Here is a 53,792-nt window from a genome sequence, read left to right on the forward strand (position 1 = left end):
CCGAGTACGTGAGCCCCGCGCATGCGGGGATGGACCGCCGCTCTCCTGCTCCTCGGAGTTGGTGGTGTCGTGAGCCCCGCGCATGCGGGGATGGACCGGGTTCGTGTCTTCTCCGCGCGGTCCTCCGGGAGTGAGCCCCGCGCATGCGGGGATGGACCGCGGTTCAGCTCGGTGTAGAACCACGTCTTGCGTGAGCCCCGCGCATGCGGGGATGGACCGATTTCCCAGGTCCTGGTCCTGCACGTAGCCCAGTGAGCCCCGCGCATGCGGGGATGGACCGCACGATCAGCCGCCGTCAGGCGGACATGGCCGGTGAGCCCCGCGCATGCGGGGATGGACCGGAGGGCAGCACGCGGCCGGCCTTCTTCGGCGCGTGAGCCCCGCGCATGCGGGGATGGACCGGGCACTCCCTCCGGGTGTGGGGCGGGCCGCCGGTGAGCCCCGCGCACGCGGGGATGGACCGCAGAGGGTTGGGGGACTGAGAGTCCCCCCGCGGTGAGCCCCGCACACGCGGGGATGGACCGTCAGGGCAAGGCCGTAGGGCAGGAATCCACCAGTGAGCCCCGCGCACGCGGGGATGGACCAAACCACACGTCCGCCCGACCGGGCTCGTCCCGGTGAGCCCCGCGCACGCGGGGATGGACCGGAGACGACGATGACCTGGATCTGCGACGGCAAGTGAGCCCCGCGCACGCGGGGATGGACCGAGAACGGGCGACTCAGCATCCGGTTCGGTGACCTGCTGTTTCTCATCACGCTGGCCGCCGAGGCGGGCATCCTGTGGTCTCACGACGCCCCTGACGATCACTCAGAGCGCAACAAGAGGCGGGGAGAGACGAATACCGGTTACGCGATCACCGGCGTCTGCCAAATGCTCCGCCTGGATACACTGCCTCAACCCACCCCGACCGGAGGCCACCTCTGTGTTACCTGCACGAGTATTCGCCGTTGCCCCGCTGGCTCTGGTGATTCTCGTCCTGTCCGGTTGCTCTTCCTGGGGCTGCACCGACACGACGGCGGAGCGCGGTGAGGCCGGTGTCAGGGTGGGGGTTGTGGGCACGGACGGTCAGGCTCTCGGAGTCACCGCCGAAGTCGTTGACTGGCGCCTTGAGCCCCATCCGCAGGTGCCCTCCGAAGGTGACCGGGTCCATTTCTATTTCCGCTTCGACGGCGCCGACGAATATTCCGACCCCGCAGTGGACGCCTGCGCGGTCGACAAGGAGCGCGTGGTGCTGGGGTGCCAGACGGTCTACTCGTCCCAGGCGTTCGGACCGGCCGAGGATCCCCGCGCTGGCGATGACTGGCTCGCCGTCGAGAACCCTGAGCAGGTTGTCGAAGTGTTGTTGATCCCCAATGACCAGTCCTACGACCGCCCCACTTGTGAAGCGGACATCAGGGATGGCGGCGGGATGCACCCTCCGGAATCACCCAGCATGGGGGACCGGCTGTAGGGAGGCCAAGGCGATTGAACGCGTCGGTGACCCACTGACTTCGCACCCTTCGCGGACCTGATCCGCGACATCGGCACTCCCGGAACAGCGGTGTGCACCTTCGCGCTGTGTCAGTTCGTGCTCTAGGTCCTAATCCGATCATCGCCTGGACGCTGGGTTTCCATGAAAAGACCATTGCCCGAGTCGCTGCCCAGGAGGGAGAGACCAGGAGCCGCTGCGCCCCCAGCGACCACAAACGGTGATCGAAGCGGTGAGGCCACGGAAAATGTCGATCGCTCGATCAACGGCTCTTGCAAGTCTCGCCTCCAAGCGGGGGCGGTGGGGGAGAGCAGAGGGTCGACCACGTTCTGGCAGGTGCGGTGGATGCGCAGGCTCAGGGACACGATGTCACTCAGGCCGCCGTCAGCGTCCGCTCGCCCTTGGGAAATCACAGAAGTCCCGCTCATCTTGAGCCAGGCTCGGTTTCCATGCCACAGTGTCTGAAGTCTTCGGTCGTAGCCTGTCGACACTCGTATAACGCGGAGATAACGCCCCGCGTTGTCCCAGGTCATTAACTGTGAGCCCCGCGCACGCGGGGATGGACCAGGCGTCCGGGGTGGTGCAGCGCAGAGCCCAGCGGTGAGCCCCGCGCACGCGGGGATGGACCGGACTTGGGGGAGGACGCCCGGCGGGTGCTGTCGTGAGCCCCGCGCACGCGGGGATGGACCGCGCCAGGTCACCACCGGCCAGTGGGCCGCCGGGTGAGCCCCGCGCACGCGGGGATGGACCGACCGGCCAGCCGCTGCCTTGGGCGGCTTCGTGGTGAGCCCCGCGCACGCGGGGATGGACCGGTGTACGAGATTCCCGACCCGGGTTGGGAAGAGTGAGCCCCGCGCACGCGGGGATGGACCGGGTGAGATCCCACCCGCGCGACCCGATGACCTGTGAGCCCCGCGCACGCGGGGATGGACCGGTGCAGGGCCGGGCCGGGCAGCGGTGGGACCGGTGAGCCCCGCGCACGCGGGGATGGACCGGCGTGGAGAACCTCAAGCTCGCCCGGTGCCCCGTGAGCCCCGCGCATGCGGGGATGGATCGCCAAGGTGGTTGTCACGGCGATCGCCAACATCCTCACTCCGCTCGTTGCGGGGTTCCTGCCGGATGTGGATGGGTCCTCCATCGACGCGCTCGTCATCGGCGTCGTCAGCCTGATAATGACGTTCCCTGCCGGGTATCTCGCCCCGCACGCGTCTCGCCCCGACGTGGAAGTCAAGTACTGACCGCAGACATGCGCCTCTCCCTTCGCGGGAGGGGTGCTTTCATTTTCGTTATGCCCGCTTGCCCTTGGCGATCTGGTCGACCCGGGCAGGAGAGAGGCCGAGTTCGGCGGCGAGAGCGCGGACTGTGTGCCCCTGTTCTCGCAGCTCGGCGACGGCGGGCTGACGGACCGCTTTGAGGGCGTCCTCTACCTCGGCGAGGGCGGCAAGGATCTCGCCGACAATGCGGGCGCGGATGAGCGGGTCTGTCTCTTCAGCCGCGGACTTGGGGAGCTTGCGCAGGTGAGTGAGGGTTTCGGGGATGTCCATGCTGTCAGTGTAGGCGCCTGAACATTTTTCGTCCAGGTGTCCGACTCCTCTGTCTAGGCGCCTATGCAATGAGGGTGCGGCAGACAGATATGGAGGGGAGGTGAAAGGGTTGAATGCCAGCCTGATCCTCCAGATCGTGGTCACCGTGCTCAGAGGCCGAAGGCAATCAAAGTACCCCCGGTCCCGTTCCCTCAGAACGGCACACACCAGCAAGGAGAAGAAGTGGACGCAGGCAAGATCCTCCTCGCCCACAACGTCACCGCCGCGGCCGCCTTGGCCGTGGTCCTGGTGGGCTCCCTCTCCATTGGCATCATCTGGTGGGTGTGGGCCGCGATGGGGCTGATCATCGTGGTGACGATCGGGCTGAACATCGCCTACTCCCGCGGTCGGTAGTCCGGTCCGCCGGCGCCCCGTTCCCTTCCGAGGACGGGGCGTTTCGCCGTCCGAATGCGGCCACTGCCTGCGGGCGATCGGAGGTTCAGGGGTTCCACGCCCGCGCGGCAGCCCTCACGTCAGGCTGAGGGCCCGGTACACGGCGACGACGGTGGACGCCCCGACGATCTCGCCGCGGGCGATCATGGCCACCGCCTCTTCCAGCGGCCACCACTTGATCTCTTGGGCTTCGTTGATGTCCGGCACCGTGTCGGTGGGCGTGGCGCCGCGGGCGAGGTAGATGATCTGCGGCTGGTCCACGGACCCGATGGCGGGCTGGAACGTCACCAGGTGCTCCATGGACTCGGGCCGCCACCCGGTTTCCTCTTCGACCTCGCGGGCCGCCGCCGACCCGGTGTCCTCGGCGGTGTTGACGTACCCGCCGGGCAGCTCCCACACCCACCGGTCGATGATGAACCGGTGCCGCCGCATGAGCAGCACTTCCCGCGCGTCGTTGATGACCAACGTCATCGCCGCCGGGGGCATCTTCACCGCGTACTGGGTGAAGGACACCCCGTCGGGGAGGGCGATGTCGACGGTGGACAGGCGGATGTGCCGGTTCTCGTCCACGAGCTTCTCACCATGGACCGTCCATTGGGTAGTCACACCGGCACCCTAGTGGGGCGTCACTTCTCCCCGGTCGGCTCGGACAAGCCGCCGTTGCGCCATCTCATCGGTGAGCGCTTCGATGGCGGCCCTCAACGACTTGGACTGCTTGCAGTACAGGGCGAGGGGGTGACACGAGGGTGACAAGGGCGGTGGCTGCGGCGGCGATGCCTGAGATGACGACAGCAGTCCGGGTAACAGCATTCGGCAGTGGGCGGCCTGCACGGTGCGTGAGAGGGCGGAGCGGAAGTGAGCGGGCAGGCCCCACGTAGTTGGGGATGTGCCGGCCTCGGTGAGGCAGGTGTAGACGGAGCGCAGATGAGCCCGGTTCAGGCGGAGCGGGATGGGCGCTGAGGTGTTCGCGGGGCTTGGGAGGGACGCGTTGCGCGGGCGGCTGGCGTTGACAGCGCTCGGATGTGCGGTGCCGCGTCTACCCGAGGGCCTCGACCGCCAGCTCGGTGGCCTTCGCGATGAGGGCGTCGTCGTACCCCGCGCCCGCCTCGTCGCGGCCGGACATGACCGCCAAGACCACGGGATCGCCCTCCGGCGGCCACAGCACACCGATGTCGTGCCGCGTCCCGTAGCCGCACGCGCCGGTCTTGTCCCCCACCTCCCACCCCTCGGGGACACCGGCCCGGATCAGGTCGTCGCCGGTGGTGTTGGCGCGCATCATGGTGACGAGGATGTCGCGTTTGTCCTCCGACAGCACATCGCCCAACGCGAACTCCCGCAGGCTGGTGGCCATCGCGCGCGGAGTACTGGTGTCGCGGACATCGCCCGGGACGGCCTCCGCCATCTCCGGCGCGACCCGGTCCACGCTGGTGACCTCATCGCCGATCCCGCGCAAAGCCTCCCTCAGCCCCTCCGGCCCGCCCAGTTCCTCGAAGAGCAGGTTGGAGGCGGTGTTGTCGCTGTGGCGCAGGGCCGCGTCCCCAAGTTCGCGCAACGTCATGCCGCTGGACACGTGCTCCTGGGTGACGGGGGAGTGGAAGACCAGGTCGGCCTCGGAGAAAGTGACGACCCGGTCGAGCTCCTCCACGGGCGTCCGGTCGAGTACGGCGCCGAAGGCCAGGACCTTGAAGGTCGAGCAGTAGGCGAACCGCTCGTCCGCCTGGAACTCCACCGCCCGCCCCGTACCGGTGTCGAGCGCGTAGACGCCGAGCCGGGCGTCGAACTCCTCCTCCAGGCGCGTGAACCCGGCGTCCATCCGGATGGGGGACGGCGACGCCGAGGGTTCCGCGGGCACGGTGGCCGAGGGCGGCGAGCCGACGGAACCGACGGGGGCCTCCGGCGAGGAGCAGCCGGTGAGCGGCACCAGCACCACCGGGACCAGCACCGCCAACGCAACGTGTCGAGCCATGGTCCACGGCACCGCGAAGCACCTTCTCTCCGTATGTGAACGGTGACTCTGGGAAGTCTCGCGGCTGCCGGCCCCGCTGTCGACGATGCCGACGGCACGGCGTGTACACCGGCCGGGACGCCCACGCCACCGCCGCGGTCCTCGCCGGGCCGGCGGGCCTTCCCGCGGCCGCCGCATTGTTCCCCGAACCGGAAGCGCGGCGCCGCCGCGCGCCGGAGTGGGAGGAGCCGCGGGCAGGTGGCTCTTCTCCGTCCCGCACGGCCGGGAGTGCTTTCTCAGCGGGGCGCACAAGGGCGCCGTGTGTCCCCCCCGGGGGGGAAGGGTGCCTTCCGGCGGCGCGCCGCCATCTGCGACGTCCCGGACCGCCCGATCGCCCGGGAGGCCCTTCCGGAGAGCACCGCCCGGCGACCGCGCACCGCCCCCGCCGGTCGGAGCGCGGCCGACGGGGACCGGAACCGGAAGGCCCCGGCCAGCGTCAGGAGGGGTGAGCCGACGACGGCGCCCCGTCCCACTGCGAAAGGCCCTCCGTGCACCCCCGACTCGCCGACCTGGACCCCGCAGAGGTCCTCGACCCCTTCTACTCCCAGATCCGCCAGGCGGTGGACATGGGGGAGGAGACCTACGGCGAGATCGTCGAGCGGGTCATCGACGGCGGCCTGATGATCGACCTGCCCGACGGGATCCGGGCGGGGGAGTACGGGGAGCTGGAGGGCGTGGGCCGGGCGGACCTGCGCGCGTGGCTGGTGGAGGTGCTGTGCGGGGAGTTCGCCGCCCACCGGGAGTGGCAGAGCGGGCTGACCGGAGAGGCCACCGACGCCGAACGGCTGACCGAGGCTCTGTTCGCCCTGGAGGAGCACGGGATCGTCGCCCGCGAGGACTTCGCCTGCTGCCAGCGGTGCGGTGTGTCGGAGATCCGTGAGGAGGGACTGGACGACGGCTCGGATCCGCGCGGCTACGTCTTCTACCACGAGCAGGACACCGGCGACGACCCGCTGCACCTGACCTTCGACACCCCGGACGGTTCGGACGCGACCCGCGCCGCACTGGGCGACGAGGTCGTCGGCGTCCTGCGCGGGCACGGGCTGAGCGTGGAGTGGGAGCGGGACCCGAGGCGGCGGATCAGGGTCCGGATGCGGAGCTGGCGCACACCCCGCCACGGGGAGCTCGCCGTGTTCCCCGAGGCCGGCGCGGCCCGGCCCGTGGCAGGGGAGAACGCCCCGATCCTGAGCGAGGCCCGCACACGGCCCCGCCCAGCGGACACGGTGCCGGACCGGACCGTCGAGGCCGACGGGTTCCGCTTCACCGTTACGGGCATCCGGGACGGGATCACGGGCCTGGATTCGGTGGACGGCACCCTGGCCCCGCAGGGCCGGTTCGCCGTCGTCGGGATGGTCGTGCACAACCCCGCGCCGGCCCTGGGCGGCTTCTCACCGGCGCTCCACGTCCTGCACGACACCCTGGGCCGGACCCACACCTTCCACCAGGAGGCGACGCTCGGACACACCGGCACCGTTCACCCGCGAACGTTCTACGGCCCCGGGACCGTCCTGGCCGGGCTGGTGTTCGACCTTCCGCGGGACGCGGTCCCGTCCCACCTCATGGTCAACGGGCACGTCCGCGCTGATCTGCCCGAGCCCCTCCCGGCCCCCGGGCCCGTCACCGCGGCCGGGGACCGGCTGCGGGCCATGGTCACGGCCGTGCGGACCGTCGACCGCGGCGCGGACGGTGTACACGTGGTGGTCGGCGTGGCGCTCGCGGTGCGGCGGCCGTACTCCATGGCGCTGTTCCCGGCGGACGGCCACGTTCTGTACGACACCGCCGGCGGCGCCCACGAGGCCGACCGGGAGGCCACCTACCGCTTCCGGGTCGACGGGGCGAACGCCATCGTGACCCGGGCGGCCGGGATGGAGACGGTCCTGGTGTTCGACGTGCCCGTCGGCACGGTGCCCGCCCGGGTGGGCCTGGCCGGACTGTCCCGCGAGGACGGACGGATCGAGCTGCCGCTCCCCTGAGGTCCCCGCCCGGCCGGGGTCCCCCGCTCCCCGAAGCCCCGGGCGTCCGCTCAGCCCCGTGCCGGGTCGGACACGCGTCGCCGCCCCGGCCGACGGCGGCCGCCGCCGGCCGGGGCGATTGCCCGGGACGCGAGTCGGGTAGTGGCTCTTCCATGCTGCTCATGAGGCTGCCCGGCGTGTACCGGGCACAGCACGACACCTCACTGCTCCGGTTCGTGCTGCGCCGCTTCGGCCGGGCCGCCGGGCGCTCGGTCCTCGACGTCGGCTCCGGGACCGGGGCACTGGGGATCGAGGCCTTCCGGGCCGGAGCGGCCAGTGTCACGTCGGTCGACCTGTCGCGCCGCTCGGTGCTGACGAGCTGGCTCAACACCCGGCTCCACGGGATCCCCGCGACGGTCCGGCAGGGCGACCTGTTCGCCCCCGTGCTCCCGCGCCGGTTCGACCTCGTACTCGCCAACCCGCCCTACGTCCCCGCGCCCGCGCTGCTGCCGCCCCGCCACCGGATGGCGAGGTGCTGGGACGCGGGGCCGGACGGGCGTTTCCTGCTGGACCGCATCTGCGCCGGGGCGCCCTCCGTCCTCAGCGAGGACGGCGTGCTCCTGCTCGTGCAGTCCGAGCTCGCCGACGAGCAGGCCACCCTGGACCGCCTGGAGAAGGCCGGACTGGTGCCCGCGGTCCTGGCCCGGGGTCGCATCCCGTTCGGTCCGGTGCTGCGGTCGCGGGCCCCGGCGCTGCGGGCCCGCGGGCTGCTCGCCCCCGACCAGACCGAGGAGGAACTCGTGGTCATCGAGGCGCGCCATGTCTGAGGACCGCCGCCGGGTCGTCGTCACCGGAGAGGGACCGATCCTCGTCTTCGGCCCGGTCGACGTGGAGATGCCCGACGGAACGCGCCTGCTCAGCGACCGCGCGGTGACCGCGCTGTGCACGTGCGGCCGCAGCCGGCGCCGCCCGTTCTGCGACACCAGCCACCGCCGACGCGTACGCGACGGGCACGGCGGACACGGCGAACGCGGCGGGAACGACGAACGCGGTGAGAACGACGAGCCCAACGAGCGCGACCGAAAGGCGGGCCCATGACCACCACGATGCGGCCGACACCGTCTCCGACTCCGACACCACCGGTGTCCGCGGCCACCCCGACCACGGCTCCGGCGCTCCCCGAACCCCGGGGCCCGGTGTCCGAGGCGGTCCTGTCCGCGCTGCGCGGCGACCCCGCCGAGCCCCCCGGCCTGGACGGGGTCGAACCCTACGGCGATGACCTCCAGCTCGCCCTCTACTGCTGCTACGAGCTGCACTACCGCGGGTTCGAGGGGGTCGACGACGCCCGCGAGTGGGACCCGGCGCTGCTGTCGCTCCGCGCCGGCCTGGAGCGGGCCTTCCTCGGCGCGCTCAGGGACGATGTGCCCGCCGGGACCGACGTCGGGGGCGAACTCGACGGACTCCTCGTCGAACACGTCGACTCCTTCGGCGTCTCCCACCACCTGCGCCGCGACGGGGAGCAGTGGCAGCTGCGGGAGTACGTCGCGCTCCGCTCGCTCTACCACCTGAAGGAGGCCGACCCGCAGACCTTCGTCATCCCGCGCCTGGACGGCCCGGCCAAGGCCGCCCTCGTGACCGTGCAGCACGACGAGTACGGCGCGGGCGACCCCGGGCGGGCGCACGCCCGGCTCTTCGCCGAGATGATGTCCGAACTCGGACTCTCCGCCGCCTACGGGGCCTATCTCGACTCCGCGCCCGCCGAGATGCTGGCCGAGGTCAACTTCATGTCGCTGTGCGGGCTGCACCGCGCCCTGCGCGCGGTGCTGGTCGGACAGTTCGCCTTCGTCGAACTCACCTCCTCGCCCGGCTCGGACCGGCTGGTCAAGGCCATGCGCAGGCTGGGCTGCGGTCCGGCCGCCGTCCGGTTCTACGCCGAGCACGTCGAGGCCGACGCCGTGCACGAGCAGCTCCTGCGGCGCGAGGTGATCGCGCCGCTGCTGGACGCCGAACCCGGGCTGGCCTCCGACATCGTGTTCGGCCTCCGCTGCAGCGCGTTCCTGGCCGACCGCCTGGGCGAACGGCTGCTGCACCACTGGGCCCGCGGGGAGTCGGGCCTGCGCGGCGGCACGGAAGCGGGGACGCCGTGACGGCCCCCGGACCGGCGGCGCGGGTCCGCGTCCTCCCGGTCGCCGACGGAGGGGACACCGTGCCCGCGGAGACGGTCGTGCGCGACCACCTCCAGGACACGCCGCCCCGCCTCCCGCCCTGGCTCGGATACGACGACGTCGGCTCCCGGCTGTTCGAGCAGATCACCGAGCTGCCCACCTACCACCTGACCCGCGTGGAGCGCGGCCTGCTGGAGCGCCACGCCCCCGAGATCGCCGAACTGCTCGCCTGTGGGCGGATCGCGGAGCTGGGCAGCGGGAGCGCGAAGAAGACACGGCTGCTGCTGGAGAGCTGCCTGCGCCTGCGGGAGACCGCCTACCTGCCGATCGACGTCGACCGGGACATCCTGTGCTCCAGCGGCACCGCCCTGGTCGAAGAGCTGGACGGGCTGGAGGTCACCGCTCTGTGGGGGCGCTACGAGGCCGGTCTCGACTGGCTGCGCGCCAACGCCCGCGGGCCGCTCGCGGTCCTCCTGCTCGGCAGCGGCTTCGGCAACGCCACACGCGGGGAACGCGCCGGGCTGCTCCGCGAGATCGCCCGCACCCTGCCTCCGGGCGGGGGCTTCCTGGTCTCCGCCGACCTGGACAAGGACGGGGAGGAGCTGCGGGCCTGCTACAACGATCCGCCCGGGTACTCGGCGTTCGCCGACTTCCGGCTCAACTACCTCACCCGGCTCAACGACCTCTACGGCGCCGGATTCGTCCTCGACGACTTCGTTCCCCGGGCCTACTACAACGCGGCCACCTCCACGGTGGAGGGGGTCCTGCTGGCCCGGTCCGACCAGGAGGTGCCCGTGCCGGGGCTCGGGATCACGCTGCGCATCCCGCGCGGGGAGTCGCTCAACGTCGGGTACTCGGTGAAGTTCGACGAGGGGAGGCTGGTCGACGAGGTCGAGGCTCACGGGTTCGACCTGCGGGCCCGGTGGCTGGACGACATCGCGCGGTACGGGCTCTTCCTCTTCCGCCGCCGCGGGGAACCGACGGACGCCTTCACCGGGCGAGCCGGGACACCCCGCAACCGGTGACGATCGCGTCCCGGCGCACCCCGCCGCGTGCCCGGGGCGCGCCCCGCCGTGTGCCCGGGCCGCCGGGCCCGGCCGTGCGCCCGGCTCCGCGGCCGGTCCCGGCCGGGATCCCGCCGGGGCACCGGCCGGGGAGCCGTACCGGACCCCGGCCGGGAGCGCAGAGCCGGGGCGCCGGGTCAGGGTGCCGGGTAGGGGCGCTCGCGCAGCAGCCGGGCGAGGTGGGCCGCGTTGCGGGCCAGGGTGGCCGTCGCGGAGGCGACCGCGTCCGGTGTCCGCTCCAGGTCGATGTAGTCCTTGGGGTTCATGGCCTCGTGGTTCCAGTAGGTGCCGCCCTGGGCCGGAATGGTGAAGCCGGTGTCGCCCAGCGCCTGGTACAGGTCCGCGGTGATCTTGTGGGCGCCGTCCTCGTTGCCGACCACCGCCGTCACGGCGACCTTGCCGAACATGCTCGGCCTGCCCTGGTCGTCGGTCTCGGACAGCTCGGCGTCCAGCCGCTCCAGGACGCGCTGGGCGACACTGGACATGTGGCCGACCCAGGTGGGCGTGGACACCAGCAGGATGTCCGCGTCGAGGATGCGCCGCCGGATGCCGGGCCACGCGTCACCGCCGCCCATGTCGGTCTTCACACCGGGGTGGACGTCGAAGTCGACGACGCGGACCGAGTCGCCGGTGACGCCGTGCTCGGCCAGGGCGTCGAGGACCTGCCGGGCCATCAGTTCGCTGCTCGACGGGGCCGGCGAGGGCTTGAGGCTGCACACGAGGGCCAACGCGTTCAAGGAATCCATACGGGGTGCCTACCCCACGCGGAGTATCCGATCGTACGCGCAAGGTAATTTCTGCGGAGTCCGGTCGGCGGCCGGGGAGCCCGCGCGGCCTCCGTCGCAGGGCCGCCCCGGAGCCCGCACCCCCGGAGACGGACACCCGGGGCCCGGGAACGGGGCCGCCGCAGAGGGCGCCCCCTGACCGCCGGGGGCGGCACCGCCTTCGGGAACCCCCGGCCCCGGTCCGAGGCACGCCCCGCCCCCGGGAACGGCCGCCGGCCCCGCCGGAGGCCCCGCCTCCCCGCCGGGCCCGCGCCCCGTCCCGCCCCGGCGGGGTCAGGCGGTGCGGTGGGCGGCGGTCGAGCCCCGCACCACCAGCTCCGGGGTGAACAGCAGTCGCTCGTGCCGGTGCTCGGGGTCGTCCAGCTCCGAGTTGAGCAGCCGCATCGCCGCCCGACCCAGGTCGTACTTGGGCTGGGCGATCGTGGTCAGCCCCGGGTGGATCAGGTCGGCGAAGTCGACGTCGTCGTACCCCATCACCGAGATGTCGTCGGGCACCCGCAGCCCGCGCCGCCCCAGGCCCTTCATCAGCCCCAGGGCCAGCTGGTCGTTGGCGCACAGCACCGCGCCCGGGCGCTGGCGGGGCCCGCCCGCCAGCACCTCGTCCACGGCCTGCTCGCCCTGCCCCGGGTTGAGCTGGCCGCGTTCGACGAGCCGCACCGACGTGTCGGGGTCCATCCCCGCCTCCGCGAAGGCGGCCCGCAGCCCCTCGTGGCGCAGCCGCACCTGCTCGATGGAGAACGGGCCCGACAGGAACGTCACCCGCTCGTGACCCAGCCCGATCAGGTGGCGGCCGGCGATCAGCCCGCCGGCCAGGTTGTCCACGCTGACGCTGCACCCCGTGTCCTCGCCCACGTCGCCCCGGTCCAGGGCCACCCAGGCGGTGCCCTGGCGGCGCAGCCACAGCAGGTCGGACAGGTCGTCGTCGACGGGCATCACCACCGCGCCCGCGGCGCGCTGCTCGGCGAGCAGCCGGATGTTGCGGCGCTGGCGCTCGCGCGCCTCGGCGGAGTTGAGCAGCACCACCGCCAGCCCCTGCGTGGCCGCCTCGTCCTCCACCCCGCGCGAGACCTCGGTGAAGAAGGGGTTGGTCACGTCCAGCACCAGCAGCCCCACCGAACTGCTGCGCCCCGAGCGCAGGCTGCTGCCGGAGGAGTTGCGCACGTAGTCCAGCTCGGCGATCGCCCGCTCCACCCGCTGCCGGGTTCCGGCGGCCACCCGCTCGGGCCGGTTGAGCACGTTGGAGACGGTGCCGGGGGAGACGCCCGCGTGCCTGGCGACCTCGGTGATCCCCACCTTGGGATGGGAAGGACGGGTACTGCTGGACAAGGGGGTCTCCCGGATGGTCGGGGGCGAGGGCCCTCGCATGGTATCGGCGTGCTCCCGGCCGGGCCGGGACCGCTTGCGAACCCATGGTCACACCGCGATTGAAACGTGTCAATGAAAGTGCTCCGGAGGGGCGCCGGGGTGTCGGGCGCCGAGGACGGCGCCTTGTCCGGTCCGGTTCCGTTATGCGGTTGACACCTGGGGTTTTCTTGGTGATCCCCTTGACTGGCCGGTGTGTGCCACTTAACATCCACTTCATATTAAAACGTTTTTGAGGGGTGCTTCGGGAAACTCCCGACGGACCCCGCACCGGAGAAGGAGGGCCACGTGGACCCATCGGAGGTCCCCCCGCCCCTCGCGCTGGTCGACGTCACCAAGTCCTTCGGCAGCGTCCGCGCCCTGCGCGGCCTGTCCCTGGAACTGCGCGCGGGAGAGATCCACGCCCTCGTCGGGGAGAACGGGGCGGGCAAGTCCACCCTGGTCAAGACCATCGCGGGCGTGCACCGCCCGGACACCGGGCAGATCCTGTCAGACGGGGAGCCCACGGTCTTCACCGCCCCCGCCGACGCCCAGCGCGCCGGGGTCGCGGTCATCTACCAGGAGCCCACGCTCTTCCCCGACCTCAGCGTCGCCGAGAACATCTTCATCGGCCGCCAGCCCCGCACCCGCCTGGGCACCATCGACAGGGCGCGCGTGCGCGCCGAGACAGCCGAGGCCTTCGCGCGCCTGGGCGTCGACATCGACCCCGACCGGCCCGCCAACGGCCTGTCCATCGCCGACCAGCAGCTGGTCGAGATCGCCAAGGCCCTCACCCGGCGGGCGCGCGTGCTCATCATGGACGAGCCCACCGCGGCCCTGTCCGGGGTCGAGGCCGAGCGGCTGTTCACCGTCGCCCGCACCCTGCGCGACGCCGGGTCGGCGCTGCTGTTCATCTCGCACCGCTTCGACGAGGTGTTCTCGCTGTGCGACCGCATCACCGTCGTCCGCGACGGCGCGTTCGTCTCCTGCGACCCCACCTCCGAGCTGGACGTCGACACCGTCGTGCGCCGCATGGTCGGCCGCGAGGTCACCAGCCTCTACCCCAAGGAGGAGGCCGAGCACGGCGACGTCGTCCTGGAGGTCGAGGGACTGACCCGCGCCGGGGTCTTCGCCGACGTGTCCTTCTCCGTCCGGGCCGGTGAGATCGTCGCCCTGGCCGGGCTCGTCGGAGCCGGGCGCAGCGAGGTCGTCCGCGCCGTCTTCGGCGTCGACCGCTACGACGCCGGGAGCGTCCGCGTCGCCGGGAGCCCCCTGCCCGCCGGACGGCCCAAGGCGTCCATCGGCGCGGGCATGGCCCTGGTCCCGGAGGACCGGCGCCACCAGGGCCTGGTCATGGAGGAGTCCATCGGCCGCAACGCCACCTCCACCCGCCGCCGCGCGCTCAGCCGCTTCGGCCTGCTCGGCGCCCGCGCCGAACACGCCGCGGCCCGCGAGTGGGGCGAGCGCCTCAGCCTCAAGTACGGCTCCCTCGACGACGCCGTCTCCACCCTCTCCGGCGGCAACCAGCAGAAGGTCGTGCTGGCCAAGTGGCTGTCCACCGGGCCCCGGGTGCTGTTCATCGACGAGCCCACCCGCGGCATCGACGTCGGCACCAAGGCCGAGGTCCACCGCCTGCTGTCGACCCTGGCCGGGCAGGGCCTGGCCATCGTCATGGTCTCCAGCGAGCTCCCCGAGGTGCTGGGCATGGCCGACCGGGTCCTGGTCATGCACGAGGGCCGCATCACCGCCGAACTCGACCGCGCCCGGGCCGACGAGGAGTCGGTCATGTACGCGGCCACCGGACAGCGACCGAGCGAGGCCGCATGACACACGCACCCGCCACCGCCCCCGCGTCCGCGGCCGGGGCCCCGCCCGGCAAGGGCGGCCGCACGGCCCGGCCCCGCCGCCAGTTCCGCGAGATCGGCGTGCTCCTGGCCGTCGTCCTGCTCATCGCGGCGACCTGGGCGCACAACCCCGGCTTCCTGTCCAGCCAGGGCGTGCGCGACCTCTTCCTGGGCGCCACCGTCCTGGTCATCCTCGCCGTCGGCCAGTCCCTGGTGCTCATCACCCGCAACGTCGACCTGTCGGTCGGGTCGGTCCTGGGCCTGTCGGCCTTCGGGACCGCCGCGCTGTTCGCGGCCTTCCCCGGCCTGCCCGTCCCCGCCGGCATGCTCGCCGGGACCGCCATCGGCCTGCTGTGCGGCCTGTTCAACGGCCTGCTGGTGACCACCGTCAAGGTGCCCGCCCTGGTCGTCACCCTGGGCACCCTGTACATCTACCGGGGCCTGGACCACTGGTGGGCGGGCGGCCGCCAGATCAACGCCGCCGACCTGCCCGCCGGGTTCCTCCAGCTGGGCCGGGCCGGCCTGCTGGGGATCCCGCTCCCGGCCCTGGCCGCCATCGTCGTCGCGATCGTCATCGGCGTGTACCTGTCCCGGTACAGCAGCGGCCGCGAGCTCTACGCCATCGGCTCCAACGCCGAGGCCGCCCGCCTGTCGGGCATCCCCGCCGGGCGCCGCGTCGTGCTGGCCTTCGCCCTCAACGGCGCCCTGGCCGGCCTGGCCGGGGTCCTGTTCACCGCCCGCTACGGCACCGTCGACTCCACCGTCGGCACCGGCATGGAACTCCAGGTCGTGGCCGCGGCCGTGGTCGGCGGCGTCGCCCTCACCGGCGGCGTGGGCACCGTCTTCGGCGCCGTGCTGGGCGGGATCCTGATGACCACCATCACCGCCGCCCTGCCGATCTGGCAGATCAACCCGTTCTGGCAGCAGGCCGTCGTGGGCGTGCTCATCCTCGCCGCCATCGGCCTGGACCGGCTGCTCGCGCTCCGGACGGCGCGCAGGCTTCGAGGAGGAGGTGCCCGTGGCGCCTGACAACACCGTCACCGCCCCCGACCGGGAACGGCTGCGGACCACCGCGCCGCGCTCCCCGCTCCGGTCGGCGCTGTCCACGCAGGGGCTCCCCGTCCTGGGCGCGCTCATCGTCGTCGCGGCGATCGCGGTCATGTTCGTGGACATGTTCGGCACCGCCCGCAACATCAACTTCCTGGTGCTGAGCATCGCCGCGATCGCCATGATCGCGCTGCCGATGACGCTCATCGTCATCACCGGCGAGATCGACCTGTCGGTGGCCAGCACCCTGGCCCTGACCAGCGCCACCCTGGGCATCCTGTGGGAGGCCGGGACGCCGCTGGAGACGGCGATCCTCGTCGCCCTGCTGCTGGGCCTGGCGCTGGGCGCCCTCAACGGGTTCCTCATCACCGTCTGCGGGCTGCCGTCCCTGGCCGTCACCATCGGCACCATGGCCCTGTACCGGGGCCTGGCCTACGTCCTCCTGGGCGACCGGGCCGTGGCCAGCTACCCGCAGGACTGGGTGAGCGGGGTGCGCCAGCCCTTCCTCGGCATCCCGGGGCTGCCCTGGATCGCCGTCGCGATCCTGGTCATGGCGCTGGTGTTCGCGGTCGCGCTGCACGCCACCGCGTTCGGCCGGTCCCTGTACGACATCGGCAACAACGACGAGGCAGCCCGGTTCACCGGGGTCCCGGTGAAGTGGACCAAGTTCTGGCTCTTCACCCTCAGCGGGGCCGTCGCCTCCGGCGCGGGCGTCCTGTGGACCCTCCAGTACGGCACCTCCCGGGCCGACACCGCCATGGGCCTGGAACTCCAGGTCGTCGCCGCGGTCCTGCTCGGCGGCGTGTCCATCTTCGGCGGCGTGGGGTCGATCCTCGGTGTGATGTCGGGCGTGCTGATGCTCGGCGTCATCCGCAACGCCCTCCAGCTGTTCGGCATCGGCAGCGACGTGCTCCAGGTCGTCACCGGCGCGATCCTCATCGCCTCCGTCGTCACCCCCAACATCGTGGCCCGGGTACGCTCCCGCCGCTCGCCCGCGCCCCCCACCGGAGCCGTGTCCGGTGACCGTCCACTCAACGGAGAAAAGTCATGACACACCGTCCCCGCCACCTCCTCATGGGAGCCTGCGCGTTCGCCGCCGTCCTGATGACGGCCGCCTGCGGCGGGACCACCATCGACGACGCCCAGGACTCGGGCGGCAGCGGCCCCACCGGCACCGCGGACCCCAACGCGGAGATCCCCGAGGGCCTCAAGATCGACTTCCTGCCCAAGCAGCTGAACAACCCGTTCTTCGACATCGTCAACACGGGCGGCACCGAGGCCGTCGAGGAGCTCGGCGGCACCGCCACCGAGCGCGGCGGCACCGAGGCCACCGCCGACTCCCAGGTGGAGTACATCAACGCGGCCAGCCAGGCGGGCAGCGACGTCATCGTCATCGCCGCCAACGACCCCGACGCGGTCTGCCCGGCCCTCAACGAGGCCCGCGACAACGGCGCCGCCATCGTCGGCTACGACTCCAACGCCAACTGCACCGACGTGTTCGTCAACCAGTCCTCCACCGAACTGGTCGGCCGCACCCTGGTCGAGATGATCGCCGAGGACCTGGGCGGGGAGGGCACCTTCGCGGTCCTGTCCGCCACCCCCAACGCCACCAACCAGAACGCCTGGATCGAGGCGATGGAGGAGGTCCTGGCCGAGGACGAGTACGCCGACCTGGTGATGGTCGACGTGGTCTACGGCAACGACGACGACCTCCAGTCCTTCCAGGAGATGCAGGGCCTCATCCAGGCCCACCCCGACCTGGACGGCGTGGTGTCCCCGACCACCGTCGGCCTGGCCGCGGCCGCCCGCTACATCAGCGACTCCGAGTACAAGGGCGACTTCGCCGTCACCGGCCTGGGCACGCCCAACCAGATGAGCGAGTTCGTCCACGACGGCACGGTCGACCAGTTCGCGCTGTGGAACCCGCTCGACCTGGGCTACCTGGCCGGGTACACCGGGGCGGCGCTCAAGGCCGGGCAGATCACCGGCGCGGCGGGGGAGACCTTCACCGCCGGGCGGCTGGGCGAGTTCACGTTCGAGACCGACGGCGAGATCGTCCTGGGCCCGCCGCAGGTCTTCAACGCCGACAACGTCGACGACTTCGACTTCTAGCGGGGGAGGACCGACCGTGCAACGGATCTGCTTCGTGCTGAAGGTCCGCCCGGACCGGCTGGAGGAGTACGAGGAGCGGCACGCCGACGTCTGGCCGCAGATGCGCGAGGCGTTGACCGAGGCCGGGTGGGGGAACTACTCCCTGTTCTCCGCCGGGGACGGCACCATCATCGGCTACCTGGAGACGGAGGACTTCGACCGGGCCCGTGAGCTGATGGCCCGCACCGAGGTCAACGCCCGCTGGCAGGCCGAGATGGCGCCGTTCTTCGAGGGGCTCCAGGCGGCCCCGGACGCGAGCATGGTGCCGTTGCGGGAGGTCTTCCACCTGCCCTGACCCCGCGGGAGCGAACGGCGCGGCGGCCACCGTCCAGGGCCGCCGCGCCGCCGCGTGTCATGGGGCGGGGTGGCGTGGGGACGGCGTGAGCGCGGTCCGGGGTGCCGGAGTGTCGCACGCCGACGGCGGGCCGTCCGGGCCAGGCTGGGGGTGACCGTCCCCGTCCCACACCCGAGGTGCCCGTGCAGACCGTCACCGTGATCCTGGCCGCCGTCGCGGCGCTGGTCCACGTCTACATCTTCGTCCTGGAATCGTTCCGGTGGACCGCGCCGTCCACCCGCAGAACGTTCGGGATCTCCGCCGAGGACGCCGAGACCACCCGCGAACTCGCCTACAACCAGGGCTTCTACAACCTCTTCCTGGCCGTGGTCACGGTCGCCGGGCTGGTGCTGTGGGGGCCGGTGCCGGCCGCCGGGACCGCGCTGATCCTGGCCGGGACCGGGTCCATGGCCGCCGCCGCGCTGGTCCTGGTCACCCGCGACCCCGCCAAGACGCGCGCCGCCATGGTCCAGGGGACCGCTCCCGCCCTGGCGGTGGTCTCCACCCTGCTCACCCTCTGAGGGGCGCGGGCCGGGGCGAGGTCTCCGGCCGCGGGGCCGCCGGTGCCCTGAGGGGTCGGTGGCAGGGATGCGGGCCGGTCCGGGGCGAGTGATGATCACGACCCCCGCGCGGGCCCCGTGCGGGCCTCGGCGGGGTCCCGTTTCTGCCAGAGTGAGGCCCGGGGGCACGGCCGCACCGCGTGCCCCGAGACACCCACCTGCAAGGAGGCACGCCATGATCCTCATCGTCGTCAAGTTCCGGGTCCGCCCCGAGGTCGGGGACTCCTTCCTCGACGCGGTCGCCGACTTCACCGCCGCGACCCGGGCCGAGCCCGGCAACCTGTGGTTCGAGTGGTCCCGCAGCGTCGAGCGCGAGAACGAGTTCGTGCTCGTCGAGGCGTTCAAGGACGGCGCCGCCGAGGCCCACGTGAACAGCGACCACTTCCGGGAGGGCCTGGCGGCCATGAAGCCGCTGCTCACCGAGACCCCGCTGATCGTCAGCCGGGTCGTGGAGGGCGAGGGCTGGGACCGGATGGGCGAGCTCACCATCGACTGAGGCGCGCCGGCGCCGCCTCGGCCGGCCGCCCGGGGAGGGGCCTGCGCCCCGCCCCGGGCCGGGGGCGCTCCGGCCCCCGGCGGCCGGAGCCCGGGACCGGGTCAGCGCAGGCGGAGCAGGCCCGCCGCAGTGCCCCCGAACCCCGCCCGCCGGTAGAACCCCTCCAGGTGCGGCTCGAAGTCCACGTGCACCCACTCCACGCCCAGGTCCCGCAGGTCCGCCACCAGGGCCGCGACCACCCGGCCGCCCACGCCCCGCCGCTGCGCGGCCGGGGCGACGGCGGTGTCCAGCAGGAACGCGTGCCCGCCCCCGTCCCAGACCGCGTGCACGAACCCGGCCAGGCGCCCGTCGTGGAACTCCCCGGCCCAGGACCGGCTGTGCCGCCGCAGCCGCTCGCCCCAGGGCACGAGCGCGTACGGGTGCCCGAACGCGGCGGCGTGCAGCCGCGACACCTCGGCGTCGTCGACGGGGAAGCGCGTGCGCAGGTGGCGCTCCATCAGCCGCCCAGGGAGCGCTTGAGGATCTTGCCCATGTCGTTGCGGGGCAGCGCCGCCACCACGCGCAGGGCGCGCGGCCGTTTGTGCGGGGCCAGCTGGGCGGCCACCAGGTCGGCCAGCTCCTCCAGCGTGGGGGCCTCGCCCCGGGGCACCACCCAGGCCACCACCCGCTCGCCCAGGTCCGGGTCGGGCTCCCCGGTCACCGCCGCCTCCGCCACCGCCGGGTGCGCCAGCAGGACGTTCTCGATCTCCCCGGCGCCGATCTTGTACCCGCCGCTCTTGATCAGGTCGGTGCTCTTGCGCCCCACCAGCCGCACCGATCCGTCCGCCGCGCGCACCGCCATGTCACCGGTGCGGAACCAGCCGTCGGCGGTCATCGCCTCGGCCGTCGCCTCCGGGCGGTTCAGGTAGCCGGTGAACAGGTTCGGCCCGCGCACCTGCACCTCGCCCACCGCCTCCGGGTCGCCCGGCGGCAGCGGCGTCCCGTCCTCCTCGACCAGCCGCAGGTCCACCCCCGCCAGCGGGGTGCCCACCCCGCCCGGCGCGGAGCCGTCCCCGGGGCGGACCGAGGTGTTCATCAGGGTCTCCGACATCCCGTACCGCTCGACGACCCGGTGCCCGGTGGCCGCCGCCAGCCGCTCGTGGTCGGGCAGCGGCAGCGCCGCCGACCCCGACACCAGCAGGCGCGCCCCCGCCAGGGCTCCGGCCAGCTCCGGGTCCTCCTCCACGGCCAGCGCCAGGCGGTGGTACATCGTCGGCACCCCGAACAGCAGGGTCCCGCCGCCGCGCAGGGCCGCCGCCACCGCCGAGGGCTCGAACCGCCCCGTGTGGTGCAGCGTCCCGCCCCGGCGCAGCGGGCCGAGCACCCCCAGCACCAGGCCGTGCACGTGGAACAGCGGCAGGGCGTGGACCAGCACGTCCTCGTCCGTCCACGACCACGCCAGGGCCAGCGCGTCCAGGGTCGAGGTCACCGCCCGGCGCGGCAGCAGCACGCCCTTGGGCGCCCCGGTGGTCCCGGAGGTGTAGACGATCAGCGCCGTCGACTCCTCGTCGAACTCCCGGTGCGGTGGTGCGGCGTCCGGGGCGGGGGAGGCGTCCACGTCGACCCGGCGCAGCCCGTGCAGCGCCTCGGGCAGCTCGGCGCCGGGCGGGGCCAGCAGCAGGTCCGGGGTGCTGTCGTCGACGATGTGCGCCAGTTCCCGGGCCCCCGACCTGGGGTTCAGCGGCACCGCCGCCGCCCCGGCCAGGACCGCGGCCACCACGGCCACGCACGTCTCCAGGGCCGGTACCGCCCACACGGCGACCCGCCCGCCCTCGGGCAGTCCGGCGGCCAGCCGGGAGGCGGCCGACGCCAGTCCGCGGTAGGTGAGGGAGCGGTCGCCGAAGACCAGGGCGGTCCGGTCGACGGGATCGACGACGAGCGGGAGCACGGCGGGTTCCTTCCCGGGGGCGACAAGGGATCGTCCCATCTCTATCGCACCCGGAGGGCACCGGTCGCCCGCGCCCCGGCTCCACGGCGTGTGGAACCGGACCGGGGAGCGCCCGTGCGGCCGTGGGCGGGGTGGGCCCGGCCCACCGCCGCCCACGGCCGCGGACCGGTCGGCGCCCCCGCGATCGACCGGTCCGGCGGTGTCCGCCCCGTGCCCGGGCGCCGTCTCCCGCCCGGGGCGGGCGGGTGGTGCGGGCCGGGGCCGGCGGGCGGGCTCAGAGGCCGCGGCGGTGGTGCCCGCAGCGCGGCCCGCTCCGGTTCACGCGCAGGCCAGGACCGTGAACAGCACGGTGACCGGCAGGCCCGCGTAGATGCCGCGCAGCACGGTGACGTGCTCGCGCCCCTGGACCCGGTGCGACTCGCGCACCCCGGCCAGCAGCATCCGCCAACGGGCGGGCACCGCGCCGGTGGCGGGGCCGGGGGAGGGGATGCGCACGGGCCGGTCTCCGCCGCCGTCCCCCTCGCGGCCGACGGTGTCGTCGGCGGGGCCCGCCGGGGCGGAGGGGTCCGAGGAGCGCGCGGAGTGCGCGGAGTGCGCGGCGGGTTCGGGGTCCGTGGCCGGGGCGGGGGCCTCGGTGCCGCCGGGGGCCAGGACCGCGTAGTGCACGATCATCCGGCCGTCGGTGTCGGTCACGCACGCGGTCAGTCCGGGCCACAGCGACGGCTCGCGCTCCAGCAGGGCGGCGATGTGCCGCGCGGTGACGATGACCTTGCGGGGCCCGCTCACCGACAGGGGTTCGGCGGGCGGCCGGGGCGGTGCCGGGGGCGCCGGCGGGGCCGGCTGCGTTGCGGGCACCCGCGGCCGGGCGGGCGCGGCGGTGCGCGCGGGCGCGGAGAGCGGATCGGAGGACGGTTCCCGCGGGGGCGGAGCCGCGGGGAGGGGTTCGGAAGAACGATCGGAACTGATTCGGAGGGTGTTCATTCGAATCCTCTTTTCGGGGGTCCGTGCCGATCCGGCGGCGGTTCCGGTATTCCTGATTCTCTTCGTGCTTTCTCCACGTACCGATTGAGTGATTCGCAGGTGATCCGACGTATCCACTTCTTCGGGCCGACCTTCACCGATTCCAGCTCCCGTGCGTAGCAGAGTTCGTAGACGACCCTTTCCGAAAGGTCCAGGATTTCCGCTGCTTTGCGTACGCTGACCAGGAGTTTGGGAATCTCGACCACGTGGGTTTCCCGGTGCTCGATCATGGGGGTGAATGTAGCAATGCGGGAGAGCGGCGGACAAGGCCGGGGCCTGGGGTTTTTGTTCCCTATGTTCTTTTTCGGGACCCTGTCGGGGGTCAGTGAAAAAGAATGCGGCAGTGCAGGGGCCTGCGAGCCCCTGTCGGTCTCGCCGGGTAAAGTTCGGGGAAAGGGGGCTTTGTTCGCGCTTTACCGTGCGCTTTTCGCCGGCGGAGGCGGGGCGCCGTTCCGGGGCGGGGGAGCGGTGGCGGAGGGCGCGCCGGAGCCCCGGCCGGGATTCCGGCCGGGGTTCGGGAGGGCGCGGGTCAGACGGCGGACCAGCCGTTGTCGACCGGCAGGATCGCCCCGTTGACGTTGCTCGCGGCGTCCGAGGCCAGGAACACGATCGCGGCGGCCAGCTCCTCGGCGGCGGCGATCCGGCCGATGCCGTTCGCGTACCGGCCCAGGGCGGTCGGCCCGTCCACGCTGGTCGGAGTGCCGACGGCGATGTTGGTGGCGGTGCCGCCCGGGGCGACCGCGTTCACCCGGATGCCGTGGTCGCGGTACATGACGGCGGTCGACTTCACCAGCCCCATCACCCCGTGCTTGGAGACGGTGTACGCGGTCCCCGACGCGCCGCCGCGCAGGGACGCCTCCGAGGCGGTGAACACGACCGACCCCGAGCCCTGCTCCTTCATGATCGGCAGGACCGCGCGGGTGAGCAGGAACGGGGCGGTGAGGTTGACCCGGATCAGCCGCTCCCACATCTCGTCCCCGACGTCGGCGGTCGCGGACATGTCGTCCATGATCCCCGCGTTGTTGACCAGCACGTCGACGCCGCCCAGCTCCTCCACGGCGGTGCGGACCACCTCGGCGACGACCTCCGGCGCGCTCAGGTCGCCCACGACGGCCTGCGCCGCGACGCCCGCGGCCCGCGCCTCCTCGGCGGCGGAACGGGCGCCGTCCCCGTTGATGTCGGCCACCAGGACCGAGGCGCCCTCGGCGGCGAAGGCCAGGACCGCGGCGCGGCCGATGCCCGAGCCGCCCCCGGTGACGATGACCTTTCTGCCCTTGAGACCCGTCTCCATCGCTGCCCCCTCGTTCTGTACGGCGGCCCCTCCGGCCGCGCACGCCATCCTACGTCTTTTTGTCGCTGAGTGACATTTTGTCTGTCAGTGACATAGGGGATAGGCTGATCCGGGTGTCGGCGGCGAAGGGGAGGGCGGGGACGATGGAGGCGGTGGCGAAGGGCAGGCCGCCCATGACCGAGCGGCGCAAGCGGATCATCCGGCTCCAGATCGCCCGTGCGGCCATGGAGCTGTTCGCGGACAGGGGCGTGGCCGGGACCACCGGCGACGACATCGCCCGCGCCATCGGCATCTCCACGCGCACGCTGTGGCGCTACTTCCCCAACAAGGAGGGCTGCGTCCGGCCGCTGCTCACCAGCGGACTGGAGGTCATGGCCGACCACCTGCGCGGCTGGCCCGCCGACCTGTCGCTGGTGGACCACCTCGACCGGGTCGGCGCGTTCGCCGGGGGCGGGGAGGCGGTGGAGGAGCCGGTGGCCGCACTGATCCGCATGACCCCGCACGAGCCCGGGCTGATGGCCGTCTGGCTGGACGTGCACCGGGCCGCCGAGGACGTGTTCGCGCAGATCCTCGCCGAACGCGTGGGCGTCGGCCCCGGCGACTTCCCCGTGCGGGTCCGGTCCGCCGCGCTGAACGCGGCCCTGCGCGCGGCGGCCGAGCGGCAGGCCCTGCACGGCGGCGAGCCCGCCGGGACGGGCGCCCTGCTGCGGGTCGCGCTGACCGCCCTGGCGGACGGGTTCGGCCCGGTCCCGCCCGGCGGAAGGTCATGAACGGCTCCGGAACAGTGTGTTGAACAGGCGTTTCCCGGGTCTTACCGATACCGTGCCGCGGGTACCGTGACCGGATGAGCACCACACCGGAAGACAACACGGGACGCGAGGACACCGGCCGGGCGCCGGAGGGGGCCGGACAGCCGACCTTCGAGCCCGCGACCGCCGTGGCCGAGGCGCCCGAGGCCGAATACGGCGCGTCGGAGCAGTACGAGGGGGAGGTCTCCGACGAGGAGGGCACCGGGGCGGCCGCCGCTGAGCCCGCGGTCGGGGGCGCCTTCTCCGCCGAGACCTTCGCGCTCGTCGGCGTCGCCCTGCTCGCCGTGACCATCCTGTCCGGGCAGCTGGTGCAGATCCTCACCAGCATGATCCTGGTCGGCGGCGAGCCGATCGCCGCAGAGCAGATCGCCCAGATCCGGATCCAGATCGCCGCGGGCGGCACGCTGGCCCTGCTCACCGTGGTGACGTCGCTGCTGTCGCTGCTCCTGGGGACCGCGACCACGCGGCCCTGGGCCAAGTGGGCCGCCATGGTCGGGATCATCGTCGGCGTGCTGTTCGTGCTCGCCGGGGCGGCCGCCTTCCTGCTGATCCCGGAGGCGGCCCCGCCGCAGCCGATGATGCCGCCCTTCTAGGGGCGCCCGCGCAGCCACTCCCCGGCCCCGGACGGCTTCGGCCCTCCGGGGCCCTTTCCGTTGGCGGGGGCCTTTCTGTTCCCGGAGCCCTTTCGTTCCCGGGAGCGGTCGTCCGGCCGGACGACCGCCGGGCGGGGCGCCCTCCCGCGCCGCCCCCACCCTCCGCCCGGCCCGCTCGCCCCTGCCGGCCGTGCGCGCTGGCCGGGGCGTCCCCTTGGCCGGGGTCGTCCGCCTGCGCCGACCCGGCGCCCGCGCCCCCAGTACCGTCCAGGGCGTTCGCCCGCGTGCCGACCCGGAGCCCGCACCGCCCACCTAGGCCATACATGTCACCCGCGCTGACCAGGCAGACCTGGGCGCCCGGGTCGGCTGGGGCGGACGGTGCGCTCGGGGCGGCCGAGATGGGCAGGGTGCCTCGGGACAGTCGGGGTGCCCGGGTCGCCAGGGCGCGGCAGCCGAGCTGACCGGGGTGCTCAGGACGGCAGGAGCAGCCGGGTTGGCTGAGGTGGTTGGGATGGCTGGGGCAGGCAGGGCAGCCGGGGTTCTTGGGACGACTGGCGTGGGCGGAGCAGCAGGGCGCGGGCGATCGGAGCGGGCAAGGTGGCCGTGGGTGAGTGAGTCGGCCGGGGCTATCGAGATTACCGGGGTGTCTGCGGCAGTTGGGGTGACGGGTGCTCGGGGTGGCTGAAGCGGCCGGGGCGGGTCGGGGCGGTGGCTAGGGGCGGAGGCCGGCGAGGAGGACGTCGACGAACAGGGCCCGGTCGTCAGGGTCCGGTTCGTCGGCGTCCGCGTCCGGGGCCGAGAGACGGATGGCGTACTCGATCCCGCAGATGAGCCGCTCGATCCGGTCGCCCGACAGGTCGGTGCGCACCACCCCGGCGCGCTGCGCGCGTTCGAGTACGTCGCTCAGCCCGTCGAAGGTGGCGGCCTTAAGCTCGGTGATCTCGGGGCTCATGTCCTGCTCGGCGAGCAGGACCGCCTGGAGGCCGCCCGACTCCAGGTGCAGGTCCACCACGGCGCGCAGCGCGCTCTCGAAGGCGCGCGCCGGGTCGGGGTCGACGGCGGCCTCGACGGCGATCGCGTTCAGCCGGTGCAGGGCGTCCCGGGTGAGCTCCTCCACGAGCGCGTGCGCCGTGGCGAAGTGCCGGTAGACGGTGCCCACGCCCACCCCCGCCTCGCGGGCCACCTCGTTGAGGCGCAGATCCCTGGGGTCGGCGCGGCGGGCCGCCGCCAGGATGCGGTCGCGGCTGCGAGCGGCGTCGGCGCGGAGCGGGGTCGAGGTCATGTCCGGGATCCTATCCGGCCGCCCGGGAAACGGATGAGGGATCCGGATCACGTCCCCCTCTGCAAAGGAAGCGGATAGCTCATCCGTTTTGAGTGCTAGGGTCAGCGGATAAGTTATCCGTTTTTGGGTGCGAGGAGCAGGCCATGGCGCGCAGGTCACAGGACACACAGAAGGCACGGGGGATACAGGAGGAACAGGAGGTCTGGGATCCGGCGCGGATCCCCGACCAGCGCGGCCGCACCGTGGTGGTGACCGGCGCGACCGCGGGCGTCGGGTACTTCGCCGCCGAGCAGCTCGCCGACGCGGGCGCCCGCGTGGTGCTCGCCGGACGCTCGCCCGAACGCCTGCGGACGGCCGAGGCGGCCATCCGCACCCAGGTACCCGATGCCGCCCTGGACCGGGTGGTCGTCGACCTCGCCTCGAAGGCCTCGGTGGCGGAGGCCGCCGCCGCACTGAGGGAGCTCGACCGCATCGACGGCCTGCTCCTCAACGGCGGCTCGATGGCCATGAAGGCGTCAGAGGTCACCGTCGACGGCCTCCCGATGCAGCTCGGCACGCACGTCGTCGCCAACGTGGCCCTGACGGCCGGGGTGCTCCCCGCCCTGGTCCGCACCGGCGAACGCGGCGGCGCCCCCGCCCGGATCGTCCACACCTCGACGGGGTTCGTCGACCTGCTCCGCCGGCCCGTCACCGACGTGCACGGCACCTCCCGGATCGGCGTGGTCGCCTACAGCCGGGCCAAGGCGCTCACGGAGGTGTTCGGGTTCGAGCTCGACCGGCGGCTGCGCGCCGCGGACGCGCCCGTGCGGTCCCTGGTGGTGCGTCCGGGCATCGGCGTGGACGCCAGGACCCCGCACCGCCCGGGCATCCGCGACCACACGGTCCCGGTGCGGCGCAACCCCTACACGCCGTGGGCGCAGGGCAAGGACGCCGCCGCCTGGCCCGCGGTCCGGGCCCTCACCGATCCGGGCGTCCGGGGCGGCGAACTCTACGCGCCCGCGAACGGCAGGCGCGGCGTGCCGGTGCGGATCGAACCGCGGGAGGCGGCCCCGCCGGAGCTGGTCGGGGAGCTGTGGCTCCGCCTCGAAGAGCTGGCCGAGGTCACGGTGCCCGTTCCGGACCCGGCGCGCTCGGGCCCGGCACACCCGGACCCGGTGCACCGGGACTGAGCCGCGCGGCGGCCGCCCTCGGGGGCGGAGCGCCGGCGGGCGGATTATTCCCCGCTCCCCGGAGGCCGGGGCCGTTCCTTGACCTCAAGCCGGGTTGAGTTCTTAGCGTCGTCCCCAGCCGCCCGGGAGGGACCGGGCCGGGAAGCGAAGGGGATCCACGATGACGACACTCGTGACGGGGGCGACCGGGAACACCGGACGGCACGTCGTGGCGGAGCTGCTGCGCCGCGGCGAGCGGGTGCGGGCGCTGACCCGCGACCCGGCCGCCGCCCGCGACAGACTCCCCGCCGGGGTCGAGATCGCCGCCGGAACGCACACCGCCCCCGCCGAACTGGGGGCCGCGCTGGCCGGTGTCGACCGCCTGCACATCACGGTGACCGCCGGGCTCGCCGAGGTCGGCCCCGAACTCGTGCGGCGGGCCGTCGACGCCGGGGTGTACCGCATCACCGTGGTGTGGGGCGGCGGCGTGGGACCGGTGGAGCAGGCCGTGGCGGACTCGGGGGTGGACTGGACCCGACTGGAACCCCAGGAGTTCATGTCCAACACGCTGACCTGGGCCGATGCGATCCGCAAGGAAGGGGTCGTGCGCGAGCCCTACGACTTCCCCAGCGCCCTGGTCCACGAGGGCGACATCGGGGAGGTGGCCGCGATCGCGCTGCTGGAGGACGGCCACGCGGGCAGGGCCTACAACCTCACCGGGCCCGAGGCGCTCACCCCGAGCGAGCGCGTCGCGGCCCTGTCCCGGGCGACCGGCCGCGACATCGCGTTCGACCGCATCACCCACGAGCAGGCCGTCGAACGGCTGACCGCCACCGGGGTGCCACGGGAGGACGCCGAGTACGTGATCGGCTGGTACGCCGCCTCCGACCCCGCCTCCAGGACCGTCGACGGCACGGTGGAACGGGTGACGGGGCGCCCCGCCCGCACGTTCGCGCAGTGGGTGCGGGAGAACCTCGACCGGTTCTGAGGGACGGCCCGTCGTCGGGGCCGGGCCGCGGCCCGGCCCCGACGGGCGGCTCAGAGGGAGGCGGCCGCGGCGGCCCCGTCGCGGATGTGCAGCACGGCGTCGGCCGTGGCGAGCGTCTCCGCGTCGAGCGGGAAGTACCCCTGCTCCGGGGTCGGGTCGCGGCGGAACCGGGCCGCGGGGTCCGTGGTCGCCTCCGTCAGTCCCCAGGTGTCGACCCGTTCGTCCAGCAGGCTTTCGTGGGTGCCCGGTTCGGGGGCGGCGAGCCTCAGGGCGTCGCTGCGGCCCAGGCTTCCGGCGACGAAGGAGTACCGCTCACCCACCACCGCCCTGACGATGGAGCCCGCCCCCGACCAGACCAGGTCCATGCCCGCCAGCGTCCAGTGGCTCGGGTTCCCCTGGAGGTGGCGGTTGTGCGCGTACACGAGCGTCGGCCCGCGGTGGCGTTCGGCCTCCCGGATGTCGAGGAGGTTGCGCGCCATGACCGCGTCCCGCACACCCAGCATGCGGGAGGTCCGCACGGCCGGGTCCAGGGGCTCGGCCGCCGCCCGGTGGTAGCGCAGCAGGTCCAGGGCGGTGGTGAGGTGGGTGCGGGCCGCCGACCACGCGGTGCGCGAGGTGGCCGCGACCAGCTCCGGCGCACGGGCGTAGAGCTCGGTCAGCAGGTCGTCCGCGAGCGCCCGCAGCCGCAGCGCCGCGTCGGTGGCGCCCACCGACGCGGCCGGGTCCATGATCGCCTCGGTGCGGCTCCAGAGGTCGTCGTCGCCGGCGAGCGCCGCGACGTCGAGGTCCAGGCCCAGGAAGTCGCGGGCGTGCTCCAGGTGGCGGCGCGGGCTCGGGGCGGAGACCATCTCCGTCGGGACGTCGAAACCGTGCAGGGACAGCCGCTCCCGGGGCGGGCGGTCGCGGTTGTACTCCCGCATCCAGACCACCAGCTGCCGGGTGGCGGCCTGCTCGCCGAAGCCGTGGGAGAAGCCCTCCCGCATCACGGCGTCCAGGCTCGGGGAGGTCCGGCCGTGGACGAAGTCGTCGACGGCGAGGGCGGCGGCGCGGTCGGTCTCCAGGGCGATCGAGCGGAAACCGTGTTCGGCCAGCCGGGCGAACAGCTCGTTGCGGACCAGCGGGAAGGCGGGCTCGGAGTGCGTGGGCTCGCCCAGGGCGAGAAGCTCACAGGACGGGGCGGCGAGGTCGTGGATGTCCAGGCTCATGTGTCTCAAGCGTATCTCTGAAAGAGCTGTTGAGACTTTCTCCGTCGACATCCCGAAGCGGTGCTGTAAAGTCTCAAAGCGGTGATCGAATCTTGAGACCGACGGACCTCGCGCGCGAGCACGGCATCTCGACCCAGGCGGTGCGCAACTACGAACGGGACGGGTGCCTGCCCGCGGCGGAGCGCACGCCCAGCGGATATCGGGTGTACACCGAGGTGCACGCGGCGGCCCTGCGCGCCTACATGTCCCTCATCGCCGCCCACGGGCACGCCGCCGCCGGGCGGATCATGCGCGCGGTGAACACCGGGCGGCTCGACGAGGCCCTGACGGCCATCGACGAGGGGCACCGGCAGTCGCTGCGCGACCGCGCCACCCTCGACGCCGTGCGCGCGGCGGTCGACCACCTCGTGGCGCAGGGCGACGCCGTTCCGGCGCGGACCGGCGACCGTGCTCCCCGCACCATCGGCGGGCTCGCCCGGCGGCTGGAGGTGACCCCGGCGACCCTGCGTAACTGGGAGGCGGCGGGGATCCTGGCGCCCGCCCGGGAACCGGTCACCGGGTACCGGGTGTTCCGCGCGGACGACATCCGCGACGCCGAACTCGCCCACCTGCTCCGCCGCGGCGGGTACCCGCTGGAGCACATCGCCGCGGTGGTGCGCCGCGTCCGCGCGGCGGGCGACACCGAGGCGCTGGTGGCCGCCCTGGAGGACTGGCAGCGCAAGCTGACGGCGCGCGGGGTCGCGATGCTCACCGCCGCGGCGGACCTCGACCGCTACCTGCGCCTGCACGCCCCCGCCGGGTAGTGCCCCGTCGCGCGGGAACGGTCCGGGCGGGCACCGCGCGCCGGGCGGACGGCCGTCGGGTCGGGCGGTCGGCGCCCGGCCCCGACGGTCAGTCGTCGGCGGCGACGAGCAGGGTGATCCGGCCCCGCGCGCGGTCGATGGACACGAACTCGTGGAACTCGCCGTGGACACCTCCCCAGTCGTGGAAATCCTCCTCTCCGACCCCGTTCAGGTGGAAGACCCGCGCGGCCGCGTCCAGGACGTCGAACACCTCGCGCCGCAGGTCGGCCTCCAGGTCGGCGGGCACCGCCCCGTACTGCCCGGCCCAGGTGCGCAGGACCGCCGCGCTCTCGGCGGTTTCGACGGGTTCGTACGCCTCCGGGGTGATCGCCGCCAGCCAGTACGAACCGTGCCGGGTCTCCTCCGGGTGGGCGCCGTAGCCGGCGTACGTGTCCCGGAACTGCTCGTGCCCGATGAGCGCGGCGAGCAGCTCCCGGTCGCCGGGGGAGCCGGAGAACCGCAGGTGTTTGACGTCCACCCACCGGAAGGCGTGGGAGTGGGGGGCCGGGAACCTGTAGTGGCGGAAGTTGAGGAAGACGCGGCCTTCGTGGGCGAGGGTGTGCGTCATGGTCGGGCGGTGTGGGAGCGCCGGACGGGCTCCGCCGGGGGCCGGAGGGCGTGCCCGCGCGGGGATTCGGTGGTCACGGCTCCTCCGACGGCGATCTCGATGACGCACATGGACTCGCACCCGCCTCTGCTCTCGTCAGCACATGGAAGGCCCCTCTGGTGGGGGCTTCCCGGGCACTTTCCATTCTGTGCCAGAGGGCCCGGCCCCGGTACCGGTTCGCCGGACCTGGGGATAACTCTGCCTGGGGCGTGTCCCGCTATCGTCGGTGGCGGACCGGGGAGGGGCGATGGGACGGCCTGAGGTGGGAGCCGCCCTGCGGCGGTGCGCCGAATGCGGCGGGTACGAGTACGCGGGCGCGCCCGCGTGCGGCATGTGCCGGGGCCTGGTGGACGGTGTCGTCGAGGAGGGCTGGGCTGGTTTCGTCGAGGAATTCGGCGGGGGCGACGAGGTGGAGCTCGCCGCCATGGTGGCCGACGAACCCGACCGCCACGACTGGCGCGTGGTGGACGCCGCCCTCGACCGGCTGACCTGTGCCGACTGTGGTGAGCGGACCGGCCGGGGGCCGCTCGGCTGCGCCCCCTGCGATCTCGCGCACGGTTTTCGCTACGTGGCGATCGAGCGCGACCGCCCGGGGGTTCCGCCGGGGAACGAGCACGCGGTCCGGGTGAACGTGTCGGTGGTGCGGCGGCCCCACGTGACCTCGGCGAACGAGCTGCTACTGCGGCGCCTGATGTTGCCCGGGCTCCTTGTCGGACTGCTGCCGACCACCGAGGAGGCGCAGCGCCTCGCTGCCACGGCCAGACAGGTGGTCGGGCCGGAGCGCGAGCGCATGGTGGAGCGCATGGTGGAGGAGATGTTCAGTAGCCGCCGAGTTGAGGGGTGATTTCGCATTTGATGCGTAGAAAGTGATCCTGTAGGTTCTGTGTCTGATTCTTGAGAACTTGTAAAATCGCCTTATCTTCGGTGGAATCGTCGCAGGTCTTTACTCTGCTCCCCGCGCACGCGGGGATGGTCCCCGGTACCGGTCGGACATGGGGCTGGAGCCCACTGCTCCCCGCGCACGCGGGGATGGTCCCACCTTGGCGTCAAGGGCGAGCATGGCTTGCAGCTGCTCCCCGCGCACGCGGGGATGGTCCCGGGGGGCGCTGACATGGGCATCGCGCACCACCCTGCTCCCCGCGCACGCGGGGATGGTCCCTCCCCAACGGCTGGACCTTCACCCGCATCGCCCTGCTCCCCGCGCACGCGGGGATGGTCCCCCAGGGGGACAGAGTTTCCCCCCCTCCCTCCTGCTCCCCGCGCACGCGGGGATGGTCCCTCGCCGCCTCCCCCACCGGGCTGGTGGTCGCCCTGCTCCCCGCGCACGCGGGGATGGTCCCCGGTGCTGCTGGAGGGGCAGGAGGCGCTGTTTCTGCTCCCCGCGCACGCGGGGATGGTCCCGCTCGATCCTTGACGCCATCTCCCTCGCCCCTCTGCTCCCCGCGCACGCGGGGATGGTCCCTCGGAGGGTTCGCAGGTGCGCGGGTACCGGCGCTGCTCCCCGCGCACGCGGGGATGGTCCCTGGCCACCCGCCGCGACCGGGCCGCCGCCCGCGCCGCCACCCTGCTCCCCGCGCACGCGGGGATGGTCCCTGGGATGTCGCCCACCCCGCCTACGCCCCCGTCTGCTCCCCGCGCACGCGGGGATGGTCCCCGGTCGATCTCCGGCATCCCCAGGGGTTTGGTCTGCTCCCCGCGCACGCAGGGATGGTCCCGTGGCAGCGGCCTTCGCGGTCAGGCGGTAATCCTGCTCCCCGCGCACGCGGGGATGGTCCCGCGGTCGCCTTGCGGTCCTTGGAGATGCCCAGCTGCTCCCCGCGCACGCGGGGATGGTCCCACGTATGTGGAGTCCTACGAGCGGGTATGGGCCTGTTCCCCGAGCACGCGGGGATGGTCCCACGACAGCCGTAAAACCCGCGGGGCGAAAACCCTGCTCCCCGCGCACGCGGGGATGGTCCCCCGTTCATGATCAGCTACTACGAATTTGAGGACTGCTCCCCGCGTATGCGGGGGTGGGGGCTGTGGGGTGTCGGCGGTGGGGCGAGGTGGGGCGGTTTGTCGGGTGCGCGGGGAACGGGTCAGGGTCAGGGCTGGAGGACGTAGCGGCCGCGGATGCCGCCCTTGGCGAAGGACCGGTGAGCGTCGGCGGCGTCGGCCAGCGGGACGACCGCGTGCACGCGGGTGGGCAGCTCGCCCGCGGCGGTGCGCGCGAGCAGGTCCGCCAGGCGGGCGCCGTCCGGCACCACATTCACGGCGCGCAGGTCGATCCCGCGCTCCGGGGCGATCGGCGAGACCGGCTGCACGCCCACGAAGACCCCTCCGTCGCGCACCAGGTCGCGCCCGCGCTCCTGGAGAGCCGCGGCGTCGGCGACGGCGTCCCAGCCCCCGATCTCGCGGTCGGTGAAGTCCGCCCCCAGGCCGCGGACGAACTCCTCGTCCGCCGACCGGGCGAGCCCCGTCACCCGCCAGCCGCGCTCCTGCGCGAGCGTCACCACGTACCCGCCGACGGCGCCCGCCGCGCCGGTCACCAGCAGCCGGTTCCCCTGCTGCGGCGCGTCGCCGAGCAGGTCGACCAGCTGGGCGGCGGTCAGCCCGTTGAGGGGCACCGTGGACACCGCGGCCAGGTCCTGCCCCTCGGGCACCTCGGCCACGTCGGCGGCCGGGACCACCAGCTGCTCGGCGTAGGTCCCGAAGTCCCGGTCGAGGCCGCCGACCAGCCCCGCGACGCGGGTGCCGACCGCCAGGTCCACTCCCTCGCCGACGGCCTCGACCGTGCCGGAGAAGTCCCAGCCCAGCCCCGTGTGCTCGGGCTGGTCGATGACCCCGATCCCGTGGAAGAACCCGGCGGCGACCGCGAGGTCGACCGGGTTGACCGGGGCGGCGGCGACCCGGACGCGGATCTCGCCGGGGCCGGGCTCGCGCAGCGGACGGTCGATGAACTCGATGGAGTCCGGCCCGTTCGGGACGCGGACGACGGCGGTGCGGAAGGTGGGGGTTCCCATGGTGGCGTCCTTTCAGGCCCCTGGGGGCCTTGCGCTCGGAAGCTGACAGGCATCACTCTGGTGGAGTAACTCTCCAATGGGAAGTACGCACCTCGAAGTGCGTAACCCACCCCCGGGTAGGAAGGACCGGCCGATGGCGACGATGACCGCGGCCCAGCGGCGGGCACAGGCGAAGGCCGACTACGACGCGTTCCTGGCGGCCTGCCCCAGCCGCCAGCTGCTCGACCGCATCTCCGACAAGTGGGTCACGCTGGTCCTGGCCGCGCTGGGCAGGGGCGGGCCGTGCCCCGCCGGTGAATCCTGGGAGGAGCCGCGGGCGATGCGCTACTCGGAGCTGTCCCGGCGCCTGGCCGGGGTCAGCCAGAAGATGCTCACCCAGACCCTGCGCTCGTTGGAGCGCGACGGCCTGGTCACCCGCACGGTGACCCCGACGGTGCCGGTGACGGTCACCTACGAGCTGACCGCCCTGGGACTCTCGCTGCACGAGCTGATGCGCGGCGTCAAGGCGTGGGCGGAGGAGCACATGGCCGAGGTGCTCGCGAACCGGGAGGAGTTCGACGCCCTGGCCGGGTGAGGCGGGCGCCGCCCGTCAGGAGGCGGCCGCCTGCTCGCGCAGTGCGGGGCAGTGCTCGGGGTCGGGGTGCTCGGTGAGCTCGATGACCCGGTCGAGCCGGCGCCCGGCCTCCTGGAGTTCGGCGATGCCCGCGGTGATGCGGGCCCGTTCGGCGCGCAGGGACTCCAGCACCCCGGGCGCCGCACGCCCCGCGTCGACGCTGGGCAGGATGGCGGCGACGGTGCGGCTGTTGAGCCCCGCCGCGAAGAACTGCCGGATGATTTGAACCCGCTCGACCGCCGACGGCGGGTAGACGCGCTGCCCGCTCGGCGTGCGCTCCGGGGTGAGGAGCCCCTGCTCCTCGTAGTAGCGCAGCGCCCGGGTGCTCACCCCGGCGTGCTCCGCCAGCACACCGATGCGCATGGAACCGCTCATCCGCTCCCCGCCCCTTTTGTCGTGGATCACAGTCCGCGGGCTTGCCCTTGACGTCAACGTCAGGTCCTACGGTATCCGGACGGGGCGGCGCTCTGGTCCGCCCGCACACGAGATTTCGGGGGAACCCATGGATGTCACCGGCTCCGTCGCACTGGTCACCGGAGCGAACCGGGGTATCGGCCGGCGCTTCGTCGACGAACTCCTGGCCCGCGGGGCCGCGAAGGTCTACGCGGCGGCCCGCCGTCCCGAGACCGTCGAGGTCCGTGACCCCAGGGTCGAGGCACTGCGACTGGACCTGCTGGACGCGGATTCGGTGGCGGAGGCGGCCGCGCGGGCCGCCGACGTCACCCTGCTCGTCAACAACGCCGGGATCGCCACCGGGGCGAACCTGGTGACGGGCGACCCGGACGCGATCCGGCTGGAGTTCGACACCCATTTCTTCGGCACGCTCGGCGTGATCCGGGCCTTCGCGCCCGTGCTCGCGGCGAACGGCGGGGGAGCGGTGGTGAACGTGCTGTCGGCGCTGTCGTGGTTCGCCTACGACGGCGCGGGGGCCTACTCCGCGGCCAAGGCCGCCGCCTGGAACATGACCAACGCGGTCCGCCTCGAACTGGCCGGCCAGGGGACCCTGGTGCAGGGGGTGCACCTCGGATCGGCCGACACCGACATGATGGCCGGTTACGACGTGCCCAAGATCGATCCCGCGGACGTGGCCCGGGCCAGCCTGGACGGTGTGGGCTCGGGGGCGATCGAGGTGCTGGTCGACGACGCGAGCCGCTCGGTGAAGGCGGCGCTGGCGGAGGACCCCGCGAAGTTCTACGCGCCGGCGCTCGGACGGTGACGGCGGTGCGGGCGCGGCGCCCTCCGGGGAGGTGAACGCGGCGGGGGCGGACGGGCACCGTCCGCCCCCGCCGGGCCGCGGTCACGCCCGGAGCCGGGAACGCAGCTCCTCGCGCTCCGCGCGCAGCCGCGCCGCGTTCTCGGGCCGGGCCCGGCCGGCGCGGTCCAGGGCCGACGACTCGTCGGCCAGGTCCAGGGCGGCGAGGCGCGCCGGGGCGGGGAGGTCCTCGTTCCCGGCGACGCGCAGCGCGGCCTCCAGCGCCCGGACGGAACCCCCGCGGAAGTGGTGGGCCCACAGGCCCGAGCCGCCCTCTTCCACGGCCACGGCGACGTGCGCGAACCCGCGGCGCACGAACGGCGGCCGTTCGGGGGCCTCCAGGAGTGACGCGCAGGCGGCCGCGACCGGCGGGATCCCGCGCAGGCGGGCGCGCACCAGGGCCAGGGCGTGCGCCGCGGCCTGGGTGCCCTTGTCACCGCTGTGCGTGTGGGGGAGGATCTCGGCCTCCGCGGCGAGGTCGGCGTCCCGGCCGCGGTCGAGCGCGCCGAGCAGGAGCAGGCGGACGGGCAGGGACCACTGGCGCTTGTCGCGCAGCACGGTGTCGGCGACCTTGTCCGCGGTGGCCTCGCCCAGGCGGGCCAGGGCCGCCGCGTACGTCACGACGGCGGGCGGGGCGCTCGTGTACGGGTCCGGCTTCACGAACAGGCGCTTGCGCCACGTGCGGGCGAACGGGGCGAGGTCCTGCGGACGCAGGGCGTTCGCACCGTGGAGGAGTTCGAGCAGGACTGCGAGGGCGGGCTCGGAGAGGTCCGGGCGGGCGAGCGCGGCCCGCAGGCCGTCCAGGTGCCGGGCGACGACGGCCTCGCGCAGTTCGACCGCGGCGTCCCGCCCGGGCCGGTGCTCGGGGTCGAACCCGGGACTCGGGGGCAGGCCGGCCGAGGCGCGCACCTCGTCGACGGCGTCGGGCCAGGCGGCGTCAGCCGCCCGGATCTCGGGCGCCGTGCGCGCGGCCGGGTCGTCGGCCGGGGCGCCGGCCGGGACGGGGGTGCGGGTCCAGCGGTCGGCGACGACGACCCGGAGCCAGGGCGGTACCCGCTCGTCGCGGAGCGCGGCCAGGGCGTGGGCGCGGGTGGAGCCGCCGAAGCGGGAGACGAGGCGGACGGCGGCCTCCAGGACGCGGGGCGCGGCGTCCTCGCCGCCCGCGGCCCTGATCTCCTCGGCGAGGTCGACGGCCGCGGACACGGGGTCCGCGCCGTCGGCGGCGGCCAGGTCGAGGAAGGTGGAGACCTGGCGCCCCTCCAGGGCCGCGGCGCGGGCGGTCCGGATCGCCCCGGGGTCCTTCCACCGGTTGAGCACGCGGGCGTCGGCGCGGCCGAGTTCGGCCAGGACGGTGGCCGCCGGACGGGCCCGGGGGTGGCCGGTCTCCAGGGCGTGGGCGGTCAGGGCTGCGGCCTCGTCGCCGTGGGGGCGGAGGGCGTCGAGGCCTTCGGGGGAGAGGGCGGTGTCGAGGTCGGCGCGGGAGAGGGCGCCGCGCAGGCGCAGGGCCCGGGCGGCGGGGGCGAGGAGGTCGCGCATGGCGGGGTGGGCGACGAGCGCGTGGAGGAGTTCCTCCTCGCCGTCCCGGAAGGGGACCGGGCCGGAGCGGTCGTCGCCCAGGACCTCCAGGCGAGTGCGCCACTCGTCGGTGAGCGCGGGGTCGACGCGGCGGGGCGCGGCGTCGCGGCGCAGGACGAACACCTCGGTGTCGGAGCGCCCGCCCAGGACCGCGAAGCCGTGCGGTTCCAGGAGGGAGAGGGCGCGGGCCACGGCGGCGCGGTCGCCGCCGAAGTAGACGCGCTGGGGGCCGACCAGGGCGCCGGAGGGGTCGAACCCCTCGGCCTGGGTGTGCCAGCCGAGGTAGGGGTGGGAGGCGGGGAGGCCGCGGCGGGCACGCTCATCCCTGGCCCGGCCGTGCACCTCGTCCTGGGTGACGAGGTGGCGGCCGGGCTCGATGAAGAGGACCCCCGGGGCCCGGCGGAGGGTGTCGAGGATCAGGTCGCGCTCCGACATGGGAGGGACATTAGCCGGGACGGGGGACAGGTCCGCGTTGCCGCGCGGGCCAGAGGAGATCTATGGCGTAAAGGTGGCGGTCTGTGCACTCTTCCCTTCGCCGGACGGAGACCGTTCCCACCACCGAGGGTCGATACCGGTCACCACCCCTTGAGGGACGAGACCCAGGTGTTGAAGGGGTCGGGGTCGGCCGTGTGCCAGTGGGCGGGCACCTCGGTGCCGAACTCCGCCTCGACCCAGGCCCGGAAGGGCGCGAGGGCTGCCACGGCCTCGTCCTCCTCCGGTGGCCCGGTCAGGAGTTCGGAGAAGGGGAGGTCGGCGTAGCCGATCGCGATGAGCCGCAGGAAGTCGACCGCGGAGTCGGCCAGCAGGAACGCCTCCCCGTCCGAGCTCAGGGCGACGAACCGCGTCGTCCCGGAGTCGTTCCACAGCAGGCACATGCCGCCGTCGCCGGAGATCTCGCCCAGCGGCACGAGGTCGCCGTGACCGGGCTCGCCGGGTTCGAACCGCCCGGTCAGGCTCTCGCCGGGCGAGAACACCACGCCCAGCTGCCGGTCGCCCGGGTACGGGGTGAGGAAGTACCCGTGCTCGTTGGTGAACCCGAAGCCCTGGGCCTCCATCCACGCCCAGGCCCGCTCCAGGGGCTCGGGCAGGGTGATCCCGGCGGGCAGGTGTGGGGTCAGCAGGTCGGTCATGTGCGTCATCGCGGGCTCCCGGGGCGGGTGGTGCGGTCGGGCCGGTCGCTCGGATTCTGCCGTACGCCGGTGTCAGGAACGTGGGGCGATGGGCTCTCTCGTGTGGCGCCCCCAGGCGACGAAGGCCGCGAGAGCGAGGAGTACGGCGTTGAACGCCACGTCCGACTCCCCCCGGGAGAGGTGGAAGACGATGGCGGACGCCTGGAGCGCGGCGCAGCCGAGGGCGGCCAGGACGGCCAGCCCCGGCCGGATGCGGGTGAGGGCGGGGAGCAGGACGCCGAGGCCGCCCAGGACGTCGAGTACGGAGGTGGTGTAGAGCAGCGCGGGCGGGGTCTGCCCGACCCAGGGGAAGACCTGGGCGAGTTCGGTGACGGGGGTGGTGAGCTTCCAGACTCCGCCGCCGACGAAGACCAGGGCGAGGAGGAGCTGGGCGGCCCAGAGGCCGATGTGGAGCACACGGGGGCGGGAAGAGGGGGTCGGGTGCCGTCGGGGTTCGGTCTTCATGAGGTCTCTCCGGGGTTCGGGGGTGGGAACGGGTCAGGCGTGACGGGCGACGCGGTGTCGTCCATCCGGTTCAGAAAATAGCCCATCAACCAGATAGTAGACAACTCGTTCAGAAGTCGCCGGGGTGTGTGGAAAACCGGCTAGTATCGCTCACCATGGGAACCAAGGAGCCGGACGGCGTGGACCCCAGGGTCCTGCGGACCCGGCGCGACGTCGTCGAGGCCGCCACGGAACTGTTCGTGACCGAGGGGTGGAGCGTGGTCACCCACGCGGAGGTCGCCAAGCGGGCCGGCTACTCCAAGGCGACCGTCTACGCGCACTGGCCGACGCGCCTGGACCTGATGCGGGCGTCGATCGGGAAGATCTGCGACGAGGCCGACCACCCGGAGCCCACCGGCGACCTGCGTGAGGATCTGGTGCGGGGGCTGGTCGATTTCGCCGAGGACCTGGCGGGGGGCCACCTGGACCGGGTGTTCGGGGGGCTGCTGGAGCGGGCGGGGAGCGACCCGGAGGTGGACGAGCTGCGCCGGCGGCTCTACGAGGCGGGGACCCGGTCGCTGGAGGCGGTCCTGCGGTCGCACCTGCCGCCGGAGGACGTCGAGCCGTCGCTGGCGCTGCTCGTGGGCGGGGTGCTCGCCCGGGGCGCGTTCCAGGCGCGGCCGGCGACGCGGGGGTTCGTCGAGGATCTCGTGGACCGGGTGCTGGCGTCCGCGCGCCGGGGCGAGGCGGAGTGACGCGGGAGCAGGCCGGGGCGGGAGTGGAAGCGGGATCGGTGCCCGGGGCGGGAGCGGTGCCCGGGGAGCGCCGGGACCGTTCGGGGCCCGTGCGGTCGGGGCGGCCCGTGGTGGTCGTGGTGCCGTGGGGCGGGGGCGCTCCCGGCGGGGCGGCCGGTCGGCTGTGACCGGCGGCGGGCCGGATGGACACGGCACGGCCGGGGCGGGGTTGCTCCCTCCGGTGGTGACCGGGGGCTGTTGCCCGGGTGGGTGAAGTCCGGGTGTACGGGAAGTGAGGCCCACGCCACGTAACCCCGAACACCCTGTTCCAGGTGGCGTGCTGCACACTGTTGGGCATCACATTTTCGCGCTGCCCGCTCCGGCGCCCTCTGAGAGGCATCCCCCATGATGACGCGAACACTTCTGCCGACCCCTGTTCCGGTCCTGGCCTCGGTCGCGGCCGTCCTCCTGCTCACCGGCTGCGGATCCCCCTCCGGCGAGGACGCCCACCGAGCCGCGGCGGCCGCGGCTCTGGGCAGGGACCAGCTCACCGACACCACGTGGGCGGAGATCCAGAGCGAGGCCGAGAGCACCTGCGAAGAGGAGGAGGGCGTGTTCGCCCTGGCGACCACGATGACCGCCGAGGACGACGCGGAACTCGCGTTGCGCAGGGTGAACGTCGAGCACGTGTGCCCGGACCGGCTGGCGGAACTGGACGAGGTCGTCGCCGGACTCCCCGGCTAGGGAACGTCCGCCGTCCGCCGCGCGTCCTGCGCGGTCCCCGGACGCCCCGTGGCGGCGCCCGCAGGTCGGGGCGCGCCCGGGGGCGTGAGCCCCTCCCGCCGGTGTGGCCGCTGTGGCGTGTCGGCGGCCTGGGGCAGGATCGTGTCCGGTGGCGGGCCCCGGGCGGCCCGGCCCTCCCGCCTCCGTTCGCGGCCCGGCCGGACCGGGTTCCGCGCGGCCTGGGCCCGGCGTCCCGGAACCCGGAAGGGGAGAGCGGAAATGACCAAGGTGACCTGCGACCTCTCGATCTCGGCCGACGGCTGTGCGGCCGGGCACGGTCAGACCGAGGAGCGCCCGTTCGGCGACGACGGCGGTGACGGCTCGGGCGCCGCGCTGCACGCCTGGATGTTCGACACCCCCGAGGAGAACCGGGCCGAACTCGACCTCATGGCGGGGGCGGGGGCCTACATCATGGGGCGGAACATGTTCGGTCCCGTGCGCGGCGGGTGGGACCGGGAGTGGAACGGGTGGTGGGGCGAGGACCCGCCGTTTCACGCGCCGGTGTTCGTGCTGACCCACCATCCGCGCGATCCGCAGCCGATGGCGGGCGGCACCACGTTCCATTTCGTCACCGACGGGATCGGGGCCGCGCTGGCGCGGGCGCGCGAGGCGGCCGGGGACGCGGACGTCGCGGTGGCGGGCGGTGCCGCCACGGTCAACCAGTTCCTGACCGCGGGGCTGATCGACGAGCTGCGGCTGCACATCGTGCCGGTGGTGTTCGGCGGCGGGACGCGGCTGTTCGAGGGGGTTCCGCCGCTGAGGCTGGAGCAGGTGGGGTCGCGGGCGGCGACCGGGGTGACGCACGTGACGTACCGGGTGCCGCGCTGACCGGGTGAGCGGCCGGGCGGCCGGGCGGCTGGAAAAATCGTGTGCTCCGCGGGCGCCGGGCCGCCAGACTGGGCCGATGCTCATGCACAGCGACCAGATCGTCCTCACCCCGCAGACCGCCGCACGGCTCATCGAAGACCAGTTCCCGCACTGGGCGGGGCTGCCGCTGGTCCCGGTCCTGCCCGGGGGCACGGTGAACGCGGTGTTCCTGCTGGGCGACGACCTCGTCGCCCGGTTCCCCCTCCAGCCGGCCGACCCGCAGGCCGCGCTGCTCGTTTTGGAGGGTGAGGCCGCGGCGGCGCGCGAGCTCGCGGGCCGCACCCGTTTCGCCACCCCCGAGCCGGTGGCGATCGGCGCGCCGGGGGAGGGGTACCCGATGCCGTGGAGCGTGCAGACGCGGTTGCCGGGGACGCCCGCGGACCGGGTCGACGCCGGGAGCGGCACCGACTTCGCCCTGGACCTGGCCGAGTTCGTGCGCGGGGTGCGCGCGATCGACACCCGGGGGCGGGTGTTCCGCGGTCAGGGGCGCGGCGGCCGGATCGCCGACCACGACGCGTGGGTGCGTACCTGCCTGGAGCGTTCGGAGGGGTTGCTGGACGTGCCCCGGCTGCGCCGGCTGTGGGAGGGGCGGCTGCGCGACCTGCCGCGGGGGAGCGACCCGGACGTGATGTCGCACGGGGACCTCATGCCGGGCAACCTGCTGGTGCGCGAGGGGCGCCTGGTGGGTGTGGTGGACGTGGGCGGGCTGGGGGCGGCCGATCCGGCGCTGGATCTGCTGTGCGCCTGGGATGTGCTGGAGGAGGGTCCCCGGGCCGTGTTCCGGGAGGCGTTGGGGGTCGGCGACGCGGAGTGGGAGCGCGGGCGGGCCTGGGCGTTCGAGCAGGCGTTGGGGCTGGTCTGGTACTACCGCGAGAGCAATCCGCCGATGAGCCGGATCGGCCGTCGTACGCTGCGGTGGATCCTGGAGAGCGAGGAGTGAGGCGGGGGACGGCCGTGCCGCCGGTGGCCGTGGTGTCCTTTCCTGCCTGAAGAGTGTGAGGGGCAGGGCGAGGGCGGCTCCGGTCCTTGCCGCCGGAGGCGGGCCGGGTGCCGGCGGGACGGCACGGCGGGCCCCGGCCGCGTGCGGGTCGCCGCCGCGGCCGGGGCGTAGGGGCCCTTCGGGCGCGGGGTCGTTTCAGGGATGCCGGGCCTTGTGCCAGGGGGTGGGCAGGGCGCCGCCCCTGCACAGGTGGGCGTGGAGGATGCCGAAGGCGCGGTCCGCGTCGCGCAGGGCGGTGACCGGGTCGGCATCGGGCTCCTCGATGTCGCGCAGGGCGGAGGAGAGGTCGTCGAACAGTTCGTCGGCGCGTTCCTGCTGGGCCGGGGTCGGGGGCCGCCTGCGGCGGGGGTCGCCGGGTTCGGTCCGGGACATGGCGTCGTTCCCTTCTGTGGTCGGTCGGTGTGTGCGTGTCCGTCGTGGGAGCGGAAGCCGTTCGGCCGGCCGGGGCGCCGGGACCGGGCGGGCGCGGGGCGCGGTGAGGCGGGCGAAGTCGTCGAAGCCCAAGGGGTTCACAGCCGTCCCAAGAGTTCGGCGACCAGGTCGCGGGCCAGGGCGTCCTCGTCGCCGGAGCGGGCGACCGGGACGGTGACGTGGGGTTCGCCGGGCATCGGGCGCCACCATTGCCGGTCGACGTGGCGGACGGTCACGCGGCGCCCCGCGTACTCGGCGCGGACGGAGCCGGGGAGGTCGCCGTCCCCCGCGGCGATCCCGCGCCGTCGTAGCGCGGAGTGGAGGGCGAGGACGGCCTCCTCGTGGAGTTCCGAGTGGAGTTCCGAAGACGGTGCGGGCGGCATGCGGCGGCTCCTGGCACATAGTGGGCTCGGGTACGACTTGAAGTGTCCGCCGATGGAAAGTTCCAGGTAAAGGGACTTGTCTGCTCAGCGGCGAGGTTCCGGTGCCTTCGGAATTTCACGGAATCGCTCCGGAGGGAGCGGAGGATGTGCTCTCCTGGACGTATGCCCCCTGTACCGAAACAGGTTCTGTCGCGTTACGGCCGCGAGGTGGCACGTCTGCGCACCGAGGCGGAGCTGACGCAAACCGCGCTGGCCAATCGTGTCCAGAGCAGCAAAAGCCAGATATCGGACGTGGAGCGCGGAAAGGCTCCGCCGTCGCCGAGGCTGCGGAAAGCGCTGGACGAGTCGATCGGCTTCGGGAGACTCTCGCGCCTGTGGGAGGACCTGACCGGCAGCAACCGTGCGCCCTGGCTGTCGGAGATCGCTTCAGCGATTCAGGATGCCCAAGCCGTCTGGGAGTACCAGGCGTTGGCGTTCCCCGGCTATTTGCAGACCGAGGCGTACGCGCGCGCCATCGTTCTGGCATCGGCTCCCTGGCTGTCCCCGGATGAGCTGGCCACGAGTGTCGGTGAGCGGGTGACTCGGGCGAAGCATTTCTCCGAGGCCCTGCGCCCGTTGCTGTGGTTGGTGCTGGACCAGAGTTTGCTGGGTCGAAGGTACGGGGGTGTGGACGTCACCCGTGAGCAACTGGAGTACCTGATCGAACTCTCGGAGCGGGGGAGGATTACCCTACAGATCATGCCTTCTGATCATCCCAAGCACCCTGGCAACGCGGGTTCTTTCCGGGTGATCACCATGAAGGACTCCACCGAGCTCGCCTACGTGGAGAGTGCCGAAGAAGGGCGCATTCTGACCAGTTCGACAGCGGTCGCTCAACGCAGGATGCTGGTGGGGAGCCTGCAAGGGCTGGCATGGGAACCGGAGGCCTCGCTCCGGATGGTCCGCGATGAAGTGAAGAGGTTGGACAGTGCAAGCTGAGTGGCACAAGTCGAGTTACAGCGGTGGAACCAACGACTGTGTGGAGGCGCGCGAGTTCGCCGCGGGCGCGGATGTCCGGGACACGCAGAACCGCGAGGCCGGGTACCTGACCTTCGACCGGATGGAGTGGGCGGCTCTCCTTCAGTCCGTGAGCCGCTGACCTTTCCGCTCCTCCCCTCGGCTCCCGCGTGCGCGTGGGAGGTATCAAGTCCCGGATGAGGACGCGGGGTGTGGGTAGAACCCGAACGGTTGTCGAAATCCAGGAGGGCAGTCCATGGCTGAGTGGCACAAGAGCACCTACTCGGACGGCGGTGCCAACTGCGTTGAAGCGCGCGAGTTCGCGGCGGGCGCCGATGTCCGGGACACGCAGAACCGTGAGGCCGGCTACCTGACCTTCGACCGGATGGAGTGGGCGGCGTTGGTGCGCTCCGTGAGCCGCTGACCTTTCCGATCCCTCACCCGACCCCCCGCGTCCGCGCGGGGGGTCTCCTTGTGCGCTGCCAGGGGTCCGCTCCCCTCCGCCCGGGACGGGGCCTCGCCCCTCACATGCGTGTTCTGTTTCTCAATGGGAAGCACGGTGTACAAGTAGGTCGAAACTGTCAAAGAACGCGAAGGGCATATCCATGGACGAATGGCGCAAGAGCACCTACAGCAACTGCGAGGGCAACTGCGTGGAGGTCCGGGAGACCCCTCGGGCCACGGACGTCCGGGACACGCAGCACCGCGAGGCCGGCCACCTCTCCTTCACCCCCGGCGAGTGGTCCGCGCTCCTGCGCTCGCTGACCCGCTGACCCGCTGACCCGCGGGGAGCCGCGGTCGCGCCGACGACGGCCTCCGTCGGCGCGACCGCCCCGGCCGCTACACCGCCCCCGCCGCTACAGCGCGCCGGTCCGGGCGTCGTGCCACAGGTCCACGCCGCCGTCGATCGCGTGCTCGTCGATCGCCGCCAGCTCCCGGTCGGTGAACTCCAGGTTCCCCAGCGCCGCCACGTTCTGCTCCAGCTGCGCCACCGACGACGCCCCGATGACCAGCGACGTCACACGCGGGTCGCGCAGCGCCCAGGCCAGCGCCAGCTGCGCCAGCGTCTGCCCGCGCTCCGCGGCGATGCCGGCGAGCGCCCGCAGGTGCCCCAGCGTCTCCTCCGACAGCCACCCGGCGTCGAAGGACTTGTCCTGGGTGGCCCGGGACCCCTCCGGCACGCCGTTCAGGTACCGGTCGGTGAGCAGCCCCTGGGCCAGCGCCGTGAATCCGATGACGCCCACGCCCAGTTCGCCGACGGTGTCGAGCAGCCCCTCGGTCTCGATCCACCGGTTGAGCATCGAGTAGGAGGGCTGGTGGATGAGCAGCGGCGTCCCCAGCTCGTGCAGGATCTCGTACGCCCTCCGGGTGCGCTCGGCGTCGTAGGAGGAGATGCCCACGTACAGGGCCTTGCCCTGGCGCACGGCGGTGTCCAGCGCCCCCATGGTCTCCTCCAGGGGAGTGGAGGCGTCCAGCCGGTGGGAGTAGAAGATGTCGACGTAGTCCAGGCCCATGCGCTGCAGCGACCGGTCCAGCGAGGCCAGCACGTACTTGCGGGAGCCGCCCCCCTGCCCGTACGGCCCCGGCCACATGTCCCACCCGGCCTTGGTGGAGACGACCATCTCGTCGCGGTAGGGGGCGAAGTCCTCGCGCATGAGGCGGCCGAAGTTGATCTCGGCGGCCCCGTAGGGCGGCCCGTAGTTGTTGGCCAGGTCGTGGTGGGTGATGCCCAGGTCGAAGGCGCGGCGTGCGATGGCCCGCTGGGTCTCGAAGGGGCGGTCGTCGCCGAAGTTGTGCCAGTACCCCAGCGAGAGCACGGGCAGGTCGAGGCCGGACCGGCCGGTGCGCCGGTAGAGCATGGTTCCGTCGTAGCGTTCGGGGGCGGCGACGTAGGTCATCGTGCGGGTTTCCTCAGGTGGGCGGTGCGGCCGGGGTGTCCCGCGCGGGCGGGTCGGCCGGTACGACGGTCCAACTCTGCTCCGGCCCGCGCCCGTTGTCCAACGGGCGCGGGCCGGAGCCGGGGGCCGCGGCCCCCGGAGGCGCCGCGCCGTTCCTCAGCAGGGCGGGACGGCCTCGGGGTGGCCCAGCTCGGTCAGCGCCCGGCGCAGCCGGTCGGCGGCCTCGCCCAGCACGGCGTCGTCCTTCTCCACGGGCAGGTCCGAGACGTCGAGGTCGCTCGGCTCCCAGATCGGTGACACGTGGATGTGCAGGTGGGGGACCTCCAGGCCGGCGATGATCAGTCCCGCCCGCGGGGCGTCCCACGCCTTCTTCACACCCCGGCCCACGGCCCGGGCCACGCCCGTGCAGTGGGCCAGCAGCTCCGGGTCGGCGGTGGTCCAGTCGTCCACCTCCGCGCGCGGTACGACGAGCGTGTGCCCGGGGCGCAGCGGCGCGATGGTGAGGAACGCGACGGCGACCGGGTCCTCCCAGACGAAGTGGCCCGGCAGTTCGCGGTCGATGATGCGGGTGAACAGAGTCGGCATGGTCGCCCTTCCGGAGGAGACGGTGCGGTTGCCGGGGCGGGAGCCCCGGGGCAACGCTCTCACGTCCGGTGCCGCCGTCGGCGGGTGTCCGCACGGTCTGCGAACGGCCCTGGGCGGCCCCGGAACGAAAGGGCGGCACGGCTCAGCGGGAGGACGGCGCGGAGGCGGCCAGGACCTCGTCCACCGACTGGAGCTCGTCGAGCAGGCGCACCGACTCCACCAGGAGCACCCCGTAGGGGAGCGAGGGGTCGTCCAGCGGCGGGCCGCCGCCGCTCCGGCAGTGCCGCTCCAGCTCCCGCTCGGAGCGGTCGGCGCGTTCGACGGCCGTGTGGAACCCCTCGACCGGCGGGTCCCAGCCGGGGACCTCGGTGTCCTCCCACTCCTCCAGGACGCGCCAGGCCTCGGCGGCGGTCAGGAGCAGGTTCCCGCACCGCGCCATCATGGCGGGCCCGGTGTCCCGGTCGTCCTGGGGGCTGTAGGTGAGGCTGCGGGCGATGGAGGCGGCCCGGTGGACGGCGCGCTCCAGGGCGTCGACGAGCCGGTCGTGGTCGCGGACGTGGGGTGTGCCGGAGTGGAACACCCGGCGGGGGTTGTAGAGGGTGCTCTCCCGGGCGGTCCCGGTGGCCTCGCGCGCCTGCCGGACGCTGCTCAGCAGCTCGTCGGTGCGTTCGCCCCACCGCTGCGCGGTGTCGCGGTCGGGGCGGCCCTCGCGCAGGGCGCCGCCCATGTCCTCGCACAGGCCGCGCAGCCCGCCCGCCAGGGAGGCCACGGCCGCGGCGGCGCCGCGCAGGCGCAGCGGCGGCAGCAGCAGGAGGTTGACGGCCACCCCGATGCCGGCCCCGATCAGGACGACGGCGAAGATCTCGGCGGCCTGGGACACCACCGCCTGCGCCCCGTTCAGGGAGACGAAGACGGAGAAGGCGAAGAACGCCGCCGTGGCGACCTGGTTCCCCTGGTCGCCGAGGCGGCGCCAGCGGCCGATCAGCAGGGCCGCCAGCGCCGCCAGGGCGAAGACCGCGTACCCCGGTCCCGCCAGGATCGCCAGGACGGTGGTCAGGGCGAGGCCCAGCAGGACCGCCCCGAGCATGCGCAGCGAGCGCAGCAGGGAGCGGTAGAGGGTGGTCTCCACCATCAGCAGGGCGGCGAACGGCGCGAACGCGGGTGTCGTCGCCTTGATGAGGCCGAAGGAGACCAGCCAGGACAGGGTGGCGGCCAGGGCGGCCTTCAGGACCAGGACGGCGGTCTCCCGCTCCGGTGTGCCCCGGGTCAGGGCCCGCCGGGCCCGGCGGGCGGCGCGGGCGGGGAGCCGCTCGGTCCTTCGGACGTCGCGGGTCACCGTGCCCCTCAGCTCCACGCGTCGTCCCGGTCCACCCGTTCCCTGAGCTTGTCCAGGGTGGCGGCCAGGAGTCGGGAGACGTGCATCTGGGAGCAGCCGATCTCCTCGGCGATCTGCGCCTGGGTGAGGTCCTCGAAGAAGCGCAGCCGGAGCAGGACGCGCTCGCGGTCGTCCAGGCAGCACATGGCCGGGCGCAGGGACTCGCGTTCCAGGACCAGTTCGTAGGAGTCGTCCTCGCCGCCGATCCTCTCCTCCAAGGTGGGGCTCCCCTCCTCGTCCTTGTGGTCGGGCAGGTCCAGGGACAGGGTGCTGTAGGCCTCGGAGGCCTGGAGCAGCTCCTCGACCTCGGCCCGGGGCAGGTCCATCTCGCGGGCGAGCTCGTCGATGCCGGGCTCGCGGGCGTGGCGCTGCTGGAACTCGATGCTCACCCGGTGGAGGCGGCCGCGCCGCTCCTGGTGGCGGCGGGGCACGCGCACCGCCCAGGTGTGGTCTCGGAAATGGCGCTTGATCTCGCCGGTGACGGTGGGCAGCAGGTAGGAGATGAACTTCTTGCCGCGGTGGGGGTTGTAGCCGTGGACGGCCTTGACCAGGCCCAGGTGGGCGGTCTGGCGCAGGTCCTCGTAGGGTTCGCCGCGTCCGCTGTAGTGGCGGGCGATCCGGTACAGCAGGGGCCGGTACAGCTCCAGGACCTCTTCCTGGATGCGGATCGCCTCCGGGTCGTCCTGGGGCAGGGCCTGGAGCCCTTCCAGGAGTTCTTCCGCCGAGCGCCCCTGGACTTCCTTCTCGTCGACTGCGGGGCCGGTCTCGATGGGCATGGCTTCCTCCACGTGAGCGGGAGTGGTGCTCGTGATGCGGTCCGCGGTCGGCGCCTTCGCCGGCGCGGTGCCGCGTCCTCGTTGTGCGCCGGGCGGGTGGTACCGGTCGTCCGCCCAGGCCATGGCGGTCGGATCCGACCGCGCTCACCCGGTGCCGTGTGAGCGGCTCCGATGGGTGACCTCGTGGCCTATGTGCCCACTGAGACGGTTGCTAACGTTTCAGTCACTTCTTTTCTGGAGTATTGACTCCGGAGTGGTCGTCCATGTGCCGGTCGGCCCGGGGGCGGTGGCCTCCAAGAGGCGGTGGCACGCGGCGGTCACCTCGCCGGTGCCGAGCAGGGCCAGGCCCGGGTCGAGCTCCGTGCCGTGGGGGTCGCCGCGGCGGCCCGACCACAGGCAGGTGTGCAGGTGGCCGTCCCGGCGCGGGCCCCACAGGGCCGGAGGGACCGGCCCGAAGAGGCGGACCGAGGGCGTGCCGTAGGCGGTCGCCAGGTGCGCCACGCCCGTGTCGCCGCACACCAGGAGCCGGGCGTGGGCGACGAGCCCGGCCAGCAGGCCCAGGGAGGTGCGGCCCGCCAGGACCGACCCCTGGGGCAGGCCGGCGGTCTCCGCGACGCGTTCGGCCAGTGCGGCCTCCTGCCGGGAGCCGGTGACCAGGACGTGCAGGCCGAGGCCGGAGAGGTCCCGTGCGACGCGGGCGAAGCGCTCGGGCGGCCACCGGCGGGCCGGGGAGGCCGCCCCGGGGTGGACGAGGGCGATGGGCCGGTCGGCCCCCTCGGGCTGCTCAGGCCGGGGCCAGCGCAGGTCGCGGGGGTCGGCGGGGACGCCGTGCCAGGTGGTCAGGGCGGCCCAGACGTCGGCGTCGTGGATCCCGTCGGGCCAGGGCGGGCCCGGCCGGTGCGGGGCCTCGGGGTGCCGGTGGGTCCACAGGCGGCGGGGCGCCAGCGCGGCCAGGGCGGCCGTGCTCTGCGGGCCGCGGCCGTGGAGGTTGACGGCGAGTTCGGGGGCCGTGCGCGGGCGCGGTTCGGGGACGTGCAGCGCGGGGGTGGGCAGGACCTCCCAGCGGAGTCCGGCCAGGCGCAGGAGGTGGCGGTACCAGGAGGGCCCGGCCAGGACCCGGTGCCATTGCGGCAGGGCCCGTTCGAGCGCCCGCAGCGCGGGGACGGCGGTGACGAAGTCCCCCAGTCCCAGTGAGCGGCTCACCAGGACCAGGGGGCGTTCGCCGGCCGCGGGCCTCCCGTCCGGTCCCCCGTGGCCGGGCGGGAGGCGCCCGTCGCAGGGGCGCCGCGTCACCGGTTGGGATCCGCGGAGCTGACGTCGGCCAGGGCCGACTTCTCGTCGACGGCCTGGGCCAGGTCGCCCATGCTCACGACGCCCACGACCCGGTCGCCGTCCACGACGGGGAGCCGGCGTACGGCGCCCTCGCGCATGGTGTTCACGGCGTCGCGGATGTCGCTCTGCGGCGGCACCGTGGCCACGTCGGAGCTGCAGATCTCGCCGGCGGTGTGGTCGGCGGGGTTCCCGTTCTCGGCCACGCACCGCACGACCATGTCCCGGTCGGTGACGATGCCCACCAGGTGGTCGTTCTCGGTCACCAGGACGTCGCCCAGGTCGGCGTCGCGCATGATCCGCGCGACCTCCTGCAGTGACGTGTCGGGTGAGACGGTGCGGACCTGGGTGGTCATCACGTCGGAGATGCTCTTCGTCGCCATTTCCGGTCCCCCTCCTCGGGTCGGAGCCAATGGGAGTGCACCTGGCCACTAGCCCGCGCCGCGGCGCGTAAACCCCTTCTCCCGGCGGCACTTCGGGTCGCGCACCCATGTCCGGCGCCCATGTTTAGCGACCGTTCCCGCAGGTAGTCGAGTGCTTGCGTCGAGCATCGGCTCGCCGGTCCGTGGAGAGGGGGAGGAACCGCAATGCGTGTCCTGGGTGTGAACGCGGTCTTCCATGACCCGGCCGCAGCGCTGGTCGTGGACGGCCGCACGGTGGCCGCGGCCGAGGAGGAGCGCTTCTCGCGCCGCAAGCACGGGAAGGAGCCGGTCCCCTTCTCCACCTGGGAGCTGCCGGTGGCGGCGATGCGCTGGTGCCTGGAGGAGGGCGGGCTGTCGCCGCGGGACCTGGACGCGGTCACCTACTCCTACCACCCGGACCTGGCCGACCCCGACGGGCCGGGGCAGGACGCCCGCTGGGAGCACCTGCGCCTGTTCTACGTCGAACGGGCGCCGCACTTCCTGGCGTCGGCGCTGCCCGGGCTGGACCGCAGGCGGGTCGTCCACGTGGCCCACCACGTGGCCCACGCCGCGTCGGCGGTCTTCGCGGCGCCCCCGTTCGAGGGCCGCCGCGACTGCGTGGTCCTGGTCGCCGACGGCCGGGGCGAGTCCGGGTCCCACCTGGTCGGCTCCTACACCGGCGGGGAGTTCGAGGTGCTGGTCCGCCAGCCGCTGCCGGACTCGCTGGGGCTGGTCTACGAGGAGCTGACCGAGCACCTGGGCTTCCACCGCTCCAGTGACGAGTACAAGGTGATGGCCCTGGCCTCCTACGGGAGGCCGACGATGCTCGACGCGGTCCGCGAGCACCTGCGGTACGAGGGGGAGGGGCGGGTGCGCGCCCGCGACGTGCCCTGGGAGTCCCTGGCCCCCGCCCGCAGCCCCGGTACCGAGCCCGGGCCCGAGCACGCCGACCTGGCCGCGAGCGTCCAGGAGGCCGTGGAGGAGGCGCTCCTGGGCGTCGTGGGCTGGGCGTACGAGCGCACGGGCCTGCGGCGGCTGACCATGGCGGGCGGTGTCGCGCTCAACTGCGTCGCCAACAGCCGGGTCTTCCGCGAGGGCCCCTTCGACGACGTGTGGGTCCAGCCCGCCGCGGGGGACGCGGGGACCGCCCTGGGAGGGGCGCTGTACGTGGCGGCCAAGGCCGGCGACGACCCGCAGCCGATGCCCGGCGCGGACCTGGGGCGCTCCTGGGACGAGGACGAGCTGGCCGCCCTGCTGCGCGACGCCGAGGTCGACATGGAGCGCCCCGCGGACCTGCCCGCGGCGGTCGCCGCCGCGCTGGCGGACAACGCCCTGGTGGCGTGGTTCCAGGGCCGTTCGGAGTACGGTCCGCGGGCGCTGGGGCACCGCTCCCTGCTGGCGCACCCCGCCGACCCGGCGAACCTGGAGCGCCTGAACCGGGTCAAGGGGCGGGAGCGGTTCCGGCCGGTGGCCCCGATGGTGGCGCAGGAGCGGGCCCCGGAGATCTTCTTCGGCGGCCCCCTGCCCAGCCCGTACATGCTCTTCGTGCACCAGGTGGCGCAGGAGTGGCGTGATCGCATCCCGGCGGTCGTCCACGTGGACGGCACGGCCCGGGTGCAGACGGTCTCCGCGACGGACGAGCCGCTCACCGCCCGCCTGCTGTCGGAGTTCGAGCGCCGGACGGGCCTGCCGGTCCTGGTCAACACCAGTCTCAACACCGCCGGGCGGCCGATGGTGGACTCGCCCCGGGACGCGCTGGAGTGCTTCGGGTCCGCGCCGGTGGACGTGCTGGCCATCGGCCCGTTCCTCGTGCGCCGCCGCCGGGGTGAGGCGGCGTGAGCGCGCGCGTGGAGTACGCGGTGGTCGTGCCCACGGTGGGGCGCGAGAGCCTGGCGCGGGCGCTGCGGCCGCTGGTGGAGGCGCCCGAGGGGGCGGCGCCGCGGGAGATCGTGGTGGTCGACGACCGGCCGCCCGGGCGGGGCGCTCCGCTGGGGGTGCCCGACCACCCGCGGTTGCGCGTGCTCGGCAGCGGCGGCCGCGGTCCCGCGGCCGCCCGCCAGGCCGGGTGGCACTCCTGCCGGGCGCCGTGGATCGTGTTCCTGGACGACGACGTCGCCCCGCCCGGCGACTGGGCCGCGCGCCTGTGCGAGGACCTGGACGGCCGCCCGGAGGACGTGGGCGGCGTCCAGGGGCGGATCGTCGTCCCGCCGCCCGAGGGCCGCGCGCCCACCGACGCCGAGCGGGCCACGCTGGCGCTGGCGGGGGCGCGGTGGATCACGGCGGACATGGCCTACCGCAGGTCCGCCCTGGAACGGGTCGGCGGCTTCGACGTCCGGTTCCGCCGGGCCTACCGGGAGGACACCGACCTGGCCCTGCGCGTGGTGGACGCGGGCTTTCGCCTGGAGTGGGGCGACCGGGTGTGCGTCCACCCCCTGCGCGGGGGCGGCCGGCTGCGGAGCCTGGGCGCCCAGCGCGGCAACGCCGACGACGTGCTCATGGACCGCCTGCACGGGCGGGGCTGGCGGCGGCGGGTCGGCGAGGGCCGCGGGGCGCTGCGGCGGCACGTGGTGACGACGGCCGTCCTGGCCGCGGCGGTCGGGGCCGCCCTGGCCGGGCGCCGGCTCCCCGCCGGGGCGCTGGCGCTGTGGTGGGCGGGGCGCACCGCACGGTTCGCCCTGGAGCGGGTGCGCCCGGGGCCGCGGACCCTCGCCGAGGTCGCCGACATGGCGGTGACCAGCGCGGCCGTTCCGCCCCTGGCGTGCCTGCACCGGCTGCGGGGGGCGGTGGTCCACGCGGGCGCGTCCCGGCGCCCGGCGGTGCGCGCGGTCCTGTTCGACCGGGACGGCACGCTCATCGAGGACGTCCCCTACAACGGGGACCCCGACCGGGTGCGGCCGCGCCCGGGCGCCGCCCGGGCGGTGGAGCTGGCGGTCCGCTGCGGCCTGTCGGTCGCGGTGGTCAGCAACCAGTCGGGGATCGCCCGGGGGCTGCTGACCGAGCGGGAGGTCGGTGCGGTCAACGAGCGGGTGGAGCGCCTCCTGGGCCGCTTCGACGCCTGGTGCGTGTGCCCCCACGGGGAGGACGACGGCTGCGCCTGCCGCAAACCGGCGCCGGGGCTGGTGCGCGAGGCGGCGGAGCGGTTGGGCGTGCGCCCGTACGAGTGCGCGGTGATCGGCGACATCGGCTCCGACGTGGAGGCGGCCCGGGCCGCCGGGGCGCGCGGGATCCTGGTGCCCACCGCGGCCACGCGGGGGGAGGAGTGCCGTGCGGCCCCCGAGTCGGCGGCCGACCCGTTCGG

Annotated in this window: 58 protein-coding genes, 1 pseudogene and 3 CRISPR repeat arrays (2 of these 62 running past the window's edge); of the genes and pseudogenes, 33 read left to right on the forward strand and 26 right to left on the reverse strand. The window is 73.7% G+C overall.

Translation table 11 applies throughout. The features are described from left to right. Positions 1-707: a CRISPR direct-repeat array (repeat unit 29 nt; unit sequence GTGAGCCCCGCGCATGCGGGGATGGACCG); it begins 236 nt to the left of the window's first position. 258 nt (positions 708-965) lie between these two features. Both ABZ249_RS08815 and ABZ249_RS08820 read left to right on the forward strand, forming a co-directional pair. Further along, complete coding sequence (locus ABZ249_RS08815; protein ID WP_355259311.1) at positions 966-1,451, forward strand: hypothetical protein; 486 nt, start codon at positions 966-968, stop codon at positions 1,449-1,451. A 556-nt stretch (positions 1,452-2,007) separates the two neighbouring features. Next, positions 2,008-2,525: direct repeats of the CRISPR family, unit length 29 nt; unit sequence GTGAGCCCCGCGCACGCGGGGATGGACCG. Between the two features lie 5 nt (positions 2,526-2,530). Further along, a complete protein-coding gene (locus tag ABZ249_RS08820) occupies positions 2,531-2,707 on the forward strand; it encodes a hypothetical protein (RefSeq protein ID WP_355259314.1) in 177 nt (58 codons plus the stop codon). A 48-nt stretch (positions 2,708-2,755) separates the two neighbouring features. On the opposite strand, the gene ABZ249_RS08825 is transcribed toward ABZ249_RS08820, so the two are convergent. Further along, entirely contained in the window at positions 2,756-3,013 is a 258-nt protein-coding gene (locus ABZ249_RS08825) for a hypothetical protein (RefSeq protein ID WP_220561617.1), read from the reverse strand. A 222-nt stretch (positions 3,014-3,235) separates the two neighbouring features. Here ABZ249_RS08825 and ABZ249_RS08830 point away from each other — a divergent pair, with 222 nt between their 5' ends. Then, positions 3,236-3,406, forward strand: coding sequence for a hypothetical protein (locus tag ABZ249_RS08830; RefSeq protein ID WP_355259317.1), 171 nt, complete (start codon positions 3,236-3,238; stop codon positions 3,404-3,406). A gap of 114 nt (positions 3,407-3,520) precedes the next feature. On the opposite strand, the gene ABZ249_RS08835 is transcribed toward ABZ249_RS08830, so the two are convergent. Both ABZ249_RS08835 and bla read right to left on the reverse strand, forming a co-directional pair. Then, entirely contained in the window at positions 3,521-4,051 is a 531-nt protein-coding gene (locus tag ABZ249_RS08835; protein ID WP_355259320.1) for an NUDIX hydrolase, read from the reverse strand. A gap of 430 nt (positions 4,052-4,481) precedes the next feature. Beyond that, positions 4,482-5,411: a class A beta-lactamase gene (gene bla, locus ABZ249_RS08840; protein WP_355259323.1), complete on the reverse strand. Its 930-nt coding sequence runs from the start codon at positions 5,409-5,411 to the stop codon at positions 4,482-4,484. 527 nt (positions 5,412-5,938) lie between these two features. On the opposite strand from bla, the gene ABZ249_RS08845 reads away from it, so the two are divergent. From ABZ249_RS08845 to ABZ249_RS08865, 5 genes and pseudogenes are all read left to right on the forward strand, one after another. After that, on the forward strand, positions 5,939-7,423 hold the full coding sequence (locus ABZ249_RS08845; RefSeq protein WP_355259326.1) for a hypothetical protein: 1,485 nt from the start codon (positions 5,939-5,941) through the stop codon (positions 7,421-7,423). Between the two features lie 161 nt (positions 7,424-7,584). After that, positions 7,585-8,229 (forward strand): HemK2/MTQ2 family protein methyltransferase, encoded by a 645-nt coding sequence (locus ABZ249_RS08850; RefSeq protein WP_355259594.1) that lies wholly within the window; start codon positions 7,585-7,587, stop codon positions 8,227-8,229. Next, positions 8,222-8,410 (forward strand): annotated as a pseudogene (locus ABZ249_RS08855) (CDGSH iron-sulfur domain-containing protein); the annotation flags it as partial. The gene ABZ249_RS08850 and the pseudogene ABZ249_RS08855, both read left to right, overlap by 8 nt. Before the next feature lie 98 nt (positions 8,411-8,508). Continuing rightward, the gene (locus ABZ249_RS08860) at positions 8,509-9,549 is read left to right on the forward strand and encodes an iron-containing redox enzyme family protein (RefSeq protein ID WP_355259597.1); all 1,041 of its coding nucleotides are present in this window, start codon (positions 8,509-8,511) and stop codon (positions 9,547-9,549) included. Further along, a complete protein-coding gene (locus ABZ249_RS08865; RefSeq protein ID WP_355259329.1) occupies positions 9,546-10,592 on the forward strand; it encodes an L-histidine N(alpha)-methyltransferase in 1,047 nt (348 codons plus the stop codon). The genes ABZ249_RS08860 and ABZ249_RS08865 overlap by 4 nt, the downstream gene beginning before the upstream one ends. 176 nt (positions 10,593-10,768) lie before the next feature. On the opposite strand, the gene ABZ249_RS08870 is transcribed toward ABZ249_RS08865, so the two are convergent. Continuing rightward, positions 10,769-11,377 (reverse strand): NAD(P)H-dependent oxidoreductase, encoded by a 609-nt coding sequence (locus ABZ249_RS08870; protein ID WP_355259332.1) that lies wholly within the window; start codon positions 11,375-11,377, stop codon positions 10,769-10,771. A 312-nt stretch (positions 11,378-11,689) separates the two neighbouring features. Continuing rightward, positions 11,690-12,781, reverse strand: a complete 1,092-nt coding sequence (locus ABZ249_RS08875) for a LacI family DNA-binding transcriptional regulator (RefSeq protein WP_355259335.1) — start codon at positions 12,779-12,781, stop codon at positions 11,690-11,692. Positions 12,782-13,066: 285 nt separating this feature from the next. Between ABZ249_RS08875 and ABZ249_RS08880 the strand changes: the two genes are divergently transcribed. From ABZ249_RS08880 to ABZ249_RS08910, 7 genes are all read left to right on the forward strand, one after another. Next, complete coding sequence (locus tag ABZ249_RS08880) at positions 13,067-14,584, forward strand: sugar ABC transporter ATP-binding protein (protein WP_355259338.1); 1,518 nt, start codon at positions 13,067-13,069, stop codon at positions 14,582-14,584. Further along, positions 14,581-15,630 carry an ABC transporter permease gene (locus ABZ249_RS08885; RefSeq protein WP_355259341.1) on the forward strand — a complete coding sequence of 350 codons (1,050 nt, stop codon included), beginning with the start codon at positions 14,581-14,583 and terminating at the stop codon, positions 15,628-15,630. Before ABZ249_RS08880 ends, ABZ249_RS08885 begins: the two co-directional genes overlap by 4 nt. After that, entirely contained in the window at positions 15,614-16,699 is a 1,086-nt protein-coding gene (locus tag ABZ249_RS08890; protein WP_355259344.1) for an ABC transporter permease, read from the forward strand. Before ABZ249_RS08885 ends, ABZ249_RS08890 begins: the two co-directional genes overlap by 17 nt. Next, positions 16,696-17,760, forward strand: a complete 1,065-nt coding sequence (gene rhaS / locus ABZ249_RS08895; protein ID WP_355259347.1) for a rhamnose ABC transporter substrate-binding protein — start codon at positions 16,696-16,698, stop codon at positions 17,758-17,760. Before ABZ249_RS08890 ends, rhaS begins: the two co-directional genes overlap by 4 nt. A 16-nt stretch (positions 17,761-17,776) precedes the next feature. Further along, complete coding sequence (locus ABZ249_RS08900; protein WP_220561605.1) at positions 17,777-18,094, forward strand: L-rhamnose mutarotase; 318 nt, start codon at positions 17,777-17,779, stop codon at positions 18,092-18,094. A gap of 182 nt (positions 18,095-18,276) precedes the next feature. After that, complete coding sequence (locus tag ABZ249_RS08905) at positions 18,277-18,654, forward strand: DUF1304 domain-containing protein (RefSeq protein WP_220561604.1); 378 nt, start codon at positions 18,277-18,279, stop codon at positions 18,652-18,654. A gap of 214 nt (positions 18,655-18,868) precedes the next feature. After that, positions 18,869-19,189 (forward strand): putative quinol monooxygenase, encoded by a 321-nt coding sequence (locus ABZ249_RS08910; RefSeq protein WP_220561603.1) that lies wholly within the window; start codon positions 18,869-18,871, stop codon positions 19,187-19,189. 101 nt (positions 19,190-19,290) lie between these two features. Here the strand turns inward: ABZ249_RS08910 and ABZ249_RS08915 are convergent, their stop codons facing one another. The 5 genes from ABZ249_RS08915 to ABZ249_RS08935 form a co-directional block, all read right to left on the reverse strand. Further along, complete coding sequence (locus ABZ249_RS08915; protein ID WP_355259352.1) at positions 19,291-19,686, reverse strand: GNAT family N-acetyltransferase; 396 nt, start codon at positions 19,684-19,686, stop codon at positions 19,291-19,293. After that, complete coding sequence (locus ABZ249_RS08920) at positions 19,686-21,116, reverse strand: acyl-CoA synthetase (RefSeq protein ID WP_355259355.1); 1,431 nt, start codon at positions 21,114-21,116, stop codon at positions 19,686-19,688. Before ABZ249_RS08920 ends, ABZ249_RS08915 begins: the two co-directional genes overlap by 1 nt. A gap of 318 nt (positions 21,117-21,434) precedes the next feature. Continuing rightward, positions 21,435-21,902: a hypothetical protein gene (locus ABZ249_RS08925; RefSeq protein ID WP_355259358.1), complete on the reverse strand. Its 468-nt coding sequence runs from the start codon at positions 21,900-21,902 to the stop codon at positions 21,435-21,437. Positions 21,903-22,093: 191 nt separating this feature from the next. Next, entirely contained in the window at positions 22,094-22,366 is a 273-nt protein-coding gene (locus tag ABZ249_RS08930; RefSeq protein ID WP_355259361.1) for a helix-turn-helix domain-containing protein, read from the reverse strand. A gap of 299 nt (positions 22,367-22,665) precedes the next feature. Next, positions 22,666-23,427: an SDR family oxidoreductase gene (locus ABZ249_RS08935; protein WP_355259364.1), complete on the reverse strand. Its 762-nt coding sequence runs from the start codon at positions 23,425-23,427 to the stop codon at positions 22,666-22,668. A 173-nt stretch (positions 23,428-23,600) separates the two neighbouring features. Here ABZ249_RS08935 and ABZ249_RS08940 point away from each other — a divergent pair, with 173 nt between their 5' ends. Together ABZ249_RS08940 and ABZ249_RS08945 are read left to right on the forward strand one after the other, a co-directional pair. After that, complete coding sequence (locus tag ABZ249_RS08940) at positions 23,601-24,197, forward strand: helix-turn-helix domain-containing protein (RefSeq protein ID WP_355259600.1); 597 nt, start codon at positions 23,601-23,603, stop codon at positions 24,195-24,197. Between the two features lie 74 nt (positions 24,198-24,271). Further along, on the forward strand, positions 24,272-24,829 hold the full coding sequence (locus ABZ249_RS08945) for a hypothetical protein (RefSeq protein ID WP_355259367.1): 558 nt from the start codon (positions 24,272-24,274) through the stop codon (positions 24,827-24,829). A 712-nt stretch (positions 24,830-25,541) separates the two neighbouring features. Here the strand turns inward: ABZ249_RS08945 and ABZ249_RS08950 are convergent. Beyond that, entirely contained in the window at positions 25,542-26,111 is a 570-nt protein-coding gene (locus ABZ249_RS08950; RefSeq protein ID WP_355259370.1) for a TetR/AcrR family transcriptional regulator, read from the reverse strand. A 143-nt stretch (positions 26,112-26,254) separates the two neighbouring features. Between ABZ249_RS08950 and ABZ249_RS08955 the strand changes: the two genes are divergently transcribed. Next, positions 26,255-27,280 (forward strand): SDR family NAD(P)-dependent oxidoreductase, encoded by a 1,026-nt coding sequence (locus ABZ249_RS08955; RefSeq protein WP_355259373.1) that lies wholly within the window; start codon positions 26,255-26,257, stop codon positions 27,278-27,280. A gap of 160 nt (positions 27,281-27,440) precedes the next feature. Continuing rightward, positions 27,441-28,247 carry an NmrA family NAD(P)-binding protein gene (locus ABZ249_RS08960; RefSeq protein ID WP_355259376.1) on the forward strand — a complete coding sequence of 269 codons (807 nt, stop codon included), beginning with the start codon at positions 27,441-27,443 and terminating at the stop codon, positions 28,245-28,247. A gap of 50 nt (positions 28,248-28,297) precedes the next feature. Here the strand turns inward: ABZ249_RS08960 and ABZ249_RS08965 are convergent, their stop codons facing one another. Next, the gene (locus tag ABZ249_RS08965; RefSeq protein ID WP_355259379.1) at positions 28,298-29,452 is read right to left on the reverse strand and encodes an erythromycin esterase family protein; all 1,155 of its coding nucleotides are present in this window, start codon (positions 29,450-29,452) and stop codon (positions 28,298-28,300) included. A 92-nt stretch (positions 29,453-29,544) separates the two neighbouring features. On the opposite strand from ABZ249_RS08965, the gene ABZ249_RS08970 reads away from it, so the two are divergent. Then, positions 29,545-30,255, forward strand: a complete 711-nt coding sequence (locus ABZ249_RS08970; RefSeq protein WP_355259382.1) for a MerR family transcriptional regulator — start codon at positions 29,545-29,547, stop codon at positions 30,253-30,255. Between the two features lie 88 nt (positions 30,256-30,343). On the opposite strand, the gene ABZ249_RS08975 is transcribed toward ABZ249_RS08970, so the two are convergent. Further along, on the reverse strand, positions 30,344-30,862 hold the full coding sequence (locus tag ABZ249_RS08975; protein WP_355259385.1) for a hypothetical protein: 519 nt from the start codon (positions 30,860-30,862) through the stop codon (positions 30,344-30,346). Positions 30,863-31,148: 286 nt separating this feature from the next. Here ABZ249_RS08975 and ABZ249_RS08980 point away from each other — a divergent pair, with 286 nt between their 5' ends. Beyond that, on the forward strand, positions 31,149-31,745 hold the full coding sequence (locus tag ABZ249_RS08980; protein ID WP_355259388.1) for a hypothetical protein: 597 nt from the start codon (positions 31,149-31,151) through the stop codon (positions 31,743-31,745). A 104-nt stretch (positions 31,746-31,849) separates the two neighbouring features. Continuing rightward, positions 31,850-32,921: a CRISPR direct-repeat array (repeat unit 29 nt; unit sequence CTGCTCCCCGCGCACGCGGGGATGGTCCC). A gap of 64 nt (positions 32,922-32,985) precedes the next feature. On the opposite strand, the gene ABZ249_RS08985 is transcribed toward ABZ249_RS08980, so the two are convergent. Further along, positions 32,986-33,903 carry an NADP-dependent oxidoreductase gene (locus ABZ249_RS08985; RefSeq protein WP_355259391.1) on the reverse strand — a complete coding sequence of 306 codons (918 nt, stop codon included), beginning with the start codon at positions 33,901-33,903 and terminating at the stop codon, positions 32,986-32,988. A gap of 133 nt (positions 33,904-34,036) precedes the next feature. Between ABZ249_RS08985 and ABZ249_RS08990 the strand changes: the two genes are divergently transcribed. After that, on the forward strand, positions 34,037-34,477 hold the full coding sequence (locus tag ABZ249_RS08990; protein ID WP_220561588.1) for a helix-turn-helix domain-containing protein: 441 nt from the start codon (positions 34,037-34,039) through the stop codon (positions 34,475-34,477). Positions 34,478-34,492: 15 nt separating this feature from the next. Here ABZ249_RS08990 and ABZ249_RS08995 read toward each other — a convergent pair whose 3' ends face one another. Further along, positions 34,493-34,891, reverse strand: a complete 399-nt coding sequence (locus tag ABZ249_RS08995) for a MerR family transcriptional regulator (RefSeq protein WP_355259394.1) — start codon at positions 34,889-34,891, stop codon at positions 34,493-34,495. A gap of 127 nt (positions 34,892-35,018) precedes the next feature. Here ABZ249_RS08995 and ABZ249_RS09000 point away from each other — a divergent pair, with 127 nt between their 5' ends. Beyond that, on the forward strand, positions 35,019-35,732 hold the full coding sequence (locus ABZ249_RS09000; RefSeq protein WP_355259397.1) for an SDR family oxidoreductase: 714 nt from the start codon (positions 35,019-35,021) through the stop codon (positions 35,730-35,732). An 81-nt stretch (positions 35,733-35,813) separates the two neighbouring features. Here the strand turns inward: ABZ249_RS09000 and ABZ249_RS09005 are convergent, their stop codons facing one another. The 3 genes from ABZ249_RS09005 to ABZ249_RS09015 form a co-directional block, all read right to left on the reverse strand. Beyond that, the gene (locus ABZ249_RS09005) at positions 35,814-37,778 is read right to left on the reverse strand and encodes a hypothetical protein (protein WP_355259400.1); all 1,965 of its coding nucleotides are present in this window, start codon (positions 37,776-37,778) and stop codon (positions 35,814-35,816) included. Between the two features lie 140 nt (positions 37,779-37,918). After that, the gene (locus ABZ249_RS09010) at positions 37,919-38,482 is read right to left on the reverse strand and encodes a hypothetical protein (protein ID WP_355259403.1); all 564 of its coding nucleotides are present in this window, start codon (positions 38,480-38,482) and stop codon (positions 37,919-37,921) included. Positions 38,483-38,545: 63 nt separating this feature from the next. Beyond that, complete coding sequence (locus ABZ249_RS09015; protein WP_355259406.1) at positions 38,546-38,929, reverse strand: DoxX family protein; 384 nt, start codon at positions 38,927-38,929, stop codon at positions 38,546-38,548. Positions 38,930-39,132: 203 nt separating this feature from the next. Here ABZ249_RS09015 and ABZ249_RS09020 point away from each other — a divergent pair, with 203 nt between their 5' ends. The 4 genes from ABZ249_RS09020 (at position 39,133) to ABZ249_RS09035 (ending at position 42,280) form a co-directional block, all read left to right on the forward strand. After that, on the forward strand, positions 39,133-39,711 hold the full coding sequence (locus ABZ249_RS09020; protein WP_220561584.1) for a TetR/AcrR family transcriptional regulator: 579 nt from the start codon (positions 39,133-39,135) through the stop codon (positions 39,709-39,711). A 387-nt stretch (positions 39,712-40,098) separates the two neighbouring features. Beyond that, positions 40,099-40,434, forward strand: coding sequence for a hypothetical protein (locus ABZ249_RS09025; RefSeq protein ID WP_355259409.1), 336 nt, complete (start codon positions 40,099-40,101; stop codon positions 40,432-40,434). A gap of 258 nt (positions 40,435-40,692) precedes the next feature. Next, entirely contained in the window at positions 40,693-41,301 is a 609-nt protein-coding gene (locus ABZ249_RS09030) for a dihydrofolate reductase family protein (protein ID WP_355259412.1), read from the forward strand. 76 nt (positions 41,302-41,377) lie between these two features. Next, positions 41,378-42,280 (forward strand): aminoglycoside phosphotransferase family protein, encoded by a 903-nt coding sequence (locus tag ABZ249_RS09035; RefSeq protein ID WP_355259415.1) that lies wholly within the window; start codon positions 41,378-41,380, stop codon positions 42,278-42,280. Positions 42,281-42,475: 195 nt separating this feature from the next. On the opposite strand, the gene ABZ249_RS09040 is transcribed toward ABZ249_RS09035, so the two are convergent. Together ABZ249_RS09040 and ABZ249_RS09045 are read right to left on the reverse strand one after the other, a co-directional pair. Then, entirely contained in the window at positions 42,476-42,712 is a 237-nt protein-coding gene (locus tag ABZ249_RS09040) for a hypothetical protein (protein WP_355259418.1), read from the reverse strand. 137 nt (positions 42,713-42,849) lie between these two features. Then, positions 42,850-43,134, reverse strand: coding sequence for a hypothetical protein (locus tag ABZ249_RS09045; protein ID WP_355259421.1), 285 nt, complete (start codon positions 43,132-43,134; stop codon positions 42,850-42,852). 162 nt (positions 43,135-43,296) lie between these two features. Between ABZ249_RS09045 and ABZ249_RS09050 the strand changes: the two genes are divergently transcribed. The 4 genes from ABZ249_RS09050 to ABZ249_RS09065 all read left to right on the forward strand — a co-directional run bounded on the left by ABZ249_RS09050 (position 43,297) and on the right by ABZ249_RS09065 (position 44,903). Further along, the gene (locus ABZ249_RS09050; RefSeq protein WP_355259424.1) at positions 43,297-44,112 is read left to right on the forward strand and encodes a helix-turn-helix transcriptional regulator; all 816 of its coding nucleotides are present in this window, start codon (positions 43,297-43,299) and stop codon (positions 44,110-44,112) included. After that, the gene (locus ABZ249_RS09055) at positions 44,102-44,272 is read left to right on the forward strand and encodes a DUF397 domain-containing protein (RefSeq protein ID WP_220561577.1); all 171 of its coding nucleotides are present in this window, start codon (positions 44,102-44,104) and stop codon (positions 44,270-44,272) included. Before ABZ249_RS09050 ends, ABZ249_RS09055 begins: the two co-directional genes overlap by 11 nt. Positions 44,273-44,386: 114 nt before the next feature. Further along, positions 44,387-44,554: a DUF397 domain-containing protein gene (locus ABZ249_RS09060; RefSeq protein ID WP_355259427.1), complete on the forward strand. Its 168-nt coding sequence runs from the start codon at positions 44,387-44,389 to the stop codon at positions 44,552-44,554. 181 nt (positions 44,555-44,735) lie between these two features. Next, positions 44,736-44,903, forward strand: coding sequence for a DUF397 domain-containing protein (locus tag ABZ249_RS09065; protein WP_355259430.1), 168 nt, complete (start codon positions 44,736-44,738; stop codon positions 44,901-44,903). 84 nt (positions 44,904-44,987) lie between these two features. On the opposite strand, the gene mgrA is transcribed toward ABZ249_RS09065, so the two are convergent. The 6 genes from mgrA to ABZ249_RS09095 form a co-directional block, all read right to left on the reverse strand. After that, complete coding sequence (gene mgrA, locus ABZ249_RS09070; protein WP_355259433.1) at positions 44,988-46,028, reverse strand: L-glyceraldehyde 3-phosphate reductase; 1,041 nt, start codon at positions 46,026-46,028, stop codon at positions 44,988-44,990. Positions 46,029-46,184: 156 nt separating this feature from the next. After that, complete coding sequence (locus ABZ249_RS09075; RefSeq protein ID WP_355259435.1) at positions 46,185-46,613, reverse strand: HIT family protein; 429 nt, start codon at positions 46,611-46,613, stop codon at positions 46,185-46,187. Positions 46,614-46,755: 142 nt separating this feature from the next. Beyond that, positions 46,756-47,949 (reverse strand): aromatic acid exporter family protein, encoded by a 1,194-nt coding sequence (locus tag ABZ249_RS09080; RefSeq protein ID WP_355259438.1) that lies wholly within the window; start codon positions 47,947-47,949, stop codon positions 46,756-46,758. Between the two features lie 8 nt (positions 47,950-47,957). Next, positions 47,958-48,764, reverse strand: coding sequence for a SigB/SigF/SigG family RNA polymerase sigma factor (locus ABZ249_RS09085; RefSeq protein ID WP_355259441.1), 807 nt, complete (start codon positions 48,762-48,764; stop codon positions 47,958-47,960). A gap of 219 nt (positions 48,765-48,983) precedes the next feature. Beyond that, positions 48,984-49,970 (reverse strand): glycosyltransferase family 9 protein, encoded by a 987-nt coding sequence (locus ABZ249_RS09090; RefSeq protein ID WP_355259603.1) that lies wholly within the window; start codon positions 49,968-49,970, stop codon positions 48,984-48,986. A gap of 83 nt (positions 49,971-50,053) precedes the next feature. Further along, on the reverse strand, positions 50,054-50,476 hold the full coding sequence (locus ABZ249_RS09095; protein ID WP_355259444.1) for a CBS domain-containing protein: 423 nt from the start codon (positions 50,474-50,476) through the stop codon (positions 50,054-50,056). Positions 50,477-50,680: 204 nt separating this feature from the next. Here ABZ249_RS09095 and ABZ249_RS09100 point away from each other — a divergent pair, with 204 nt between their 5' ends. Beyond that, positions 50,681-52,333: a carbamoyltransferase C-terminal domain-containing protein gene (locus ABZ249_RS09100; RefSeq protein ID WP_355259447.1), complete on the forward strand. Its 1,653-nt coding sequence runs from the start codon at positions 50,681-50,683 to the stop codon at positions 52,331-52,333. Beyond that, positions 52,330-53,792 carry the 5' portion of an HAD-IIIA family hydrolase gene (locus ABZ249_RS09105; protein ID WP_355259450.1) on the forward strand. 37 nt of this gene lie beyond the right edge of the window, so the window shows 1,463 of its 1,500 coding nt (coding positions 1-1,463); it begins with the start codon at positions 52,330-52,332; the stop codon falls past the right edge of the window. The genes ABZ249_RS09100 and ABZ249_RS09105 overlap by 4 nt, the downstream gene beginning before the upstream one ends.

The sequence above is a fragment of the Nocardiopsis sp. NPDC006139 genome, assembly GCF_040614155.1.
Lineage (GTDB): Bacteria > Actinomycetota > Actinomycetes > Streptosporangiales > Streptosporangiaceae > Nocardiopsis > Nocardiopsis changdeensis.

Bases quoted from the DNA above. Each gene is read 5' to 3' on its own strand.
- ABZ249_RS08825 (WP_220561617.1), bottom strand. From the start codon at position 3,013: ATGGACATCCCCGAAACCCTCACTCACCTGCGCAAGCTCCCCAAGTCC.
- bla (WP_355259323.1), bottom strand. From the start codon at position 5,411: ATGGCTCGACACGTTGCGTTGGCGGTGCTGGTCCCGGTGGTGCTGGTG.
- ABZ249_RS08850 (WP_355259594.1), top strand. From the start codon at position 7,585: ATGAGGCTGCCCGGCGTGTACCGGGCACAGCACGACACCTCACTGCTC.
- ABZ249_RS08860 (WP_355259597.1), top strand. From the start codon at position 8,509: ATGCGGCCGACACCGTCTCCGACTCCGACACCACCGGTGTCCGCGGCC.
- ABZ249_RS08870 (WP_355259332.1), bottom strand. From the start codon at position 11,377: ATGGATTCCTTGAACGCGTTGGCCCTCGTGTGCAGCCTCAAGCCCTCG.
- ABZ249_RS08875 (WP_355259335.1), bottom strand. From the start codon at position 12,781: ATGCGAGGGCCCTCGCCCCCGACCATCCGGGAGACCCCCTTGTCCAGC.
- ABZ249_RS08885 (WP_355259341.1), top strand. From the start codon at position 14,581: ATGACACACGCACCCGCCACCGCCCCCGCGTCCGCGGCCGGGGCCCCG.
- rhaS (WP_355259347.1), top strand. From the start codon at position 16,696: ATGACACACCGTCCCCGCCACCTCCTCATGGGAGCCTGCGCGTTCGCC.
- ABZ249_RS08910 (WP_220561603.1), top strand. From the start codon at position 18,869: ATGATCCTCATCGTCGTCAAGTTCCGGGTCCGCCCCGAGGTCGGGGAC.
- ABZ249_RS08915 (WP_355259352.1), bottom strand. From the start codon at position 19,686: ATGGAGCGCCACCTGCGCACGCGCTTCCCCGTCGACGACGCCGAGGTG.
- ABZ249_RS08930 (WP_355259361.1), bottom strand. From the start codon at position 22,366: ATGATCGAGCACCGGGAAACCCACGTGGTCGAGATTCCCAAACTCCTG.
- ABZ249_RS08935 (WP_355259364.1), bottom strand. From the start codon at position 23,427: ATGGAGACGGGTCTCAAGGGCAGAAAGGTCATCGTCACCGGGGGCGGC.
- ABZ249_RS08940 (WP_355259600.1), top strand. From the start codon at position 23,601: ATGACCGAGCGGCGCAAGCGGATCATCCGGCTCCAGATCGCCCGTGCG.
- ABZ249_RS08945 (WP_355259367.1), top strand. From the start codon at position 24,272: ATGAGCACCACACCGGAAGACAACACGGGACGCGAGGACACCGGCCGG.
- ABZ249_RS08950 (WP_355259370.1), bottom strand. From the start codon at position 26,111: ATGACCTCGACCCCGCTCCGCGCCGACGCCGCTCGCAGCCGCGACCGC.
- ABZ249_RS08955 (WP_355259373.1), top strand. From the start codon at position 26,255: ATGGCGCGCAGGTCACAGGACACACAGAAGGCACGGGGGATACAGGAG.
- ABZ249_RS08960 (WP_355259376.1), top strand. From the start codon at position 27,441: ATGACGACACTCGTGACGGGGGCGACCGGGAACACCGGACGGCACGTC.
- ABZ249_RS08965 (WP_355259379.1), bottom strand. From the start codon at position 29,452: ATGAGCCTGGACATCCACGACCTCGCCGCCCCGTCCTGTGAGCTTCTC.
- ABZ249_RS08975 (WP_355259385.1), bottom strand. From the start codon at position 30,862: ATGACGCACACCCTCGCCCACGAAGGCCGCGTCTTCCTCAACTTCCGC.
- ABZ249_RS08980 (WP_355259388.1), top strand. From the start codon at position 31,149: ATGGGACGGCCTGAGGTGGGAGCCGCCCTGCGGCGGTGCGCCGAATGC.
- ABZ249_RS08985 (WP_355259391.1), bottom strand. From the start codon at position 33,903: ATGGGAACCCCCACCTTCCGCACCGCCGTCGTCCGCGTCCCGAACGGG.
- ABZ249_RS08990 (WP_220561588.1), top strand. From the start codon at position 34,037: ATGGCGACGATGACCGCGGCCCAGCGGCGGGCACAGGCGAAGGCCGAC.
- ABZ249_RS08995 (WP_355259394.1), bottom strand. From the start codon at position 34,891: ATGAGCGGTTCCATGCGCATCGGTGTGCTGGCGGAGCACGCCGGGGTG.
- ABZ249_RS09000 (WP_355259397.1), top strand. From the start codon at position 35,019: ATGGATGTCACCGGCTCCGTCGCACTGGTCACCGGAGCGAACCGGGGT.
- ABZ249_RS09005 (WP_355259400.1), bottom strand. From the start codon at position 37,778: ATGTCGGAGCGCGACCTGATCCTCGACACCCTCCGCCGGGCCCCGGGG.
- ABZ249_RS09010 (WP_355259403.1), bottom strand. From the start codon at position 38,482: ATGACGCACATGACCGACCTGCTGACCCCACACCTGCCCGCCGGGATC.
- ABZ249_RS09020 (WP_220561584.1), top strand. From the start codon at position 39,133: ATGGGAACCAAGGAGCCGGACGGCGTGGACCCCAGGGTCCTGCGGACC.
- ABZ249_RS09025 (WP_355259409.1), top strand. From the start codon at position 40,099: ATGACGCGAACACTTCTGCCGACCCCTGTTCCGGTCCTGGCCTCGGTC.
- ABZ249_RS09030 (WP_355259412.1), top strand. From the start codon at position 40,693: ATGACCAAGGTGACCTGCGACCTCTCGATCTCGGCCGACGGCTGTGCG.
- ABZ249_RS09035 (WP_355259415.1), top strand. From the start codon at position 41,378: ATGCTCATGCACAGCGACCAGATCGTCCTCACCCCGCAGACCGCCGCA.
- ABZ249_RS09040 (WP_355259418.1), bottom strand. From the start codon at position 42,712: ATGTCCCGGACCGAACCCGGCGACCCCCGCCGCAGGCGGCCCCCGACC.
- ABZ249_RS09045 (WP_355259421.1), bottom strand. From the start codon at position 43,134: ATGCCGCCCGCACCGTCTTCGGAACTCCACTCGGAACTCCACGAGGAG.
- ABZ249_RS09050 (WP_355259424.1), top strand. From the start codon at position 43,297: ATGCCCCCTGTACCGAAACAGGTTCTGTCGCGTTACGGCCGCGAGGTG.
- ABZ249_RS09060 (WP_355259427.1), top strand. From the start codon at position 44,387: ATGGCTGAGTGGCACAAGAGCACCTACTCGGACGGCGGTGCCAACTGC.
- ABZ249_RS09065 (WP_355259430.1), top strand. From the start codon at position 44,736: ATGGACGAATGGCGCAAGAGCACCTACAGCAACTGCGAGGGCAACTGC.
- mgrA (WP_355259433.1), bottom strand. From the start codon at position 46,028: ATGACCTACGTCGCCGCCCCCGAACGCTACGACGGAACCATGCTCTAC.
- ABZ249_RS09075 (WP_355259435.1), bottom strand. From the start codon at position 46,613: ATGCCGACTCTGTTCACCCGCATCATCGACCGCGAACTGCCGGGCCAC.
- ABZ249_RS09085 (WP_355259441.1), bottom strand. From the start codon at position 48,764: ATGCCCATCGAGACCGGCCCCGCAGTCGACGAGAAGGAAGTCCAGGGG.
- ABZ249_RS09095 (WP_355259444.1), bottom strand. From the start codon at position 50,476: ATGGCGACGAAGAGCATCTCCGACGTGATGACCACCCAGGTCCGCACC.
- ABZ249_RS09100 (WP_355259447.1), top strand. From the start codon at position 50,681: ATGCGTGTCCTGGGTGTGAACGCGGTCTTCCATGACCCGGCCGCAGCG.